Source organism: Acinetobacter sp. AR2-3 (genome assembly GCF_001878775.1).
GTDB classification, from domain to species: Bacteria; Pseudomonadota; Gammaproteobacteria; order Pseudomonadales; family Moraxellaceae; genus Acinetobacter; species Acinetobacter lwoffii_D.
Window position 1 is genome coordinate 57,672 of record NZ_MJIQ01000032.1, and the last position, 57,671, is coordinate 115,342.

The following is a 57,671-nucleotide window of genomic DNA, read 5'->3' on the forward strand; positions in this document are numbered from 1 at the left end:
TCAATATACGTCCTGTTTTTAGGTGACTTAATCCGTGAATATGATTTTGATATGCTAATTTTAAAACGTTTCAGGTCAATTTTTTGTAGGCTTTTGTCAGCACTAAAAAAACCACCCAGGCGGGTGGTTTTTTTAAGTCTTTCGACGCGGTTCGAATTAACGAACGATATCGCGTTGAACTTCGCCAGTGTAAAGCTGACGAGGACGACCGATCTTGTAAGGACCGCTGTGCATTTCTAACCAGTGGCTGATCCAGCCAACAGTACGTGCAAGCGCGAAGATCACAGTAAACATTTCAGTCGGGATACCAATCGCTTTAAGGATGATACCCGAGTAGAAGTCTACGTTCGGGTAAAGGTTACGCTTGATGAAGTATTCGTCAGAAAGTGCGATACGTTCAAGTTCCATAGCCAATGCAAGCTGTGGATCATTGATGCCAAGTGCACCAAGAACTTCGTCACAAGTTTCTTTCATTACTTTCGCACGTGGATCGAAGTTTTTGTAAACTCGGTGACCGAAGCCCATCAGTTTAACTTCTTTAGTTTTCACTTTTTCCATGAAGCCAGCAACGTTTTCTACAGTGCCGATTTCGTCAAGCATCTTAAGAACAGCTTCGTTCGCGCCGCCGTGAGCAGGGCCCCAAAGTGCAGAGATACCAGCAGCGATACATGCATACGGGTTAGCACCAGTAGAACCAGCTAAACGTACGGTAGACGTAGACGCATTTTGTTCGTGGTCAGCATGAAGCGTGAAGATACGGTCCATTGCTTTTGCAAGAATCGGATCAACTTTGTAATCACGGTCTGCAGGAGTAGCAAACATCATGTGCAGGAAGTTTTCTGCATAACCAAGGTCGTTACGTGGGTAAACGAATGGTTGGCCGATGGTGTACTTGTAGCTCCAAGCCGCCAGCGTAGGAATCTTCGCGATTAAACGAATCGCAGTGATTTCACGGTGGTTCACATCTTCGATGTCAAGGTTGTTGTGATAGAACGCAGACAACGCACCAACCACACCTACCATGATCGCCATAGGATGCGCATCACGACGGAAACCATTGTAGAAACGGCTAACTTGATCGTGAACCATCGTATGGTTACGTACTTTAGCGTCAAATTCTTCTTTTTGCTCAGCAGTTGGAAGTTCGCCATTTAACAATAAATAGCAAGTTTCCAGGTAATCAGCTTTAGTCGCCAATTGATCGATTGGGTAGCCGCGGTGTAAAAGTACACCTTTGTTACCATCGATGAACGTGATTTTAGACTCGCACGCAGCTGTCGCCATAAAACCAGGATCAAAAGTAAAGTGACCTGCAGCCAACACATCTTTAACGTCGATTACATCTGGGCCCAATGTGCCGCTGTAAATTGGTAGTTCAATTTCTTTGCCATCAAGCTGTAAAACGGCTTTCTTGCCAGTTGCTTCAGACATTCAATAGATCTCCTGTCCTGGTGAATGTATATCCGCTTTGTCTATCAATCTTTTAATGCACAAAACGGACGGATCAAAAATTTGCTATAAGATTAGTGAGTACTGAAATTTTGTCAATTATACTTATGGATGAAAAAATGGCGGCCGCACAGCGGTTTAGTCATATTCGCTCAGTATAAAAAGTTCAGTAAAATCACAGCATCAAACCTCTATAATAAGTCAAATTGATGCAGAGGTGCAGAAAAAAATAGACTGCCTGGGGCATTTGTAAGCGTTTTTTCGTAGCAAGAAATGCGAGCGAAAGTAGTGAGAGATTAAGGTGAATATGCTTAAAACTATATAAATCTCATAACTTACATCGTTTTTACCAAGCTGAATTTCACAGGTGGAATTATAAATAAAAGCAATTAATTGAATTTTAAATCCGGTTTAATTGATTAAAAAATAGCTTAATAAATGGCCAACTTTGCAGCAAAGCTAGGCAGGATAAAAATAAATGAATGATTTTTTGAATCTAAATGCTTCAAATTGATTGAAAAACCCATCATCTGATGCACTAAGTCGCTATTTAACATCAGGTTATCTGAATCACTGTGCTGCTGCTGAATTGGGGCAAGTGGTCTGTTAAATATAGGCGCTTGATTTAAATCTGAATTAAAAAGAGATTTAAATAATATTTGTTATGGAACTGTGCATCTTTAGTCTAAAACTCAAACATGATCCTGTAGGCTGAAAACCGAGTAAATTAATCATCTTAATTATTTAAAAACAATCATATAGATAGGAATTGAAAGGGTAGAATAATATATAAAGTCTGACTTATTGTTGTTAATGATTCTTATTTAATGGTTTTTTATCCAAAAAGCCAAATTCAGCCGTTTGTATTTTAATAGTTCACGTTTTATAATTCAGTGTCGTTTTGATTTTAGGCATGTATTTGCCTGAGAATGCCAGCTTTCCTTCGAATTAATTCCAACAAACTCCGGATGGAGTTTTTACTTACAGGATGCCCGCTGTGAAAAGCAACAGACCTGTCAATTTGTCCATGGGTCAAGTTTTAGAAGTAAACTTAAAATCACCCGTGGCTATTGCATCAATTCTACACCGTCTTTCAGGTGTTATCGTATTCTTACTCGTACCGGTCCTTCTATGGATTTTAGACAAGTCATTGTCTTCGCCTGAAGGTTTTGCGCAAGTTCAAGAAATCTTTAACGGTTTCATTGTTCGCTTCATTGTATGGGTATTTGTCGCCGGCATGATTTTTCACTTTATTGCGGGTGTTAAGCATTTACTTGCTGACATTGGCGTTGCTGAAGAACTAGAAAGTGGCCGTGTTGCATCTACTATCGCATTAATCTTGTCTGCAATCGGTATTGTTGCAGCATTTGTATGGATCGTACTCTAATGAAAAGCGCTACTGGTTTAACAGGTTCAGGTTCTCGCGATTGGTTTCTCCAACGTGTCAGTGCTGTAGTTCTAGCTGTTTATACCGTTGTTGTACTGGGTTGGATTCTACTGAATGGTGGTTTCAACTTTGAACAGTGGTACGGCTTTATGATGACAGTTCCAATGAAGATCATGTCTTTATTGGCGGTCTTATCTCTTGTTGCACACGCATGGATCGGCATGTGGCAGGTATTCACGGATTATGTGACTACTCGTCAAATGGGTCCTTCAGCTTCAGGTTTACGCCTTGTACTGACTTCAGCAGTGATCATTGCTGTACTTGCATATGCAATCTGGGCGATCCAGATTTTTTGGGCGAATTGATAGGAAACAATCATGGGCGCTATAAACCCTAAAGAAGATTACACAAATATTCCGCATGAAACTTTCGATGCTGTCATCGTTGGTGGTGGTGGTTCAGGTATGCGTGCGTCTTACCAACTTGCTCAAGCTGGTTTGAAAGTTGCGGTTCTGACTAAAGTATTCCCAACTCGTTCGCACACTGTTGCAGCGCAGGGTGGTATTGGTGCATCTCTTGGTAACATGCAAGAAGATAACTGGCACTACCACTTCTACGACACAGTTAAAGGTTCGGACTGGTTAGGTGACCAAGACGCAATCGAGTTCATGACTCGTGAAGCGCCTCAAGTGGTTTATGAACTTGAACATCTAGGTATGCCATTTGACCGTAATGCTGACGGTACAATTTACCAGCGTCCATTCGGTGGTCACTCAGCAAACTACGGTGAAAAAGCTGTGCCACGTGCATGCGCTGCTGCCGATCGTACCGGTCACGCACTTCTTCACACGCTTTATCAAAGCAACGTGAAAATGGGCACTCAATTCTTCGTTGAATGGATTGCGCTTGACCTGATCCGTAACGAAAAAGGCGACGTTCTTGGTGTTACAGCAATTGATCAGGAAACTGGTAAAATTGCAGTATTCCAAGCAAAAGCGACTTTGTTCGCTACTGGTGGTGCTGGTCGTGTGTACCGTGCATCTACAAATGCTTATATCAACACTGGTGACGGTCTTGGTATGGCTGCTCGTGCAGGTATTCCATTACAAGATATGGAATTCTGGCAATTCCACCCAACGGGTGTTGCGGGCGCAGGCGTATTGTTGACTGAAGGTTGTCGTGGTGAAGGTGCAATCCTTCGTAACAAAGACGGCGAACCGTTCATGGAACGTTATGCACCAACTTTGAAAGACTTGGCGCCACGTGACTTCGTATCACGTTCTATGGATCAAGAGATCAAAGAAGGTCGTGGTTGTGGTCCTAAAGGCGATTACATCCTGCTTGATATGACGCACCTAGGTGCGGATACGATCATGAAACGTCTTCCATCTGTATTCGAGATTGGCAAGAAATTCGCGAACGTTGACATCACTAAAGAGCCAATTCCTGTAGTACCAACAATCCATTACCAAATGGGTGGTATTCCAACGAATATTCATGGTCAGGTGGTTGTTCCTGAGTCTCGTGAAACTGAAGCGCTTGTTGCTAACTACAACAAAGACACTGACGTTTACTCTACCAATGCCGAAGGTCGTGATTTTGCTAAGCCAGTAAAAGGCTTCTATGCAATCGGTGAATGTTCATGTGTATCTGTACACGGTGCGAACCGTCTAGGTACGAACTCATTGCTTGACTTGGTTGTATTTGGTAAGGCTGCTGGTCAACATATCATTGAATATGTTACTAAACAGCACGATGGTGAATATGAGCCGCTTCCAACAACTGTGCTTCAAGAAACTGTTGAACGTATTCGTAAACTTGACGAATCAACTACAGGTGAGAATGCTCAAGACGTTGCTGATGCAATCCGTGACATCGTTCAAGATCACGCTGGTGTATTCCGTACATCTGCGCTTCTGGACGAAGGTGTGAAGCAGATTCTTGCAATTGAACCGCGCGTACGCAACATTCACTTGAAAGACAAATCTAAAGTATTTAACACTGCACGTATTGAAGCACTTGAAGTTGAAAACTTGTATGAAGTTGCGAAAGCAACGCTTATTTCAGCTGCTGCTCGTAAAGAATGCCGTGGTGCACATACGGTTGTAGACTTTGAAGAGTCTCCAGACCATGCTGAATACCCATATGGTCGTCGTGATGATGAGTGGATGAAGCACACTTTATGGTTCTCTGCAGACAACCGTCTAGAGTATAAGCCAGTTCGTTACCGTCCATTGTCGGTTGACGCGATTCCACCTAAACCACGTACATTCTAATCAGGAGAATTCAGATGAGTAGAGGTACTCGTACATTTCATATCTACCGCTACGATCCTGACAAGGATAAAGCACCGTACATGCAAACTTTTAAGCTGGAACTGACTGACAAGCACCGTATGTTGCTTGACGCACTTCTCGCATTAAAAGTACAGGACGAAACTTTAACGTTCCGTCGTTCATGTCGTGAAGGTATTTGTGGTTCTGATGGCGTGAACATCAATGGTAAAAACGGTTTGGCGTGTCTTTGGAACCTGAACGATTTACCAAATGAAATTACTGTTCGTCCATTGCCTGGTCTTCCTGTAGTGAAAGACTTGGTGGTTGACATGAACCAGTTCTATGATCAGTACAACAAGATCCATCCATTCTTGATCAACAACCAGCCTGCACCTCCTAAGGAACGTTTACAGTCTCCTGAAGAGCGTGAGCATCTTGATGGTCTATATGAATGTATTCTATGTGCATGCTGTTCAACTTCATGCCCGTCATTCTGGTGGAACCCGGACAAGTTCTTGGGTCCTTCAGCATTGTTGAACGCTTACCGCTTCATCATTGACTCGCGTGACACTGGAACACAAGAGCGTTTGGCTCGTCTAGACGACCCGTTCTCATTGTTCCGTTGTAAAGGCATCATGAACTGTGTATCTGTATGTCCTAAAGGCTTGAACCCAACAAAAGCAATCGGTCACATCCGTAATATGCTTTTAGATATGGCAGGCTAATAGGCTGCTCTTCGCAGTTTAGAAAAAAGCACACCTTCAGGTGTGCTTTTTTTATGCAAACTATTGGAAAAATTAAAAAATCATAAGATAAAAATAAAGATACTATACTTAAAATGTATAAAGTTGAGTGAAACAGTCAGGAAAAGGGTAAGGGCTTTGAGCGCCATATAAGAAGAACATGTGATTATTTTGGGTATTTATGATTTTTAGATGTAAAACTGACCTGAAAAATAGCAAGAACGATGTTATTATGTAACGGAAATTTAAGGAGGGAGTGGATTGAAAGGTTTGCTCTCTTTTTATTTATCGGAAATGCTTAGGACTTAAGTCTACATTGAATCTATTTTTGAGATAAAGCACCATATATTAGAGTAAAATATCTGAACTGTATTTAGCCAATTTATGGAAGGTATGTGTCAAAAAAATCAATTGAAAAGTTGAGATTATGTTAGCATTTAGCCCATGACTATGTTTAAAAAATGCCACGCCAGGTACATTTTTTAAACACTACATAATCAGGGACTGGTATATAAAGGTAGACCCGAGTCGCTTTAGAAAAAATCTTTGTTAATGCTTGCTTTTTTCTAAGTCGATTTGCAAAAAATTGCCCGGTTTCGATCGGGTATTCAATGAGTGATGATGCCGCTGAGGGGCGTTATTGTTCATTAAACATATCAAGATTTTCTTGGTGTGGTGATAACGCCTCATGGCTTATGCCTTATGGGGGACTAGTATCATATTACCAATTTGATGCTAATAATCCTGGGTTTTGCTTAAAAAGCATCCTGAAAATGTTTTTGCAATAGGAAATGGGTCCACAAATGCAAGAAGTTGCTGACGCTCTGCGTCTTGACACTGAACTTTCCGCTGATAGTGCAGCGTATATTGAAGAACTTTATGAGCAGTATCTGACTGCTCCAGACTCAGTGGGTGCTGACTGGAGAGCGTACTTCGATAAATTCCCAAAAGGTGATCAACCACACAGTAATGTACGTGAGCAATTCCTACTTTTAGGTCGCAATTCAAGCCGTATTCAGCCTATTGTTCAGTCGACAGTCAGCTCAGAGCATGAACGTCGTCAAATTGGCGTGCTACAGCTGATTGCTGCGTACCGTAACCGTGGCCACCAGAAAGCAAAACTGGATCCATTAGGTTTGGCGAAGCGTGAAGTTGTGCCTGATCTAGATCTTGCTGCGCATGGTTTGACTCAGTCTGACTTAGACACAGTATTCAATACTGGTAACCTGGCGATCGGTAAAGAAGAAGCGACTTTGGCTGAAATGGTTCAGTCAATGGAAGCCACTTACTGTGGTTCAATCGGTGCTGAATACATGCACATCGTGGACACCAAAGAAAAACGTTGGATTCAACAACGTCTAGAAAGTGCACGCGGTCAATATGGCTTCAATGCTGATCAAAAGAAACATGTCCTTGAGCGTTTAACTGCGGCTGAAGGCCTAGAAAAATATCTTGGTAATAAATTCGTTGGTGCCAAACGTTTCGGCGTTGAAGGTGGTGAAGCATTCATCCCGATGGTCAACGAAATTATTCAGCGTGCAGGTTCTGTAGGCTGTAAAGAAGTTGTGATCGGTATGCCTCACCGCGGCCGTCTGAACCTTCTGGTTAACATCATGGGTAAGAACCCGGCTGACCTGTTTGGTGAGTTCGAAGGTAAGTCTATTCACAAGAAAGGTTCTGGTGACGTTAAGTATCACCAAGGCTTCTCTTCAAACGTGATGACTCCAGGTGGCGAAGTTCACTTGGCATTGGCGTTTAACCCGTCACACCTTGAAATCGTTGGCCCTGTGGTTGAAGGTTCGGTACGTGCACGTCAAGTACGTCGTAAAGACATTGGCGGCGATGACGTATTGCCATTAATCGTACACGGTGATGCTGCATTTGCAGGTCAGGGCGTCAACCAGGAAACTTTCCAGATGTCACAAACTCGCGGTTATACCGTGGGTGGTACAGTGCACATTGTGATTAACAACCAGGTTGGTTTCACGACATCTGATCCACGTGACGCGCGTTCTACTGAATACTGTACTGACATCGCAAAAATGATTCAGGCACCGATCTTCCATGTCAATGGTGATGATCCTGAAGCTGTGGTGTTCATTTCACAATTGGCACATGATTTCCGTCATACGTTCCGTAAAGACGTTGTGATTGACATGTTCTGCTACCGTCGTCGTGGTCATAACGAAGCGGATGAGCCAGCTGCAACTCAACCAATGATGTATCAAGTGATCAACAAGAAAGCGACTACGCGTACGCTTTATGCGGATCAACTGGTGCAACAGGGTGTTCTTGATCGTGCAAGTGCAGATCAGATGGTTGAAAACTACCGTGCAGACCTGGAAGCGGGTAATCACGTTGCCAATGCACTGGTACTTGAACCAAACAAAAAAATGTTTGTGGATTGGACTCCTTACTTAGGTCATGAGTACACAGACGAGTGGGATACAACTTTCCCAATCGAACGTCTAAAAGAGCTTGGCAAGAAAATGCGTGAGCTTCCTGAAGGCTTCGTGATGCAGCGTCAAGTTGCAAAAGTAATTGATGACCGTCTGAAAATGCAAACGGGTGAAATGCCTCTGAACTGGGGTGCTGCTGAAACTCTGGCGTATGCAACTGTACTAGATGATGGTTACTTGCTTCGTTTAACGGGTGAAGACGTGGGTCGTGGTACTTTCTCACACCGTCATGCAAAACTGCATAATCAGGTAGATGGTTCAACTTATCTTCCACTGTGTAACCTGAAAGAAAACCAGCCGCGTACTGCAATCTATGACTCTTTGTTGTCAGAAATGGCTGTATTGGCATTTGAATATGGTTATGCGACGACTCTTCCTAAGAGTTTGATCATCTGGGAAGCACAATTCGGTGACTTCGCAAACTGTGCACAGGTTGTCATTGACCAGTTCATCTCATCTGGTGAAACCAAATGGGAGCGTGTATGTGGCTTAACTATGCTTCTTCCACACGGTTTTGAAGGTCAAGGTCCAGAACATTCATCTGCACGTTTGGAACGTTTCTTGCAGCTATGTGCTGAAGACAACATGCAAGTCATCACACCGACTACGCCTGCGCAGATTTTCCACGCATTACGTCGTCAAGCGATTCGTCCAATCCGTAAGCCATTGATTGTTACTTCGCCGAAATCTTTACTTCGTCACAAGCTTGCTGTATCTAGCCTTGAAGAGCTTGCAAACGGTACATTCCAAACCGTGATTGATGAAGTAGACAACATCAACAAGTCAGATGTAACCCGTCTGGTTCTGTGTGGTGGTAAGGTGTATTACGACCTAGTTGAAAAACGTCGTGAAAAAGAATTGAACAACACTGCAATTGTACGTATTGAACAATTATATCCATACCCAGAAAAACGCCTGGCAGAAGTGCTTGCGCAATATCCAAACGTTAAAGAACTTGTTTGGGCGCAAGAAGAACCGAAGAACCAAGGCGCTTGGTTGTTCATCGCACCGCGTCTATATGACGACGTGATGAAAGCGGGTAAACAAGTACGTATTAGCTATGCAGGCCGTGAAGCTTCTGCTGCACCGGCATGTGGTTCACCATATTTGCATGCAAAACAACAAGCTCAGCTCATCAACGACGCGCTTGCGATCGACGCTGAATAATCCAGGAGATTCTAAGTAATGGCAACCGAAATTAAAGCACCGGTATTCCCAGAGTCAGTTGCGGACGGTACGATCGCAACTTGGCACAAACAACCAGGTGAAGCAGTGTCACGTGATGAAGTGATCTGCGATATTGAGACTGATAAAGTTGTTTTAGAAGTTGTTGCTCCTGCAGACGGTACACTTGCATCTATCATTAAAGGTGAAGGTGATACTGTTCTTTCAGCTGAAGTCATTGCACAGTTTGAAGAAGGTGCTGTTTCTGGCGCTACGCAAACTCAAGCAGTTCAGTCTGAAGAAAAAGTTGAACAAGCTGCTGCGCAAACTGAAGCGGGTAATGCACCGATCGTTGAACGTCAACAAGTACAGGACCAGGCTCCAGCAGTGCGTAAAGCATTGACTGAATCTGGTGTTGCAGCTGCTGATGTTGCAGGTACAGGCCGTGGCGGTCGCATCACGAAAGAAGATGTGGCAAATCATCAGGCGAAACCGGCAGCACCTGCAGCGCAACCATTAAGCGTTGCAGTGGGCGAGCGTATCGAAAAACGTGTTCCTATGACTCGTCTTCGTAAGCGTGTTGCTGAACGTTTACTTGCAGCAACTCAAGAAACTGCAATGTTGACTACGTTCAACGAAGTGAACATGAAGCCAATCATGGAAATGCGTGCACAATACAAAGACGCATTTGAAAAACGTCATGGTGCACGTTTAGGCTTTATGTCTTTCTTCGTGAAAGCTGCAACTGAAGCATTGAAACGTTACCCAGCAGTAAACGCTTCTATTGATGGCGAAGACATCGTGTATCACGGTTACTACGACATCGGTGTTGCGGTTTCTTCTGACCGTGGTTTAGTGGTTCCTGTATTACGTGATACAGACCGTATGAACTATGCTGAAGTAGAAAACGGTATTCGTGACTATGCTTATAAAGCACGTGACGGTAAGCTTGGTATTGAAGATATGACTGGCGGTACATTCACTATTACTAACGGTGGTACTTTCGGTTCATTGTTATCTACACCAATTCTAAACACGCCACAAACTGCTATTTTGGGCATGCACAAAATCCAAGAGCGTCCTATGGCGGTAAATGGTCAAGTAGAAATCTTGCCAATGATGTACTTGGCGCTTTCTTATGACCACCGTTTAATCGATGGTAAAGAAGCTGTAGGTTTCCTTGTAACAATCAAAGAATTGTTAGAAGAGCCAGCTAAACTCATCCTTGACCTTTAATTCTAAAGAATAAATCAGTGGGCTCGGAGCGATCCTCTAAGCCCATTTTTGGAGATAAAAATGTCTCAACAATTTGATCTTGTTGTTATTGGCGGTGGCCCAGGTGGTTATGAAGCGGCAATTCGTGCGGCTCAACTTGGCTTTAAAGTTGCGTGTATCGAAAAACGTATTCACAAAGGTAAGCCATCTTTGGGTGGTACCTGTCTAAATGTGGGCTGTATCCCATCTAAAGCACTGCTTGACTCTTCCCAACGCTATGAAGCAACCGTTCACGAACTTGCTGAACATGGTATCACCACAGGTGAAGTTAAATTTGATCTAGACACTTTGTTGGCACATAAAGACAAAGTTGTAGATCAATTGACGGGTGGTGTTGCTCAATTACTGAAAGGTAATGGTATCGAGTGGTTACAAGGTACTGGTAAATTACTTGCAGGTAAAAAAGTAGAATTCACACCGTTTGAAGGTGATGTACAGGTTTTAGAGCCTAAATATGTGATTCTTGCGACTGGTTCTGTACCTGTCAATATTCCAGTAGCTCCTGTTGATGAAGACTTGATTGTTGATTCGACTGGTGCATTGAAATTCCCAGAAGTTCCTAAACGTCTTGGTGTCATTGGTGCAGGTGTTATCGGTTTAGAGTTAGGTTCAGTATGGCGTCGTCTAGGTGCAGAAGTGGTTGTGTTTGAAGCACTGGATACATTCTTGCCAATGGCGGACAAAGCATTGGCGAAAGAATATCAAAAAATCTTGAAAAAACAGGGTTTAGATATTCGTTTCGGTGCCAAAGTTTCAGGTACTGATGTTAATGGTCGTGAAGTGACTGTTAAATATACCCAAGGCGGTGAAGACAAAGAACAAACTTTCGATAAATTGATCGTTTGTGTAGGTCGTCGTGCTTATGCTGAAGGTTTATTGGCAGATGATTGCGGTATTAAACTGACTGAACGTGGCTTAGTTGAAGTAAACGATTGGTGTGCAACTTCTGTTGAAGGTGTTTATGCGATTGGTGACTTGGTACGCGGTCCAATGCTTGCACATAAGGCAATGGAAGAGGGTGTAATGGCAGTGGAGCGTATCCACGGTCATGCTGCTCAAGTGAACTATGACACCATCATCAGCATAATCTATACCCATCCAGAAGCAGCTTGGGTGGGCTTAACTGAAGAGCAAGCCAAAGAAAAAGGCCATGAAGTGAAAGCAGGCCAATTCCCGTTTGCGGTGAATGGTCGTGCATTGGCAGCTGGTGATACGGCTGGTTTTGTGAAATTCGTTGCTGATGCGAAAACAGACCGTCTTTTAGGTATGCACGTTGTGGGTCCTAATGCATCTGATATCGCACACCAAGGCATGATTGCGCTTGAGTTTGTTTCTTCAGTTGAAGATCTTCAGTTGATGACTTTCGGTCACCCGACCTTCTCTGAAGTGGTACATGAAGCTGCACTTGCAGTTGATGGGCGTGCGATTCACGCGATCCAACGTAAGCGTAAGTAATTCGAAAAAAGAGCGACTTAGGTCGCTCTTTTTACATTTCATGGTTGTTTTTATTGGAACAATCATCTAAAAATAAAGATAACGATTTTAAGAAATGCTGGTACTGCTTTGACGGACGTCTGGGTGCTAGTGGGTTATAACAAGGCAAAGAAGTAATAAAAGGTTATTCAATGAATTTACATGAGTATCAAGCAAAAGCGCTATTAAAAAAATATGGTATGCCTGTACAGGAAGGGATACTTGCCACCAATGCCGATGAAACGGTACATGCTTTCGAGCAGTTGGGTGGAAAGTTTGCAGTATTAAAAGCGCAGGTGCATGCGGGTGGCCGGGGTAAGGCTGGTGGGGTAAAAGTGGTAAAATCGGCTGCCGAGGCTGCTGAATATGCCAACCAGATTATTGGTTCACGCTTGGTGACTTACCAGACTGATGCCAATGGTCAGCCGGTCAATAGCATTTTAGTCTCTGAGGATGTTTATCCGGTTGAGCGCGAGCTGTACTTGGGCGCTGTGGTGGATCGCTCGACTCGCCGCATCACTTTTATGGCATCGACTGAGGGTGGTGTTGAAATTGAGAAAGTGGCCGAAGAAACTCCTGAAAAAATCATTAAAGTTGAAGTTGATCCTTTAGTTGGTCTAGTGCCATTTCAGGCGCGTGAAGTTGCTTTTGCACTTAAACTCAAAGATGGACAAATTAATCAGTTTGTTAAAGTCATGACGGCTGCTTATCAGGCATTTGTAGACAATGATTTTGCTCTTTTTGAAATCAATCCGCTGTCTGTGCGTGAAAATGGCGACATTCTGTGTGTCGATGCCAAAATCGGAATTGATTCGAATGCGCTGTACCGTTTGCCTGAAGTGGCCGCATTACGTGATAAGTCTCAGGAAAATGAACGTGAGCTAAAAGCGTCTGAGTTTGATCTGAACTATGTAGCGTTGGAAGGTAACATTGGTTGTATGGTCAATGGTGCCGGTCTTGCCATGGCAACCATGGATATTATTAAGCTTTATGGCGGTCAACCAGCCAACTTCCTGGATGTTGGTGGTGGTGCGACCAAAGAGCGCGTGATTGAAGCCTTTAAAATTATCTTGGCAGATATTTCTGTGCAGGGTGTATTGATTAATATTTTTGGTGGAATTGTGCGTTGTGACATGATTGCTGAAGCAATTATTGCAGCGGTTCAGGAAGTAAATGTGACCGTTCCTGTGGTTGTTCGCCTCGAAGGCAACAATGCGGAACTGGGTGCAAAATTACTGGATGAATCAGGTTTGAAATTGATTTCTGCACATGGTCTTGCTGACGCTGCAGAAAAAATCGTTGCTGCTGTAAAAGCTTAAAGGGGTATTGATCATGAGCGTATTAGTTAATAAAGACACTAAAGTATTGGTACAGGGCTTTACAGGTAAAAACGGTACATTCCATTCTGAACAGGCTCTGGCCTATGGTACCAAAGTTGTCGGTGGTGTAACCCCAGGTAAAGGTGGTCAAACCCATCTAGAATTGCCTGTATTTAATACCATGCGTGAAGCGGTGAAAGAAACGGGTGCAGATGCTTCGGTGATTTATGTTCCGGCACCCTTTGTACTGGATTCTATTGTTGAAGCGGTTGATTCTGGCATTGAGTTAATTGTGGTGATTACTGAAGGTGTACCGACCATCGATATGCTCAAAGCCAAGCGTTATCTGGAAACCAATGGTAATGGCACACGTCTGATCGGACCAAACTGTCCGGGTATTATTACGCCGGGTGAATGTAAGATCGGGATCATGCCGGGGCATATTCATCAGCCGGGTAAAATCGGGATTATTTCGCGTTCAGGCACACTGACTTATGAGGCTGTGGCGCAAACCACAAAACTCGGTTTAGGTCAGTCGACTTGTATCGGTATTGGTGGAGACCCAATTCCGGGCATGAACCAGATTGATTGCTTGAAATTGTTCCAGGAAGATCCGCAAACTGAAGCCATTATCATGATTGGTGAGATTGGTGGTACAGCTGAAGAAGAAGCAGCTGAATATATTCAATCGAATGTGACTAAGCCAGTTGTTGGTTATATTGCGGGTGTAACTGCACCTAAAGGCAAACGTATGGGTCACGCAGGTGCGATTATTTCAGGTGGTAAGGGCACAGCTGAAGAAAAATTTGCTGCCTTTGAACGTGCGGGTATGGCGTATACGCGTAGTCCTGCTGAACTTGGTTCGACCATGCTGCAAGTGTTAAAAGATAAAGGTTTAGTTTGATATTCACATTAGACCTTCAATAAAAAAGCTCCCAAATGGGAGCTTTTTTATATCTCATTCTATTTTTAAGTTTTAGCTTTAAGGCTCTGAGTCATGCCGTTGATATCTCCACCCTGAATACCAAGCTCACTCATCAGGCTGTCAATGAGCGGTGCCTGGCTACGATAGCGCAGGGCGCTATTCACCACCTGATCTGACAGGGCAACATTGCTACCTTCATGATGGGCATCTGCCTGACAGGCACCGGCATGACCGCCATGTAGGCCATTCACCTGGAGAATCTTGATATCATCAATATTCTCCATTGGCTTGACACTTTCTCTGATAATTTCAGGCAAGTATTTCAGCATGGCCAGACGAATCTGCATTTCGACCTGTTCAGGTGACAGGACGTTATTGGCTTCATTGACCGCACGTGTACCTTCAGCATCCACCTGATACTGTTTCTCCATTGCCTGAGCCAGTAGAATTTTCGCATCCGCTTCGCCCTTGGCTTTAAGGCGGACTTTTTCTGCTTCCGCCTCAGCCGCAATCCGCACTGCTTCTGCATCATCTGCTGCCGCTTGTTTTCCAGCTTCAGCGGCAACTGTAATGGCAATTGCATCTTTTTCAGCATGTTCTTTGGCTGCGACCAGCTCAACTGCCTTTTGACGCTCTGCCTGCTGGATTTGACGTACGGTGATAACTTCTTCTTCCGCTTTTACCGCTTGTGCACGTGCCTGATCGGCTTGGGCTTTAGCTTCAGATTCAGCACGTGATTTTTCCGCAATGGCAATGGCGCGGTCCTGTTCAGCCAGTTCAATGGTTTTCTTTTGCTCGACCTGTGCTTTTTGAATCAGCTGAGCCTTTTGAATATTTTCATTTTCGACATCACGGGCGGCCAAAATACGCTTGAGTTCGACTTCTCGTTCAGCGGCAATTTGTGCTTCTTCTGCTTCACGTTTTTTGCCGGCTTCCTGAGCGGCAATTTCAGCCAGCTGTTCAGCACGGCGAATGGCAATTTCACGTTCTTGTTGCAGCTTGGCATATTCTTCTTCACGAATAATTTGCAGGCGCGCCTGTTCAGCTTCCAGATTTTTGGTTTTGATCGCCAGATCGGTATCCTGTTCAATGTGGTTACGCTTGCGGCGACGATCTTCAATGGTTTCAGTGAGCTTGGTCAGACCTTCAGCATCAAATGCATTTTGCGGGTTGAAGTATTTAAATCCGGTCTGATCCAGTCCGGTTAGGGAAACCGTTTCAAGCTCCAGACCATTTTTATGTAAATCTTCCGAAACGACTTGCTGTACTTTTTGTACGAAATCGACGCGTTTTTCATGCAGTTCTTCCATGGCCATTTCTGCAGCCACTGCGCGCAGTGAATCAACGAACTTACCTTCCACCAGATTTTTTAGTTCATTCGGTGACATGGTTTTTTGACCAAGGGTTTGTGCTGCGGTGGCAATTGAATCTGCGGTAGGTTTGACTCGGACATAGAATTCGGCCATGACATCGACTCGCATACGGTCACGGGTAATCAGTGCCTGATCATCAGCACGGCGGACTTCAAGACGTAGGGTATTCATATTTACTGGAATGATTTCATGCAAGACAGGGAGCACGATTGCGCCCCCACCTAAAATCACTTTTTCTCCACCCCAACCGGTACGTACAAAGGAAATTTCCTTGCTTGAACGACGGTATAAACGTGCAATGATGAGACCGAAGGTCACCAGTGCTACAAAAATAATTCCCGCAATAATTAAAATATTATATAAATCAAATGTTAACATTGTTATAAAGTCTCAATTGAGTGCTAGCTAAATAAAATTAAAGTGCAATGGCTTGAAAGCCGTTCTTGGTTTTGTGGGTTAGAACTACATTCTGACCTTGATTTAGAATTTGATTGTTTTCTGGTTCAACCAGAACATAATGAGTCTGGCCATGTTGATCCCGGACCTTGGCTTGTGCGGGAGAATTCACTTTGGCATCTCCCAGAATAATGGTCGCGGTACGTCCGATGAGTTCATCACTGTAAATCGCGGAAGTTTCATCTTGGGGCAGGAGCTTACTGGCGGCCATGGCAAGAAAGCGCACCACAGGCATACACAGAAACAGGCAGGCCGGAGAAATCAGCCAAACATTAAACAGCTGGCTGGTCAGGCGCTCAAATATGCCCTGAATCAATAAACCGCTTAACCCATAACTGGTCAGAAAAATGATTAGCCAGATAAATAAAGGCAGACGCCCCAGATATAACCAGTCAAATACTTTGCTGAAAACACCCGGAGACTGATCCGGGCTTATTTCTGGTTGCAGGGGATCTTCAGGTAAAAACTGTTCGAAGATATGCTGAGAGCCGCCGCCGAGCAGTAATAGAATACATTCTAGTGCAGCAAACATCAGCATTAGGCTCAGGCTAATACTAAATACGATATTTGATGGATGCGTAAACAGTTCCCACATTTCTTTATCTCTATAATTATGTTTTTAGGAAAAGTGTCTGAAAGTTTTTATTGATATAACGATAACAGTAATTACTGATTTTGTATGCAAAAAAATAACAAAAAACCCGATAAACAAGGATTGAATATGTTGATTATTTAATAATTATTGAACTATTAAAATTAATAATAAACTATAAGAAGCTAACTGGATGTTTGAGCAAGTGATGCCATAGTGGCAATGGGAATTCTGAATAGCATGGTATTCTGTGTATGCTTGCCTGAGAAAGTATAGAGATACATCGACCTGAGTATCTCTAAATTTTTCTATTCAAGTCTAAAGCAGGGCAGTCTGAATCCGGACTTTCATATCTAAAGTCTGTTGCAGAATATAGTGTTGCATCCATTTGACCTGTTCACCCATAGGATTGACCTTGACTGCAGTATTCAGGAAGTCGAGATTAGGCTGCTTGAAGAGCTGCTGTTGCAAGGTTTGCTCCAAAATCTGACTGTTGGTTGTCAAAGGTAATGCCACCAGATAGAACGCTTTAGGATAATTATAAAAGGCATATAATAAGTTAAAGGCTTTTTGATCACCTTTGAGGTTGCCAGCACCGATTTCGTAAGCTGCGTTCTGGTTGCTATAAGTAACGCCGATTAGAAATTCCCAATGACCTTCTTGCAAACGTAGACCAAACTGTAATCCGATTTGATCCGCGGTCAGCTCGTGTTGCAGATAGATATTTAAAGGCTTGCCATCATCACTGAAAGGTTCTTGCAAGACCAAAATATTTTGCTGGTGCTGATAAATATAACTAGCAAGCTGGGCCTGTTCCAGACGGGTTTTTACAGTGGCAAGATCAAAAGCGCTATAGGGCATAAACGAAGTATATCAATAGGGAGAATTGGGTCTTACTCTAGTAATTTTTTAACTATTTGAGAACCACTACTTTAGATTATTTTCCTAGGATTTTATTGGCTTAGCGACAGGGTAATATATAGCTATACCACACAATATCCTCGCTTGAATTGGGCAAATTATTGATTCATAAAAACTGATATTCATTATTGATGAATTTTTATATGAGCTTTTGATATATCAATATCATAAAACAAGCAATGGATAGGATAAGTAAATCACTATAATGAATATAAATTTTCAAAAGTGTCATAAGTACACGTTTTTCTAAGCTGGTGTTGTCCATGTCGTTAAATGAGGAAAGACTTACTCATCTCAAACAGCTTGAAGCTGAGAGTATTCATATCATCCGCGAAGTTGCTGCCGAGTTTGAAAATCCGGTCATGCTGTATTCGATTGGTAAAGATTCAGCGGTCATGCTGCATCTTGCGCTAAAAGCGTTCTACCCAGCAAAACTTCCATTTCCATTATTACATGTCGATACAGGCTGGAAGTTTAAAGACATGATCACTTTCCGGGACAACATGGCGAAAACCCATGGTTTCGATTTGATCGTGCATCAGAATAAAGAAGGGGTTGAGGCAGGTATTAACCCGTTCGACCACGGTAGTTCTAAATATACCGACATCATGAAAACTCAGGGCTTAAAACAGGCTCTGGATAAATACGGTTTTGATGCTGCTTTTGGTGGTGCGCGCCGTGATGAAGAAAAATCACGTGCGAAAGAACGTGTTTATTCATTCCGTGATTCGAAACATCGTTGGGATCCGAAAAACCAGCGTCCAGAACTTTGGAATCTTTACAACGGTAAAGTGAACAAGGGCGAAAGTATTCGTGTATTCCCGTTATCTAACTGGACTGAGCTGGATATCTGGCAATACATCTATTTGGAAAGTATTCCATTAGTACCACTTTATTTGGCTGCAGAACGTCCTGTGGTTGAACGTAGTGGCACACTTATTATGGTTGATGATGAACGTATGCCTTTAAAAGAAGGTGAAGTTCCACAAATGAAATCGGTACGTTTCCGTACGTTGGGTTGTTATCCATTAACAGGTGCTGTGGAATCTACAGCCAATACCTTGCCGGAAATTATTCAGGAAATGTTACTGGCAACCAGTTCTGAGCGTCAAGGTCGTATGATTGACCATGATGAAGCAGGCTCGATGGAGAAGAAGAAGCAGGAAGGCTACTTCTAGAATCTCTCCCGACCTCTTTTTAAAAAGAGAGGAGATTTCCCCCTTTATAAAGGGGGGTACAGGGGGATTCAAAAACCGATTTCTAAAGAATATGTGGAGCTTTGAGCGATGTCTCATCAATCTGATTTAATCAGCCAAGATATCTTGGGCTATCTGAAACAACATGAAAATAAAGACCTGTTGCGTTTCCTGACTTGCGGTAACGTGGACGATGGTAAATCGACGTTAATCGGTCGTCTGCTGTATGATTCAAAATTGATTTATGAAGATCAATTACAGGCCGTGACCCGTGACTCGAAGAAAGTCGGTACGACAGGTGATGCACCTGATTTGGCACTTCTGGTCGATGGTTTGCAAGCAGAGCGTGAGCAAGGTATTACCATTGATGTGGCCTATCGTTATTTTTCGACAGAAAAGCGTAAGTTCATCATCGCGGACACGCCGGGACACGAACAGTACACTCGTAACATGGCGACAGGTGCATCGACGTGTGACCTTGCAATCATTTTGATTGATGCACGTTATGGCGTGCAAACCCAGACACGTCGTCATACCTTTATTGCGAGTTTGCTCGGGATCAAGAACATCATTGTTGCGATCAACAAGATGGACTTGGTGGAATTCTCTGAAACACGTTTCAATGAAATCCAGGCTGAATATGCGGCATTCGTTGCACAATTGGGCGATCGTAAACCAAGCAATATCATCTTTACGCCTATTTCTGCATTGAATGGCGATAACGTGGTGAACAAGTCAGCCAATACGCCATGGTACACTGGTGAAACGCTGATGGGTACACTTGAATCGGTGGAAATTAACCGTAGTTCAGCGAAGCAGGATTTCCGTTTCCCTGTGCAATACGTGAACCGTCCAAACCTCGACTTCCGTGGTTTCTGCGGTACGATCGCACTTGGCGATATCAATGTTGGCGATACCGTAACAGCATTACCTTCTGGTAAATCATCGACTGTTAAAGAAATTGTCACTTTTGATGGCAACCTTGAGCATGCAGTTGCAGGTCAGGCAGTGACTTTAACGCTTAACGATGAAATTGATATTTCACGTGGTAACGTGTTAATTCGTGCTGATCAAGCGGTTCCAAATATTTCACGTTCAGTTCAAGCGACTGTAGTGTGGATGGCTGATCAACCACTTGTACTGGGTAAGCTGTACAACATTAAGATTGGTACGCAAACTGTTCCGGCAAAAGTAACGGCAATTCATTACCGTACCAACGTTAACACATTGGAAAAAGTTCAGGTGGATAAGCTTGAGCTAAATGCTATTGCCAATGTGACTGTTGAATTTGATGCACCAGTGGTCTTTGACCGTTATCAAGACAGCCGTTTCACCGGTTCGTTTATCTTCATCGATCGTTTGAATAACGTGACGATTGGTGCGGGTATGGTGGAAGAATCAGTTGAATGGTCTGCACACGATGAGCCTGTCACTGCAGAAGCACGTGCGGCACGTTTGGGTCAAAAACCTGCTGCGGTGACTGTAACTGCTAAAGCTTTGGAAAATGCTCAGGCGCTAGAAAGCTTGCTGATTCAGCAAGGGATCGTTGCTATTGCTAAAGCAGGTTTGAATGCGGAGCAGGTTGCACTGGTTCGTGAAACTGGTGTGGTTGTAATTACCGATGCTGCAGGTACAGACACGACTTTAACTGCTGAAGCAGTTGAAGAGCTTGCTGAGAAGATTGTGGAATTGGTTCGTCTATAAGACTGGGCTGATTTAAAAAAACCCGCTGAAAAGCGGGTTTTTTATTGCCTAAATTTTGATTGCATGAAAATCATTCGATTAGTCAAAATGTGATCTTTCAATTTACTAGTCAATTAATACAATACTCCCTAGATTTGGGGAATATATGAAAAAATTAATATTGCTGGCTGGCTTGTGTGTGGCTTTTGGAGCTGAAGCCAAACAGAGCAGCCAAAGCGTTGAAGCAATCAAGCAAAAAATAATCCAGCAGTCGATTGAGAATTATCCGGGAAATTGTCCGTGTCCTTACAATACTGCAAGTAATGGTAGTCGTTGTGGTAAGCTTAGTGCTTATAATCGTGCAGGCGGATATGCGCCGCTGTGTTATCCGGAAGATGTGAGTGATCGAATGGTAAAGGAATATAAAGGGCGTAGTTAATTAAAGTCTCCGTATTTTTATAGCGAGCTAAAAGAAATATTTTTGTTAGATTTAGCTTTAGATGGATAATTATTCATAAGAATCATTGAGGACTAAGGCCAGAATTGCTTTCATTTCAGTTAAACTTTTCACGCCTGCAATCCTTTTAATAATTTCTCCATTTCTAAAAATAAGCGTAGAAGGCAAACCATAGGCATTATAGCGCAAGGTCAAAATCGGAGACTGATCTACATTGATCTTGCCAAATTTAATCTCAGGATTTACCTCAGTATAGTATGTCGCCAGTTCGGCAAAGACCGGAAAATTCTGAACACAAGGCTTGCACCAGTCTGCATAAAAGCGAATCACAGCAAAACCTTCAAACCACTCAAAATCACTGTAATTGTTTTCGTTATATTCGATCACTTGGGTCATGGTTGGCCTATTATCAATTTCCTGAATAGTCCCCCGATTATACATAAGTCCGATGTAGCTTCATTCCTCATGCTAACTATGTTCAAATAAGTCCAAGATATATGAAATGCATAGATTAGGGAAAGAAATCATGTCGCAACAAACCATGCAGCAAGTCATTATTACAGAACCAGGTGGTGTCGATAAAATCGCTTATGAAACGGTGACTGTACCTGAACCTAAAGCAGATGAAGTTCTGGTGAAAGTTCATGCCTTTGGTATTAACCGTCCAGATATTCTGCAGCGTCAAGGCTTATATCCGATGCCGAAAGGGGTAACGCCAGTTCCTGGCCTGGAAGTGGCAGGTGAGGTGGTTGCGATTGGTAGTGATGTAAGTCAGTTTAAAGTTGGTGATCAAGTCTGTGGTTTGACCAATGGTGGCGGTTATGCTGAATATTGCGTCATACCTGAAAGCCAGACCTTGAATATTCCTGAAGGCGTAAGTTTTGTACAGGCAGCGGCCATTCCTGAAACTTTCTTTACTGTATGGGCGAACGTGTTCCAGATGGGTAAGGCCAAAGCAGGGGAAACTGTACTGGTACATGGTGGAACGAGCGGGATTGGTACGACTGCTTTAATGTTGTGTAAATCACTCGGAATCAAAACTTTTGCAACTGTCGGTTCAGATGAAAAAGTTGCGGCTATTTCTGATTTAACCACGGCTATTAATTATAAAACTCAGGACTTTGAGCAAGTTATTAATGAAGCCACTGACAATGGTGGTGTCGATGTCATTTTAGATATGGTCGGTGCACCATATTTAGAGCGTAATTTGAATTTGTTGCGCCGTGATGGACGTCTGGTCTATATCGCTTTCTTGGGTGGTGCCAAGGCCAAAGAAGTCAAACTGGGTCAAATCATGATGAAACGTCTGACCATTACCGGTTCGACCATGCGTGCACGCAGCACGGCTGAAAAAGCGGAAATTGCACAAGGCCTGAAAGAGCAGATTGCACCATTGTGGGCAAAAGGCGAATGTCTCCCGATGATCTATAAAACGTTTAAGTTCGATCAGATTCAGGATGCCCATGCCACAATGGATACTGGAGAGCATGTGGGTAAAGTTGTAGTTGAAATTATTTAATACGAGATAAGTGATTCAAAAAAAGCCAGTAATTTTACTGGCTTTTTTTAATTTTAAGTAAAATATTATTACAAATAAATATATAAAATCTTGAATAAAAATTAAAAAATGTTAACCGTTCGACACAACCTGTCAATTATGACACGTAAATTGCATGTATAGATAATTCCGACCAAATGGTTAAACATTCACATGAATGTGAGAGGGAAAATAAGATGAAAATTATTTCAACAGCATATAGTTCAAAACATAGTTTAAGAGCATTACGACGTATTCATAAAATGATTATTCGCGGAACCATCAGCTGGGTAGAGTTACATAAAATGTATCGGGCGATGCTGCATCTGGAGCGTTATATAGAAAGATTAACAATACAAAATCGTCATTCAAGCAAGAAAGCATCCAGAAAATCCAAATAAGATCTTGTATGTTTAGGGTGAATAAAGGGTCAAGATCTGATGCAAAAAAATATCTTAGACTTTGTCCTAATATTATTCATTGATCGGCATTCAGTATAATCATTCAACATCTAGCGATAAATAAGTACATGAGAATGTATTAAGTGGGGATTTATGAAGCGCCCAGCTTCAACACATGAGCGTCTTGCAGAGCGTTTAGCCAGAATTTTGACCAAATTAAACGTCGGATATCAACTCCGGGCTGCAGAGCTAGCTGCAGAATTTCAGGTCAGCACCCGCACCATTGAGCGTGATTTTGATCGTCTAGGCTCTTACTTACCCTTACTTCAAGATGAACAGAAACGATATTATCTGGAACCCTCTTATTTAGGGCGGTTTAAATTGCAGGATATCCAGACTTTTGCCCAGCTTTCGGGGATCAGTGAGTTGTATCCGGCGTTGGATATGTCTTTTATGCGTGAACTGCTGGATGAGCGGGCAAATCAGGTATTTTCGGCAAAAGGCTATTATTTTGAAGATGCCAAACAGTTTGCCGAACATTTCAAGTTGCTTGCAAGCGCAATCTATAAACGTCAGCAGGTTGAGTTGCAATATTCAGATCAATTGCGAATCATTAAGCCTTATCGCTTGATTCACCATCATGGTATCTGGTATCTGGTGGGCGTAGATCAGGACAAGTTGCGCACTTATCGCTTAAGTCAGGTGCAACAGCTCAAGCTGGTTTCTAAGGCGGAGAGCTTTGCGCATGATCCTGAAATACTGAAAATGCTGGCAGATGAAGACAGCATCTGGTTTGGGCAGCAAAAGCAGCAAGTCTTAATCAGGGTACAACCTGAAGTCACGGTCTTTTTTAAAGAGCGCCGTTTATTTCCAGAACAGCAGATCGAGCAGGAAGCCGAGACTGGAGAGTTAGTGATCAGTTGCCAGATTCGTCACGAAATGCAGTTGTTGCCTTTGGTGCGTTACTGGTTGCCCTATGTGAAAATTATTGAGCCGATTCATTTTCAGCAGAAACTGGAACAGGATTTGCAAGGATATTTACGTTCTGCTGGATGATATTGAGAAAGCAGAGCAGGAGGGCCTGATTAATGATGACACTTTAAATGGGAATTTAATTTACTTATTTTTTGACTAACTAAATTACAGACATAAAAAAACCAGCTTTCGCTGGGTTCTTTATTTGCACCATCTTTCTATAGTAGAAGAATGGTGCCCGAGGCCAGACTCGAACTGGCACGCTTTGTGGGCGGGGGATTTTAAATCCCCTGTGTCTACCGATTTCACCACTCGGGCTTTAACAAGATGGAGGCGGAGGTCGGAATCGAACCGGCGTCCACGGAGTTGCAGTCCGCTGCATGACCACTCTGCCACCCCGCCGCGTCTTGTTGATGCGTATATTAGCAAGCTCAGAAAAAAAAACAATAGTGTATTCATCTGTATGCGCATAAAAACATCATCTGGCGGAAAATATTTAAATTATTCATGTAGAATGTGCAAAATTGATTCATATCAACACTTGGGAGAAGTGCCGTGGCATTAGTTCTAGACGGTCGTGCATTGGCGAAGCAAATTGAAGCTGACTTGTTTACTCGCGTAGAAGCGCTGAAAGCAAAATCAGGTCGTACTCCAATTCTTGCGACGATTTTGGTAGGTGACGATGGTGCATCTGCAACTTATGTTCGCATGAAAGGCAATGCCTGCCGCCGTGTTGGTATGGATTCACTCAAAGTGGAACTTCCTAAAGAAACCACAACTGAAGAATTATTGGCTGAAATTGAAAAATTAAATGCAAATCCTGATGTGCACGGTATTCTGCTTCAGCACCCGGTTCCTGCGCAAATTGATGAGCGTGCCTGTTTCGATGCAATCTCGCTTGAAAAAGACGTAGATGGTGTCACTTGCCTGGGCTATGGTCGTATGGCAATGGGTGAGGCAGCCTATGGTTCAGCGACGCCTGCGGGTATTATGACTATCCTGAAAGAGAACAACATTGAAATCGCTGGTAAACATGCGGTAGTTGTAGGTCGTTCTGCAATTTTGGGTAAACCAATGGCTGCGATGCTGCTAGAAGCGAATGCAACCGTAACCATTTGCCATTCACGTACTCAAGATCTTGCAAGCTTTGTTAAGCAAGCAGATATCATTGTCGGTGCGGTAGGTAAAGCAGAATTAATTCAAAAAGACTGGATCAAACAAGGTGCAGTGGTTGTTGATGCTGGTTTCCATCCACGTGATGGCGGTGGTGTTGGTGATATCCAACTTGTTGGCATTGAAGAAATTGCTTCTGCTTACACACCAGTTCCGGGTGGTGTAGGTCCAATGACGATTACCACTTTAATCCGTCAAACGGTTGAAGCTGCTGAAAAAGCTTTAGGTTAATCAAATCCTCCCTAACCCTCCTTTTTCAAAGGAGGGAACTCTGATCACTATTTTTGGATGGAGTTTCCCTCCTCTTTTTTAAAGAGGGGCTAGGGGAGATTCTTCAAAGACATTAATACTAATTAAAAGAAATCTAATGAGCTGCACCTTCCGACTCCCTCAAGCCCCAGAACATCTACTAAAAGCCTTGCATGATGTGATTCCACACTGTGAGCTACATGCACAGCAATTGCCGGATACACCCATTTCCCTGTGGCTGATTCCGCCAGTATTCCCAACAGATAAGCTGGATGATGAGGTGATTCGTCGCATTTGGAATGATACACCATACTGGATCTTTTGCTGGGCCTCAGGCTTGGCGATGGCGCAGTGGCTATTGGCAGAGCCGCATCATGTTAAAGACAAAGTAGTTTTGGATTTTGGGGCGGGATCGGGCGTAGTTGCCATTGCGGCGAAAATGGCAGGTGCAAAACGTGTGATCTGCTGTGATATCGATCAAGTTAGTCTAGATGCCTGTCGTGCCAATGCAGAGCTAAATGATGTCGAGCTTGAATATCTGGATGACCTATATAAGGCAGAGAAGGTGGATATTTTATTAGCCGCAGATGTGCTCTATGATCAATGTAACCGTTTCTTCCTGGATGAGTTTTTAAAATTTGCACCTGAGGTGTGGGTTGCAGACAGTCGGGTAAAAAACTTTAGTCATCCTCAATATGAAAAACTGGATGAGCGTAGTGCGACGACCTGGCCGGATTTGGATGAATCGCCCGAATTTCGTAATGTCAGTTTCTATAAAACACGTTAAATTTAAAAAATTAAAAAGGGCACTAGGCCCTTTTTGATTGTCTTACTCTGATTAAGTAACTAAGTATCAGATATTAAGAACAGGTATAACGAATAACCCGCATGGTCGTAGGGCGGGCTTCTAAAGCTTCGCGTGCACCCGGGTTCTCGCTATTATGTAAATCAGGCGTATTGCTCAAGCTGATTTGCGTGCGGCTATTACCCAGTTGGCGGCCATAGTTTTCCTGTTCCGCAGTTGGATTGGAAATTTCATTGGTGCTTAAAATCTGGATGTTGTAAGTTTTGGAATTTCCTAACACGTGTCTGCAAGCGGCTTGCAAGCGATTTTCATCCTGGCTTGGTCGTCCTGAGAGGGTGTAGCTCAGGGTTGCTGTATTGCCTGAACGTTCCAGAATTTCATAACCACTTTGTCCATTGAATTGATGGGGTGTGGTCTGACATGCACTCAGTACAAAACTGCTTGCAGCCACAGCCAAAATTACTGTTGTTCTTTTCATATTTATAGTTCCTGAAGTCTTGGTTTAAGTATGCCATATTTTGCTTAAGCAGCTGCTCTGGTCAATTGTGATCAATTGTTTAAACAGCCAATAAAAAAGGCCGCTTACGCGACCTTTTTTAAATTAAATCAGCAATTAAGCAGATTTAACCGCAGCAATAAGTTCTGCTTGACGAGTTTTTAACGCTTCCGGTAAACGCTCACCTAGCTTGTCGAACAATTCAGTATGGCTTTCAAGTTCTTTGATCCATTGATCTTTATCTTGAGAAGTTACTAGGTCAAATTGTTCTTTAGTGAAGTCAGAACCAGTCCAGTTCAACTGTTCATAAGTAGGAACTAGGCCAATTGGTGTTTCAACAGCCTCAGCACGACCTTCACAACGGTCAATGATCCACTCAAGAACACGCATGTTTTGACCGAAACCAGGCCATACGAAGTTGCCTTCAGCATCACGACGGAACCAGTTCACGTTGTAGATACCTGGAAGTTTGTTGCCAGCAGCGGCAGCTTTCGCGCCCACTTGCTCGCCCATTTCTAACCAGTGCGTGAAGTAATCCGCCATGTTGTAGCCAGCGAATGGCAGCATCGCGAACGGGTCACGACGAACAACACCTTGTTGACCAACAGCAGCAGCAGTTGTTTCAGAGCCCATCGTTGCAGCTTTGTAAACACCGTCAACCCAGTCAAATGCTTCTGAAATTAGAGGCACAGTGTCTGCACGGCGACCACCGAAGATGAACGCAGAAATTGGCACGCCAGCTGGATTTTCCCAGTCAGCGTCAATAGAAGGGCATTGACCAGCTGCAACTGTGAAACGAGCATTTGGATGCGCTGCTTTTTCTTCGCCAGTGTGTGGTTGACCTTTCCAGTTAGTCAAGTTAGCAGGCGCTTCTTTAGTCAGACCTTCCCACCAAACTTCACCGTTGTCAGTCACAGCAACGTTGGTATAAATCACGTCTTTGTGCATGGTTGCCATACAGTTCGGGTTGGTTTTGGTATTGGTACCAGGCGCTACACCGAAGAAGCCAGCTTCAGGGTTGATTGCATATAAGCGACCGTCTTCACCTGGTTTGATCCAGGCAATATCGTCACCTACAGTTTCAATCTTCCAGCCTTCATAGCCAGCTGGTGGAATCAACATAGCGAAGTTTGTTTTACCACATGCAGATGGGAATGCAGCTGCGATGTAGTGTTTTTCGCCTTGTGGATTGGTCACGCCAAGGATCAGCATGTGTTCAGCTAACCAGCCTTGTTGACGACCCATAAATGATGCAATACGTAATGCCAGGCATTTTTTACCCAACAATGCGTTACCGCCATAACCAGAACCATAAGACCAGATCTCACGAGTTTCTGGGTAATGCACAATGTATTTTTCTTTGTTGCAAGGCCATGCAACATCTTTTTCGCCGTTCGCAAGCGGAGCACCTACAGTGTGTACGCAAGGAACGTATTCACCGTCAGTACCAAGAACGTCATAAACAGCTTTACCCATACGAGCCATTTTAGACATGCTTACTGCAACGTAAGGAGAGTCAGTTAACTCGATACCGATATGAGCGATATGAGAACCCAATGGACCCATTGAGAATGGAACCACATAAAGTGTACGACCTGCCATTGAACCGTCAAATAAACCGTTCAATTTTTCGCGCATGACAGCAGGTGCTTCCCAGTTGTTGGTCGCGCCAGCATCGTCTTTGTTTTCAGAACAGATGTAAGTACGATCTTCAACACGTGCTACGTCAGAAGGATCAGAATTTGCAAGATAAGAACCAGGATGAGTTTCTTGATTCAGCGCTTGCATTGTGCCGTTAGCGATCATCAAGTCGATATAACGTTGATATTCTTCTGCGCTACCGTCACACCATTCAATTTTTGCTGGTTTTGTTAATTTAGCAATCTCTTCCACCCAAGCAATAAGCTTAGGGTGACGAACGAATTCTGGTGCGTTCACTTGGGTCATGGTGAGGCCTATCTCAAATGTGTACAAATTAGATGTACAAAGTACAATCCGAGCAATAAAAAATATCGCCCAGATGAAGTATGAAAAAAAGTGGCTGTATTAAAGCATAAAATGATAAAAAAAATAAGACCAAAGAAGTGCTAGATTTCTTTTGGAATATAATGCTATTTTATTTATAAATATAAGTAAAACAACAAGATAAAACTAAATATTTGAATTATTAAGGTTATTTATATAAGTGATGAGTGGTATTTATTTTAAAAATTGATATTAAAATCATTATCTTAGTTTTATAAGATCTCTAATATTCATTATTGATTAAATAAATGGTTGCCATTTGAATTTTACATAAAGCCACTGTTAATTGTCTATGAATTGGACAAAATGCCAATAGGCTTCAATGAAATTGTGCGAAAAATGTCTAATCAATCTAAACCCTTATCGCTGATTTTTAATCATAAAGCTGGTTTTCGCATACAGGGGCCAGAAGGCATTTATGAACAGCTGATCGATATATTTTCAGCGCAGGGTTATCAAACTAAAGCTTATGAAATCAATGATTCACAGCAATTTGATAAAATTATGACTGAGGTGCTTGAACAGCATTTGGCATCTAGCGAGTCAGGAATCATCGTTGCGGCAGGCGGAGATGGCACTTTAAATACAGTCGCCAAACATGTGTTGAATACGCAAATTCCTGTCGGTATTTTGCCTTTAGGGACTTTTAACTATGTGGCGAGATTATTGGGGATTCCGCTGGATTTGCTTGAAGCGGCAAAAGTGATTGCGACAGGACAGCCACAACGTATGAATGTTGCTCGTATCAATCAGGAAATTTATCTGAATAATGCCAGTTTAGGTCTATATCCTTTATTTATTAAAAAACGTGAAGACTATAATCGTATTTTTGGTCGCTTACCGCTACATGCCTATACTTCTGCACTGGATGTTTTAATTCGCGACCGTAAAGAATTAAAACTAAAAATCTGGGTGGATCAAAAGAAATATCCGGTAAAAACACCACTGATTTTTTTTGGCAATAATCCCTTGCAACTGGCGGATATGAAAATGCGCATTGCAGAAGCGGCTGAAAAAGGCAAAGTGGCGGGAGTTGTAGTTTCTAAAAGTGATAAGCTTACTTTATTTAAGCTAGTGTATCAGCTGATTCGTGGCAAGATTGACCAGGCATCGGATGTTTATAGTTTTGCAGCCGATCAAGTTCGAATCGAATCCCGAGCCAAGAAACTGATGGTAGCGATTGATGGGGAAATTGTGGAAATGGCCCCGCCACTCAATATTTCTGTATTAAAAGATAGCCTAAACGTAATGGTGCCACATGATCCTGCATCTGTCTGATCTGCATTTTGGAACAGAGAAGCCGGAGTGTTTAGAAGCGATTCGGCATTTCTGTCAGACCCATCCACTTGAAGCCGTCGTCATCAGTGGTGACCTGACTCAGCGCGCACGTTTGGGTCAATTCTTTGCCTGCAAAAAATTTTTAGATCAGCTCAATACGCCTTATATGGTGATCCCGGGGAATCATGATATTCCGCTCTATCATTTGTGGAATCGGCTTTTCAATCCATTTACCCGTTACCAGATTTTTTTTGGTGAATTGGAGCCAATATTTGAAACTGAAAATTTTTATCTGATTGGGGTGAATTCGATCCGACGTCGATATCATACCAAAGGGCATTTATCCCTTGAGCAGATTCAGCGTATTGACCTGACGCTGGCGCAGGCACCTGCGTCCAAATTAAAAATCATTGTCAGCCATCAGCCTTTTTATGTGCCTTTTCAAAATAAGCGCGGTTTCAAGGACAGCCCATTGATGGCCAAAATTGCTTTAGAGGCCTGGGCAGAGCATGGTCTGTTTGCGGTGTTGCATGGGCATCTGCATCAACCGGCGATTTATGATTTGAATCAGATGTTCGGATTGGGGATGGATCATCCTGTATATGATGTACATGCAGGGACTTCTGCGTCAAATCGTCTACATAAAGATGAACCGAACAGCTTTAATCTGATTGATGCCACAGGAAAAATTTCTCAATATTTATTCGATGAAGTGGCACAAGCCTTTATGTTGAAGGCTGATCTGCCGAATAAATAGACGAAAACCTATGATTCGTTAAAAAAAACCAATTTTTTTTCATTTTTGCCCTTGAAGCGTTTTATTCCATCTCCATAAAAGTGACATCAAAAATTTTTGATGATGACCCATGGAATAATTAAGTCGTCATCAGTGACCTAAAAAAGACTTAGTCTGATGGAGTTATTTATGAGCAACATTCGTCCATTACATGACCGCGTTGTTATTCGTCGTGTTGAAGAAGAAACTAAAACAGCTGGGGGCATTTTACTTCCAGGTTCGGCTGCTGAAAAACCTGCTCAAGGTGAAATCATTGCAGTTGGTAATGGTCAAATCACTGACAATGGCGTACGCGCGTTAGACGTAAAAGTTGGCGACAAAGTATTGTTCGGTACTTATGCAGGCACTACTGTAAAAGTAAACGGCGAAGAGCTTTTAATCATGAAAGAATCTGACATTTTAGCGGTATTAGAAGCTTAATCTGCGCTAAAAAAGTTTTATTCATTCCAAATCAGATTTTGTAAAGATACAACAATATTCGGAGTCAAATATGTCAGCTAAAGACGTAAAATTTGGTGATTCAGCTCGTTCAAAAATGATTGCTGGTGTAAACACCCTTGCAGATGCAGTAAAGGTTACTTTGGGTCCTAAGGGCCGTAACGTTGTTATCGACCGTTCTTTTGGTGCACCGCACATCACTAAAGATGGTGTCACTGTTGCCAAAGAAATTACGCTGAAAGACAAGTTCGAGAACATGGGTGCTCAACTGGTTCGTGAAGTTTCTTCAAAAACCAATGACATCGCAGGTGATGGTACAACGACTGCAACTGTATTGGCACAAGCAATTTTGAATGAAGGCATCAAGTCAGTAACAGCGGGTATGAACCCAATGGACTTGAAACGCGGTATCGATATTGCGGTACGTTCTGTAGTTGAAAACATCAAGGCAACTGCAAAACCAGCATCAGACTCTAAAGCGATTGAACAAGTAGGTTCGATCTCTGCTAACTCTGATACGACTGTAGGTCAGCTGATTGCGCAAGCAATGGAAAAAGTGGGCAAAGAAGGCGTGATCACGGTTGAAGAAGGTTCAGGCTTCGAAGATTCGCTTGACGTAGTTGAAGGTATGCAGTTTGACCGCGGTTATATTTCTCCGTACTTCGCGAACAAACAAGATACTTTGACAGCAGAACTTGAAAATCCATTCATTCTTCTTGTTGATAAAAAAATCAGCAATATTCGTGAGTTGATTACAGTACTTGAAGCTGTTGCTAAAACTGGCAAACCGCTTTTAATTATTTCTGAAGATGTTGAAGGCGAAGCGCTTGCGACGCTTGTTGTCAACAACATGCGCGGTATTATCAAAGTATGTGCGGTGAAAGCACCTGGTTTTGGTGACCGTCGTAAAGCTATGCTTCAAGACATTGCGATCTTGACTGGCGGTACCGTAATTTCTGAAGAAATCGGCATGCAGTTGGATCAAACGACGCTTGATCACTTGGGTACAGCACATAAAGTAACTGTATCTAAAGAAAATACTGTAATTGTAGATGGTGCTGGTAACGCTGGCCAAATCGCTGACCGTGTACAGCAAATCCGTGCACAGATCGAAGAATCTACGTCAGAATACGACAAAGAAAAACTTCAAGAGCGTGTAGCGAAACTTGCTGGCGGTGTTGCTGTCATCAAAATCGGTGCTGCAACTGAAGTTGCAATGAAAGAGAAAAAAGACCGTGTAGATGACGCGCTTCATGCGACTCGCGCTGCAGTTGAAGAAGGTGTCGTTGCGGGTGGTGGTGTTGCACTAGTACGTGCTGCATCTGCACTTGAAGGCGTAACAGGCGCGAATGATGACCAAAACGTAGGTATCAACATTCTTCGCCGCGCGATTGAAGCACCACTTCGTCAAATCGTATCTAACGCAGGTGATGAGCCTTCTGTAGTGATCAACGCTGTGAAGAATGGCGAAGGTAACTTCGGTTATAACGCTGCAACTGGCGAATATGGCGATATGCTGGAAATGGGTATTCTTGATCCTGCTAAAGTAACACGTTCTGCACTTGAGCATGCAGCTTCTGTTGCTGGCTTGATGCTGACCACTGAATGCATGATCACTGAAATCCCAGAAGACAAACCTGCAATGCCTGATATGGGCGGCATGGGTGGTATGGGCGGCATGATGTAATTCATCATCCGAGCATTTCATAAAAAATCCCCGCAATAGCGGGGATTTTTTTATGTGTTTACAAAATTATGATGCGGACTTTTTAACTAATTTATAATTTAAATTACTGTCAATTTTTTTACCTGATTTCATCTCGCGTGCTTCAATAAAATTTTCACCAACAAAGAATTTACGGTTTTCAGCTTTGTTATCTAATGTGATGATTGAAGGATCTTGAGGGTCAAAACTGAAACTACCTTTAGTTTCCGTCTCATTATTTCCAGCTTTACCTAAATATTCCTCATTTAGCTCATAGGTTTTATCCGGATTGAGATCTAACTCGACCTTAATTCCTTCACAGTCAGCACAAGGAAAAACACCTTCGTATTCACCTGCCCAATCTAGCGAAGTTTCTGCGCTATCAGCACGGTTCACACTAGTATCCGCGTTATTTTGCTCCATCATGGCTGGGCTGGATTGAGCATTATTACTCATCGGCTCATTATCATTGGGCTTTGAACAGGCGGTTAAAGCTCCTGCAAGAACGACTGCTATCGCAGCAGTAAGCGTTAATTTTTTCATTGTTTTAACCCTATTAAATTATTTGTTATGAATTACATTAAAAGTAGTCAGTACAGATAAATAGGGCAATCTTGTTAAAGTTTGATTCATTAGGTGAATCAGGCCAGAGTTATTGATAAGTGAGCAGGATTTAAGAATTTTTAGCCAAGTTTAAAGTCACTTTATGCTGTTTCGTTAACCAATTCTGAACGCTATGATTAGAAAATAATGATAATGCGGAGGGAATAATGAAATTAGAACAAGAAAATAATCTGATTGCAAAAATTTATGACGCTGCTGTATTGCCATCTTTGTGGCTGGACGTGATCAAAGATATCGTGAGCTATACTAAAAGTAAGAGTGCAATTTTTACCGGTCTGGATCAGCTTAATCCAGGCTATGATTTTGTCTATACGCACAATATCCCGAATGAAAGTTTGGCCGCTTATCAAGATGAGCGTATCAGAGTGATTGATATGAAACTGCATATGCCATTATGGAATGCGATCGAGATGGGCGATGCATTGAGTCATAACTGTCAGCACTATGCAGAACAGCCGGGTACGGATCATTATGTTTTCTATGAGAAGTGTTTAAAGCCTGGTGGTGTATCTTATCTGGCGGGCGTATTGCTGGATCGGGGAAATTATCGTTGGGCAGTACTGGGTATTCATCGTGCACCTGAAGTACAGCCTTTTGAACAGCCTGAGCTGGATTTTCTAAGACGTATCAGTATTCATTTACGCCGGGCTTTGCAAATTCACCGGCAAATCAACTTGATTCAACAAGATAATTTAAGCTTGTATACCGTATTGGACAGTTTAAAAACCGGAATTGTGCTACTCGATCAAAACCTGTGTTTAAGTTATTCCAATCCTGTTGCGCAAAAGATGCTTGATCAAAGTTCATGTCTGGATCTGGATATACATAACCGTCTAAAAACCAATTATAGTCAGCAGATACGTTTTGATCAGCTTCTGGAAAGTGCTTTGCTGGAAGATACGACCATTCAGACTGAAGTGGGTGGCGTCTTGGCGTTGAGTGATGGGGCAGGCTCGCAATTCATGCTGACGGTGGTGCCATTTAAAAAATTAAGAAATATTCAACATTTACAGTCTGCTCAGCATCAAATTGCATTATTTATGACGGATAAAAACCAGCATTATTCCTTGTCAAGAACTTACCTACAACAGTGTTACCAGCTTTCCAAAAGAGAGTTTGATTTATGTGAGTTGTTAATTAATGGTTATAAAATAGAAGATATTGCAGAACAGTGTGGTATTACGCTGAGTTCGGTACGGACGTATTTTAAAAATATTTATGAAAAAACCCAATGTTGTTCGCAAATCGAACTGATGCATTTATTGATGGGCTGTACCATTCAATTTGAACATATTGATTAAACCGGCCTGAATTTCATATTCAAGCCGGTTTATATGGGTTATTTAACACGTTGTAAAGTTACAGGATCTTCACCTTGCGGATGTAAGATAAGATTGTTGTTAGATATATTGATGCTTGCAATTGTCTTGCTGCCATTTGAACTATCTTGTAATCCACCACACTCGTTGGTATCGAATAATACCTCGGTTGTGGTGAGAGTATTTGCTGACAATGTATATTTGCCATATTCAATCCCTGGCCAACCACAATCATCTCCGCCTTCAGTGTCTAGGAAGAAATAATAGTTATTATCAAAGAAAGCAAATAGGTGCGTTTCATTGAGTCGCCACGTGCCGACGAGACTATTAGACTGCTTAACCCGATTTAAACGGTATTCAGTACTAACGCCTGGTTCAGTAAGAATTAATTGAGTTCCATTAAAGTTTAAAGAATAAGGTTTATTCTCGGCAGGATGTGAAAGTCCCCATTCACCATTGGTGTCATGTAGGATTTCCGGTTCAATCACGGTTGTTGTTGCATTCCATTTTAAGCGGCCCATTTCAATGCCTGCTTGACCACTCTCATCTTTTGCTTCTGCTTCACCTAGTGCATAGCGTCCATCTTCCAGAATGTGAATCAACACAGCACTGTTATCGGTACGGTTAATCTCCCACGTACCGGCAATATCTTTGTAGAAGGTCGCTTGGAAGTGTTCTGAAGCTTTTTCTGGTGTTATCAACTGATCTGGTGTGATGGCTGTTTTGGTTACAACTTCATTTACGAAGTCGGTGGTACTTTGGTTAAAATTAAGCTTTACAGCAGTGAAGGCTGTTTTAGTGTCATCACTAATCTGAATGCCATCGCTATGATCACCTTTTCCATCTAAGGATTGTAAAAAAACCATAAGGTTGATACGCGCATTTTCACTTTCGACTAAATCTAATGGTGTGATACGCTCCTTTGCTTCAATTTCATCACCGAGTTGTACACCCCCAATAAAGAATTTTACTTTTTCATCATCATTAAATTTAAATTCTCCTTTTTCGTTGGTAACTCCTGTTGCACCACTACTGGTGATATAGGTCACCCCTGAAATGATTCCGTCCGTCAGTACGCCGGTTTGGGTGCCAACATTGTTTGCTGGAGGTGTACTGGCATTATCATCCGAACTGCCGCAGGCACTAAGTAACCCCGCTAAAGCAATACAAAGTAAAGTCTTTTTCATTAGAATCTTCCTGAAATTTATAATGTGGATTCAGTATAAAAAGACCCTCGTTTTTGCCATATCCCAAAATTAGGAGGTCAAGAGCTTTTTAATGCATGGATCCTTTAAATTAGAAAGAAATTTCTATTGATATTGGGAAGCAATCTGAACTATCCGTAAATTGATGTATGAGATAAGTTCAAGGTGGAAAAAATAATCAACTATTCATTTAAAAACTCCAATTATACAAATATAGATTAATTGTTTATTTATTGCTCATAGAGCACTATCTATATTTGCCTAGGTTGCTAAAATTCGCGCAATTTTGAATAGAATTGGTGCGTGACGTGTTTGAGAAGTTAGCAGAACAAAGCCTGAACCTGATGGGTTGGGAAATTGATAACCGTTGGCCCCTAGATTTAGACCAATGTGTCATGATTGCTGCTCCTCATACCAGTAATTGGGATGCATTGTATGCGCGACTGGCCTTAAAAGCATTGGGCGTAAATGTTCGCTTAACCATTAAAGACAGTTACATGAAATTGCCACTTGGGCCTTTTGTGCGTGCTATGGGCGGTATCGGGATTGATCGCCGTCCTAAACAGCCGGGTGAGCCTCGTCCGAGCATGGTTCAGCTGATGACAGACTTATTCAAGACTCATCCTAAACTGGTCATGCTGGTCACGCCAGAAGCAACTCGTGCCAAACAGGAACAGTGGAAGACAGGTTTTTATCATGTAGCGATTAGTGCCGGTGTGCCGATTGCATTGGCCTATATGGACTATGCCAAGAAGAAAACTGGCGTAGGTAAAATCGTTTATCCGACAGGGGATTATGAAAAAGATATGGCAGAAATCATGGCATTTTATGCAGAGATTCAACCAAAATTCCCTGAATGCTTTAGTGTAGATCAGCGCTATTATCAGAATTAAAATTGAGTTGAAAAAAAGCAGGAAAATTCTCCTGCTTTTTTATTGCCTAATCATCATGAAGATTGACAGACTTAAGAGGCATGTTCAGAAGTCGGCAAAATTCCACCCAGATTTTGGCAGGCATCTTTATACAGATCATATTGCTGTTCCACCACTTCATGCAATGGCAGGTCAAATAACTCTTCACCCTGATGATACTGTTTGATATAAGATTCGACTTTGGATTTGCTGCTATACAACATCTGCTGATAATAGTCGGTCATACTGCTATGTGGCATTTGGGCGGTATCTACCTTGGCACAATGGAAATTTTGCAGTAATTGTTCGGACTTCTTCAAATCGCTGGACATACAACCTGCTAGTAGCAAGGTACTGAGCAATGTCGTGATAAATTTCATGGAAAGTAGACTAAAGGTTTTATGGGAGCGCACTATTGTAGAAGTAAAACCCGGTCACAAAACCTTTTTAATCTACCAAATGGTTAAAAAATAGAACAACAGAATTTGAAAATCCAAGTCCATTCTCTAAACATCTAACCTTTAACCAAGCCGCCATCTACAATTAGGTTTTGTCCTGTGACAGCACGTGAATAAGGTGACAAAAACATCAGGATTGCAGCAGCGAATTCTTCGGGTGTAATCACGCGGCGTAAAGGCGTCGATTGAGCAATCAGGTCAAAGACAATGTCAGGTGTGGCCTTACTGGCATCCGTGGTTTGTAACAGGCCACCAGAGAGCATATTCACATTGATGCCATATTGTCCCAAGTCCTGCGCCGTGGTGCGGGTAAAGGCCAATAATGCAGCTTTGGCGGTGGTATAGTCATGATAAGGAACCACCGGATTTTGCACCAGGTTTGTACCAATATTCACGATCCGGCCAAACCCTGCCTGTTTCATATCATCCAGAGCGGCTTGTGTGGTATTTAAGGCAGCCTGTACTGCACCGCTAAATTGCCGTTGCAACATTTCCCAAGTCAGCGTTTCTACTTTAGGGCGTGCATCGCCATTAAATTCAAATTGAATCAGTGCATTATTGACTACAGCATGAATTGCTTCACCGAAATGGGTTTTAGCCGCGGCAAATAACGCGCGTACCTGATCAACTTGGGTCACATCTGCCTGATAAATAAAGACTTGGTCTGGATGTTGCTGGGCCAGCTGTTCAGCTTGCTGCTGACTGCTATGATAATTGACGACCACGCGCGCACCCTCAGCCAGTAAAGCTTGAGTAATGGCCAAACCCAAACCACGCGCACCGCCCGTAACAAGAACAATCTGATCACGAATTTGCATAATGATGATCTATATTGTGAAAGATTGGCCTTAACATAGCAGTTATTTCACCGGATTCAAGCTTTGGCGGGGGGAAGACAGATTCGGCTTGATCTTGTGCTTAAATGAATTGGGGCGCTAATAGAAAACAGCCTGCGCTCAAGAGTAAACTTAAGATCACGCGTTTAAACAGTAATTCTGAAATTTTATAAAATAGCTTTGCGCCTAAAATTGCCGGAATACTCACAAAAACAATCAGCAAGGCCATATAGGGTAAATGGCTTTGATTGATCAGGCCTTGCCATACATAAGTACCCAGCGTGAAAAGCTGAATTGCAAAATTAAAGTGCCGTAAAATATAGCGCTGCTGGGTTTTGGGTAATTGTTTTAACATCACCCAGGCCGAAGGAATGGCACCGCAAAAACCGCCCAGTCCTCCTAAAATTCCGCCAATAAAACCGATGCAGCTATCAGTCAATTTTCCTGAATGCTGAATTGTTTTGAATTGCGGATTGAATAGCATCACCGGACACCACAGTACCAGAAAAAATCCCAAGATCATCTTAAAGGTATCTGCTTGAATGATCTGCAACAGATAAGTACCCAGCGGCACGCCAATCAGACCAGCAATCAGATAAGGCAGCACCAACTGCCTGGATAAAACTAGCTGCTTTTTTTCCTGACTGAGTGAAATCACATGACTCCAGATCGAGGCAAATACCAGCAAGGGCGCGGCCAGTTGCGGAGGCAGCACCCAGACCCAGAAAGACATGGCGATCAGGGCAAAGGCAAAGCCGGTCAGCCCCTGGACAAAACCTGCGACCATTGCACCAAGAATAAATAACAGCCAAGTCATAAAGATCAGGTCATAAGCAAAGGCAGCAGTATTCTCAAGATTTAAACAAAAGCCAAGCTTCCATTTAGCTGGATTTATGCAAATGAAAGTTCAAATTCTCATAAAAGCATGCATGCTAATTAAGAAAAAAGAGGTTTACGGCCATGCATAAAACATGTATAAATCTCTACAAGAGTGCAACAATGGCTCCGTTCACTCTCCATGAACTCGCCTGATACTGACAGAGTGCAGTAAGAGGTGATGGACATGATGAAAAAAGTGATATTACTTTCTGTATTGGCTGTGTCATTAACCGGTTGTGTGGTTGATCCTTGGGATGATGATTATCGTGGCAACAGAGATCGTAATGGACATTATGATCGAGACCACAGAGATCATGACTGGAAAAATAAGGACCATAAAGATCATCGGGATTGGAAACGTGACCGAGATAACCGCGACTGGCGCCGTGATCGTTAATCACAGTCTTTAAATTTGACTGACTACAATGACAAAAAGGATTCCACAGAGGAATCCTTTTTTAATGCCTCTTCAAAACAATTTAAATCAAGAAATACTTTTTTGATAAAGCCCGGCACGAACTGTACCGGCTTTGGTATTTTTAATTAAGTGCCATGAGGATGGCAATTTAAGCAATTTTAAATCACGGTCTGCTTCTACATAAATATAGGCATTGTCCTTGATCAGAGGATCTGCCTTTAGCGCGAGTTCTTCCCATAAATCCAGGCTATATGGCGGATCTAGAAAAACCAGATCAAACTGTGTTTGAAGAGCGGGCAAGGCTTGCTGTGCTGTAGCTACCTTTAATTGAGCACGGGCTTTGGTGACTTTTAAAAGCTCAAGATTTTGGGTCAAAAATTGTGCCTGAGTACGATCCGGCTCAATCATCACCACTGATGCAGCACCACGCGATAATGCCTCAAACGCCAATGCCCCAGAACCGGCACAAATATCCAACACCTGGGCATTTTGTACATCCCACATTAGCCAGTTAAACAGTGTTTCCCGAACACGGTCAGGCGTCGGGCGCAAACCTTCAATGCTGGCAAAAGGCAATTGGCGGCGTTTCCAGTCACCACCAATAATTCGAAGCTGGTTTTTCATCTTTAGTCTCGCTCTACCGGTGTAGGAGCAGGTGTTGCTGCGGGAGATGCAGCCGTATTTGCAGAAGCCGGAGCAGTCATTTCGGGCTGGCCACTGGCGGGAACGGCACTAGATGCTGCATCCTGACTTAACATCCCTGCACCACTTGGCAATTCAGCTGGCTTGATTCCGGCCGTCATCAGACCCCCACTTAATTGATGGCCTTGTGGGCGTACCGGATTTTTATCTTTATGCAGTAACCAGTAATCAAAAATTGGACGGGCCAGAGCCGTTGCGGCACTACCACCGCGACCATTTTCCAAAATGACTGCAATCGCAATTTCAGGATTTTCAGCAGGTGCAAAACCGACAAACAAACCATGATCCAGCTGACGATCGGTCAATAAGGATTCATTATAACGCTTGCCCTGAGCAATACTTTTTACCTGTGCCGTACCGGTTTTTCCGGCAATAGAATATTGTAAGCCGCTTTTAATGCCTCGGCCTGTACCGGATTGAATTACGTCCACCATTGCATCACGCATCTTGATCCAGTCTTCTTCCTGACCATTAAAATCGATCTTGCCATGGGTGCCATTATGCATCTTGAACGGTTTGGCACCGCGACTTTCACGCAAAACATGGGGAATGACTTTATTGCCATGATTGGCAGTAATGGCTGTGGCCATAGCCAGCTGTAATGGCGTTGAAGTAAAAGCACCCTGACCAATACTGACAGAAATGGTTTCACCACGTGACCATTTGGCCTTGCGGGTACGCATTTTCCATTCCGGGTTTGGATACAGTCCTGAGCTTTCACTTGGTAAATCCACCCCGGTTTTTTCGCCAAAGCCAAACTGACGCATCCAGGTATTCATTTTTTCAATGCCCATCCGGTAGGACATGACATAGAAATAGGTATCACAGGAGACGACCTGCGCCTTATGCATATTCACTGCGCCATGCCCGGATTTTTTATGGTCACGGAAACGGTGACTGTCTCCCGGCAGACTGAAATAGCCTGGATCAGAAATAGTGGTATCCCAGTCTACCAGCCCATGATGCAGACCACCGAGCGCAAACATTGGTTTGATAGTAGAGCCAGGTGGATAAACTCCTTGTACCGCACGGTTATATAAAGGTTGATCAAGGTTATCACGCAGGAATGAATAATCTTTGGTGCTGATTCCGGTCACAAACAGGTTCGGGTTAAAACTTGGACTAGATACCAGCGCCAGAATTTCCCCAGTTTTAGGATCCATCGCCACAATCGCGCCACGACGCCCAGCCAGTTGTTCTGAAGCTACCACCTGCAAACCGTAATCCAGTGACAGGAACAGATCATTACCACGCACTGGGTCTTTACGACCCAGATGACGCAGCACATTACCAAAGGCATCTGCTTCTACCGATTCATTTCCTGGCACACCATGCAGCAGCTCTTCATAGGATTTTTCCACACCGATTTTTCCGATCAGGTTGGTTCCAGCATAGAGATCCTTATCAATTGATTTCAGTTCTTTGTCATTAATCCGACCGACATAACCAATCACATGTGCGAACAGGTCACCATGCGGATAGTAGCGGGTCATCTGGGTTTCAATATTCACGCCCGGAAACTGATATTTCACTTCACTAAAACGGGCAATATCATTTTCGTTCAGATTGAGCTTGATTGAAACCCGTTCGGTTTTACGCGCTGTTTTAATCCGGGTTTGAAAGCGTTCAAGATCTTCTTCGGTCAGTTCCAGAATCGGTTTGAGGCGTTCGAGCGTCTGGTCGATATCCTGTACGTCAGCACGACTTAAAGTGGCAGTAAATACTGGATAGTTATCGGCCAGCAACACGCCGTTACGGTCATAAATATAACCACGCGCTGGCGGCAAGGGCTGTAGACGAATCCGGTTCTCATCAGAAGCTGTAGTAAAGCTTTCAAAGTTGAACAGTTGCAAATAGGCATAGCGGCTGACCAGCAGCAGCATAAAGAAAATGACAATCCCCATGGAAATCAAGACTCGACTGCGATAGATGCGCTTTTCTTGTTGTGCGTTTTTTAAAGGAAAGTGCTGCTTCATACGCGATCGACTTAAGACCTGAGAGTGGTAGAAAAGAATCAAAGTGGAGTATTCTAACGCAACTGCACTTGATTTGATAATGAAAAACTGTCCTTGCAATCAGTTCCTTTAAGCTTTGACTTTGCAGACATTAAAATTGTAAAGTGCTGTATATAAGAGTTGTGATAATTCTGCTAGAGTAAAATCTAATAAAAATAGGACTATACCAAAAACTATAATTAAGGAAGATGGTGAAGGAATGAACAAGGTTTACCCTTTGTTAGCGTTTGCATTGTGGGCGAACGGGGCTTATGCACATGATCAAATAAGTACTACTACAACTAAAATAGAGCCTGCTCAGGCAAAAGCCTTCAATGTTGGCGTGGGTTTTACCCAGAAATTACTGCATTTAAATACCGAATGGGTAAACCCTTATGGGATTGCTTATGTGAAAGGTGGTGTTTTTCTGGATGATGATCGTACGATTGGCGGCCAGGCAGGCTTTCGTTATCCTGCACATCTCACCGGCAAAGATAAAAATGGTTATTATGTCGGGGTTTATGCCGGGCATATCGACAGCAAACAGGTTGATGGCGAATATGAAGGCCGTTTAGGTGCTGGCGTTGATTTGGCCTATGTTTTGCTTAGTTCAGAACGGATCAGCAGTTTTAGTATCGGGATCGGTGCCGGAGAGAAACTCGAAGACCGAAATGGTCGTGCTGTGGCTGAAACAGAACCCCGGCTACAATTTTCCTATACTTTAAGTATCGGTTTATAGACAAAATATTCGACCTTATTAATATGTGTATTCTGTGAACAAAAAATTAAATATGGAAGTTATGCATGCTTGAGTACGTCAACGAGTTGTGGCAAACCTTTGTAAACCGCCCGGATTTTTGGGCCGTGCTCAGCATTATTCCAGTGACTGCATTTGTAACCTGGGCTCACGTCTGGATGGCGCTGAAAATGGTCTTTTATCCGATCAATTTTTGGGGTTTCCATCTCGGGCCATTACCTGTGGGCTGGCAAGGGATTGTGCCACGCAAAGCTGGACGTATTTCAGGCATTATTACCGATAACACACTGTCAAAATTAGGCTCTATCCGCGAATTTTTACAGGCGATGGATCCGGATGATATGGCACGCATCATTGGCGAGCAGGTCGGTTTCGAACTGGAACATCTGATTGATGAAGTCATGATGGATCGCAATGCGGTGCTCTGGGAAAACCTGCCTTTTGCTATTAAGCGCAGAATTTATGCACAAGCACAAAAACAAATGCCGGCAATTTTGCGTGAATTAGTGACTGAGCTGACCATGAACGTCGAGTCACTTGTAGATATGCGTGAAATGGTAGTGAGCCAGATGGAAGGCGACCGTCGCTTGATGGTGCGTATGTTCCTGAAGGTGGGTCAAAAAGAGATCAATTTTATCTGGCATATCAGTGCCCTCATCGGGATGTTCTTTGGGATTTTCCAGATGATTGTCTGGTTTGTAGTGCCGTGGCACTGGACTGTACCGTTCTGGGCTGCGATCTGGGGCTTTTTGACCAACTGGATCGCGATCTGGATGGTATTCAACCCACTCTATCCACACCCAGTAAAGTACCCGCAATTCTTTGCCCGTACCACAAATCGCAAGTTTCCGTGGATTAAGCCGGTGATTCCTCGTATCGGCACCTATAACATACAAGGCGCATTTATGAAACGTCAGGATGAAGTCTCTGACGTCTTCGCAAGTGTAGTCACAGAAGACCTGATTACGTTAAAATCGATCATGACCGAGATGATGTATGGCGGCAGAAAAGACAAAACCCGCCGCATTATCAAACGTCATATTAATGAAATTATGGAAACACCCCTGGTTCGGACCTCTTTACAGCTGTCTTTAGGACCAAAAGAGTATGCAAAACTCAAGACGGACTTGATCGATCGCTCGATTGAAATTACGATGGTGCCTGTATGCGACCCAGCATTTAATGCGAGCCGTGCACAGAAAATCTATCAAATGTTTAGAGACCGCATACGCGAGTTGACTCCGAAAGAGTTTCAGAACCTTTTACGTCCTGCATTTCAGGAAGATGAATGGATTCTGATTTTATTGGGTGGGGTAACCGGTTTTATCGCGGGTTTAATCCATTTGTTTGTGGCTTTCTTATAATGAGATGCCGGGGGACACAATCGGGCGATTGTGGTCGTGGCGTCATACATATTGTTTAAATGAGGATGTTTATATATGCGCATTATCTTACTCGGACCACCTGGAGCAGGTAAAGGTACACAAGCTCAGTTGATCTGTAAGCGCTACAATATCCCACAAATTTCAACCGGTGATATGCTCCGTGCTGCAATTCGTGAAGGAACTGAATTAGGTCTACAAGCTAAAAGTGTCATGGACAATGGCGGTTTGGTTTCTGATGAGTTGATCATTGGTCTAGTAAAAGAGCGTATTGCGCAACCTGACTGTGTAAATGGCTGCATTTTTGATGGTTTTCCGCGTACCATTCCTCAAGCAGAAGCTTTGGAAAATGAAGGCATCACTATTGATCACGTGATTGAAATTGATGTACCAGATGAAGAGATCGTACAACGTCTTTCTGGCCGTCGTCAGCACCCGGCATCTGGCCGTGTCTATCACATCGTTTACAACCCGCCAAAAGTGGAAGGTAAAGATGATGAAACGGGTGAAGATCTGGTTCAGCGTCCTGATGACCAGGAAGCAACCATTCGCAAGCGTCTAGGTTCTTACCACACTGAAACCGAGCAACTGGTTGGTTTCTATCAAGGCCGTGCAGCGTCTGGTGAAAATGCACCAACTTATGACAAGCTAAACGGTTTACGTCCAATCGATGAAGTTCAGACTGATCTTTTCGCGATTCTGGATCAGGCAAAATAATCGGCTGACGATGATTTTGACAATCGGAGAGCCCTAAGTCATATTAGGGCTCTTTTTTATTGCGTATTTATTGCGTATTTGAACAGGGTACTTGTTGCTATGAAATTTGGCGTATTGGTGTTGATGGTAGTCTTTCTGGCAGTATTGGTAGGTCTGTTCTATATCAGTTTTAAAATGCTCAACAAGGTACGTCAGGAAGAGCGTGCTGAAAATGCAGCAAAGCGACCTGAGCGCCAACTTCATCCAAAATTACAAGCTGAATTTGAACAGCGCAAGCAGCAGGAAAAGGCTGAACAAGATCAGGATAAATAATCCACAATAGTTCAGCTCAACTAAGAATTTGGTTTAAACGAAAAGCAGAATTCTCAAAGTCGATAAAAAGGTGACACATTGGTCACCTATTTTTATCCCAGCTTGATCACGCCGTTCTATTCAGCAAGCTCAATATTTTTCACTGCAATTTGGCGGGCTGCACCAAATTCAAACCGATCCGGCCAGTTACACACATCGGATACTACACATTCATGACATTTCGGTTTGCGCGCAATACACGTATAACGACCGTGTAAAATCAGCCAGTGATGTGAATCAATGATAAATTCCTTGGGAATGACTTTGACCAGACGGTGTTCAACTTCCAACACATTTTTGCCAACCGCTAGTCCGGTACGGTTACCTACCCGGAAAATATGGGTATCAACCGCCATGGTCGGCTGACCAAAGGCCGTATTCAGTACCACATTCGCCGTTTTACGACCTACACCCGGCAGGGCTTCTAAGTCTGCACGATTGTCCGGTACGATGCTGTTGTGCTTCTGAATCAGCATCTCGCAGGCTTTAATCACGTTGACCGCTTTCGAGTTATATAAACCAATGGTCTTGATATATTCCTTCAAGCCGTCCACACCTAGCGCATAAATGGCTTCCGGTGTATTGGCGACTGGAAAGAGTTTGTCTGTGGCTTTGTTGACGCTGACATCGGTAGCTTGAGCAGAGAGCGTGACCGCGACCAGTAATTCAAAGGGATTGGAATAATTCAGCTCAGTTTTTGGGTTAGGCCGCTGTTCACGCAGGCGTTCAAAAAAGGTCTGAATCTGCTTTTTGGTCATGTTTTTAACGGGCTTGGCCTTTGCTGTGGTCATGTTCTATCCCTGTAAAGCCTGTAATTGCTGTGTCAGTTCTTCCAGTTGGGTGCGTTTTCGGGCATCTTCACGAACCGAAAGCTGTTTTTCCAGTTTTTTAATTTGGGTACGTAGTTTTGCCAGTTCAATCGTGGTCTTGGAATCGAAAGCTACAGGTGCATTCTCTGGCTTGCTCGCGACTTCAATCACAGGAAGTTGCTCATTTAAAGCAGAGAAACGGGCAAACAGGGCAGTATCAATTTCTGCACGGACCACAGGTCCCTTACGATCGGTACGCCGTTTTTCTTCACGCTGGATGTGCGCATAGTAACGCTGACGCAGATCATCCTGTTCCGCAAGACGCTGTGCTTCAGTCGGCAAGGGTTGTTGATCTTCAACCAAATCGATGCAGTCTACCGGACAGGGGGGAATACATAACTCACAGCCCGTACATAGATCGGTCAGAATGGTGTGCATCAGTTTACCGGAACCAATAATTGCATCGACCGGGCAGGCGCTAATGCATTTGGTACAGCCAATACATTCATCTTCACGAATTACAGCTTTGATGCGCTGAGGACGACCATCGGCTTGAACTGGCCAGACACTTTCTTCAGCTTGAAGTTTAGGACGATTTAATAATGCAGCCAAAGCATCGGCAACAGGCTGTCCGCCCGGCACACATTTATTGGCATTTTCCCCCTCAGCAATCGACTGGGCATAAGGTAAACATCCGTCACGGTGACCGCAGAGTCCACATTGGGTTTGAGGGAGTAAAGCGTCAATCGATTGGACCAGAGAAATGGGCGAATTCATGTATAACCAGCGTTACTCATGGCAAGCATGAGAGAGTAAGTGAAACAAAATATGTCGATTCATTAATTTTAACATATTTTTAAACTCCTAAGTCGTGCGCAATTAAGGGTCAACTTGTGCCTTATTATTAGGCATAAATCTGAATGTAAGCCTTGATTCGATTGGCATTTCCTCACATAGAAAAAATTTTCATAATCAATATAAATATTTGTTATCAAATTAATTTTAAAGTATTTTCAAAAAAAGTATTGTAGATTAGTTACAAAAGATATTTAATATTTTGCGCCAAAATTTAACATTGATTGTAAATTTGACCAATTTTGATCCATTTTCTGCTGAGGATTAAGCGTTGAAATACAACACACTTAATGAGTTCCTAGATTACGTAAAATCACGTGATGCACATCAACCAGAATTTCTTCAAGCTGTAGAAGAAGTGATGACCAGTTTGTGGCCGTTCATTGAAAAGAACCCACAATACGCAGCACATGGTTTACTAGAACGTCTAGTTGAGCCAGAACGTGCGATCCAGTTCCGAGTTTCTTGGGTAGATGACCAAGGTCAGACTCAAGTAAACCGTGCGTTCCGCGTACAGTACAACTCAGCGATCGGTCCATTTAAAGGTGGTATGCGTTTCCACCCTTCAGTGAATCTTTCAATCCTAAAATTCTTAGGCTTTGAGCAAACATTTAAAAATGCTTTAACCACACTTCCTATGGGTGGCGGTAAAGGTGGTTCTGATTTTGACCCTAAAGGCAAATCAGAAGGCGAAATCATGCGTTTCTGCCAGGCTTTAATGATCGAGCTGTATCGTCACCTTGGTGCGAACACAGATATCCCTGCAGGTGATATTGGTGTAGGCGGTCGTGAAGTGGGCTACATGGCCGGCATGATGAAAAAATTAAGTAACGACACGGCATGTGTATTCACTGGTAAAGGTTTAACTTTCGGTGGTTCATTGGCACGTCCGGAAGCAACGGGTTACGGTACTGTGTATTTCGCTGAGGAAATGCTTAAGTCTCGTGGCGAAAGCTTCAAAGATAAAGTCGTTGCGATTTCAGGTTCTGGTAACGTTGCGCAATATGCTGCTGAAAAAGCAATGTACCTCGGTGCGAAAGTGGTTTCACTTTCTGACTCTGCCGGTACAGTTCACGTTAAAGACGGTTTCACTGAGGCGCTTCTTGCTGAAGTCATGGAACTTAAAAATGTAAAACGTGGCCGTATTTCAGAATTCGCATCTAAACATGGTTTCGAATATCTTGAAGGACAACGTCCTTGGGGTATCAAGTGTGATATCGCATTGCCATGTGCGACTCAAAACGAACTTGATGCAGACGACGCTGCTCAGCTTCTTGCAAACGGTGTAATCTGTGTGGCTGAAGGTGCGAACATGCCTTCTACGCTTGAAGCGGTTGAGAAATTCGTTGAAGCGAAAATTCTTTATGCGCCAGGTAAAGCATCAAATGCAGGTGGTGTGGCAACTTCTGGTCTGGAAATGTCTCAAAACGCATTGCGTTTAGGCTGGACTTTCGAAGAAGTTGATGAGCGTTTACACGCAATCATGAAAGAAATTCACCGTAACTGTGTGAAATTCGGTACTAAAGAAGACGGTACTGTGAACTATGTTGACGGTGCGAACATTGCTGGCTTCGTAAAAGTTGCTGATGCAATGCTTGCTCAAGGCGTATTCTAAGTCTGACTTAGTCTAAGCTGAAAAAACCGGGGCTGTTGCCCCGGTTTTTTTATATCTGGTATTTTTAGCCTTAAAGAGCACCCTTAACTATTTCACGCTCAACCGCCATATCAAAAATATAGGCATATTTCGATTGATCAGCTGCCGGATGCTTAATTTCAAAACGTTTGACCCGAATAATCTGCCGCTCATTCTGTGAATGCTGAAAACCTTCGATCTGGTCATAGAATAAAGTCCAGTCCTTATCCACCTGAGTTTTCAGGCCATTCTGATCATATTTCACTTCTTTGACTTGCAAGCAACTTTGTTGGACCACGCCGGTACAGGGTTTAGTGTCAGGAGCAATTTCCAGAAAAATTGTTTCAGCCTGTCCTTGGTATTTGGTTTCCGGAGTCATTTTCCCGATAAATTCATAGGTTTGACCATTTGCGGCCATCAACGTCAGGGTCGGCTTGTTAGGATCTGTTACATTGAGCATAAAAGGAATGTCACGCTTCTGTAAAAGTTGGCTGACAAAACGTTCCTGCTCCATCAATGCTGCATCACAGGCCATTTCAGTGCCTATAACTTCGCTGGTGGTGATGATATTGTTTTTGACTGACCAGGTCGTCCCGAGTCCATTACAGCCCGTCACGGCGCTCAGCCGGCCTTGAGCGTTGAAACTCAGTACAACGGGTCGTTCTAGTCCACGATTCAGTTCCCAGTAATAGGCTGGAAGAATCTGATCTGCATTTTTTTGTTGGATGGTGGCCACCGCAAGATCTCCAGCTCGTTGAATATCACTGGACTGACAGCCTGCAAAAGTTAAAGGCAATAATGCCAGTACAATAAATTTTAATTTCATGGACTTATAATGAAGTATATAAAGTTCAAACAATAATAATGGATGTATTGCAAAAAAATATGGATACATTTCGCAGCTTTGAGTTGCAAAATGTATCCATCATTAAGATTTTAGCGCTGAAGCAAGATTAATCGAAGCGGTAAATATCCATACCGAGTGAACCCATGGTGAAACTGCTATGTACCAGACTAAAACGCTGACCTGTGCCCATCGCAAAGAAAATCGGAGCAAAATGTTCCAGCGTTGGATGATTCCGTGCCATATGCGGAATATTGGACCAGTCCAGTACAGCATCATAATCATTGTGCGTCAGTTTATGCACCACAAAATTACGGAAGCCTGAGGCCCATTCGGGTACATCAGCAGCCGATCCATCCCAAGACAGTTCACGTAAATTATGGGTAATACTGCCCGAACCAATCAGCAGGATTTGCTGTTCACGTAAAGGTGCGAGACTTTGACCAATCTGATAAATCTCATCCGCACTCATCGACATGGGTAAGGAAATTTCTACCACGGGAATGTTGGCATCTGGATACATATGTAGCAGCGGCATCCATACACCATGATCACGCGGACGGGTACTGTTGGCATGTGCAGAAAAGCCGGCATTGGCCAGCAAGCCTAAGACTTTCTCGGCCAATTCAGGATTTCCCGGTGCAGGGTAGCGTAATTGATAAAGTTCAGGCGGGAAACCACGAAAATCATGCCAAGTTTCTGGGCGAATTGCGCTACTGACTTCCAGCGCCTCACTTTCCCAGTGCGCAGACATCACAATAATCGCTTCCGGGCGTGGCAGATTTTCGCTCAAACGATGCAAGGCAGGACCCACTTGCTCAGGATTCAGCGCCAGCATAGGAGAGCCATGAGAAATAAATAAGCCTGGCAACGTTTGTAAGTTCATAAGTCAAACCACATCTGGAAGATGCCTCAATAATGCATGAAAAATAGAAATAAGAGCAGAAGAGATTATTCAACAAAACGTTGCATATAAAGAACGCTTCAGCAAAATCATTAGCCTGCTCGGTGATAAGGATGGTTGTTATTGATGCTCATGGCACGATAAAGCTGCTCGATCAGCATGACACGTACCAGTGGATGCGGCAGGGTTAACTTGGAAAGTGACCAGTGCCATGCAGCAGCTTTACGCACGGCTTCCGAGTGACCATCCGGCCCGCCAATCGCAAGTGCTACATCATTGCCTTCCAGCATCCAGCCTTTCATGGTTTCAGCCAGTTTTTCGGTACTGAATTCGCGTCCGCCCACTTCTAGTGCAATCAGGGTTTCATTCTGCTTGAGCGCATTTAAAATGCTGTCGCCCTCAATATTGCGGTATTTCAGAATATCCGCTTCAGAATCATTTTTCCCGCGCTTGGCCATCGGCAGTTCAATAATCTGGGTCTGTACAAAAGGCTGAATACGTTTGAAATAATCTTCAAAACCAGTCAGCACCCACGCTGGCATTTTTTGACCAATGGTCAGGATACGGATTTTCATACAGACAGATCAATAATTGGATACCTCATTATAACGATCAAACAACATGAAGTTGAGCAGGGAAACAAATTGAAATTGAAATGAGAGATTTAGTGTTGCTTTAATGTCCTTAGTTCAAGTATCCGCTTGATAAAGGAATGGAATAATAATAAATGCGGAACAGTGTCATGATAAAAGGATGTTGTACTGTGCTGCTGTTACTGATAGGCCTCATGGGGCCTAGTCTCTGTGCAGCCAATTCGAGCAAAAATGCTCAGGTCTCTCATCTGGAATTATTTTTTAGCCAGATCATGAGTGTCGATGAATACCGAAATTATAAAAATCTGAAAGAGCTGAATCGGGTATCTGCCTGGATTAAAGGGCAGATGCAGCGCTTTGGCATTCCATGCCAGTTTCAGGTTTATGTGGTCAATAACCTGAGCTACCGAAATGTCATCTGTAGTTTGGATACTCAAGCCAAAACCAAAATAGTGATGGGGGCACACTATGATGTCTTTAGTACCCGAAACGGTGCTGATAATAATGCCTCAGGGGTAGCGGGTTTACTGGAAACTGCAAGATTACTGGCCCTGCAAAAATCCAAGCTCAAACATGATGTCGAATTTGCTTTCTATACGCTAGAAGAGCCGCCTTTTTTCAAGACAGAACATATGGGCAGTTATATGCATGCCAAGTCTTTAAAAAAGCAGAAGCAGAAAATTAAGGGAGTGGTGATTCTGGATTCGATTGGTTATTTTGATGAACATCAGGTTCAGAGCTATCCGGTGGGATTAAAGTGGATTTATCCACGACATGGTAACTTTATTGCCGCGATTGGGCATTTAGCCTCAACTGGCCTGACTGGAGATTATTGTGATGCCATGCAGCGTTTTAACCGTCTGGAGTGTCAACGCTTTGTTAGCCCAAGTTTTGCTCAGGATATGAATTTCTCTGGCTATCTGAATTATGCCAAATTCAACTATTCGACCATGTTGATTACCGATACTGCGAATTATCGTAATCCTTATTACAATACCGAATTGGATACTTTAGACAAGCTTGATCTGAACAAGATGACTCATGTGATTGATGGATTGGTTACGATGGCACTACAGCCATAATTCAGTTGTTTTATTCAATAACTCAATAAAAAACCCTGCCGAAGCAGGGTTTTTTATACGAAACATCAAGTCTTAATGACGCGCTGCTTTCGCTTCTTCTTTGGTTTTCACAATTGGTGCTTTAACCAAGGCTTTTGGCAAAGAGGTCAGTGCCAGCGGTAAAATCTCATCAATCGATTTTACGGCTTTAATTTCTAGACCTTCTTTGACATTTTCTGGAATTTCCGCCAGGTCACGTACGTTTTCCTGTGGAATGAATACCAGCTTGATGCCACCACGATGGGCTGCCAAAAGTTTCTCTTTCAAGCCACCGATACGCAGCGCACGACCGCCCAGACTGGTTTCACCTGTCATCGCGATATCCGGACGAATCGGGATACCCGTGAAAGCAGATACCAATGCTGTAGTCAAAGCCAAACCTGCCGATGGACCATCTTTCGGTGTTGCGCCTTCAGGTAAATGCACATGCACGTCGGTTTCTTCAAAGCGCGAGGCTTCGATGCCGAGTTCATCCGCACGGGTACGCACTACAGTCATCGCAGCGGTAATCGATTCTTTCATGACATCGCCAAGAGAACCGGTGGTAATGAACTTGCCTTTACCTGGGACTGCTGCAACTTCAATGGTCAGTAATTCACCGCCGACAGAAGTCCAAGCCAGACCATTTACACGGCCAATTTGCGCTTCTTCTTCCGCCATACCGTAGTCAAATTTATGTGGACCTAAGTATTCTGGAAGATTCGCTGCGGTCACTTCAACCTGAAGGTTTTTAGATTTCTTGCTAACAGCCTCTTTCACCACTTTACGTGCAATTTTTGACACTTCACGTTCAAGGTTACGAACACCGGCTTCACGGGTATAACGACGCACGATGTCACGAATTGCTTCTTCATGCACGGTCAACTCTTTAGCACGTAGACCATTGTTCTTGATGGCTTTAGGAACAAGGTAACGGTCCGCAATATTGACTTTCTCTTCTTCGGTATAACCCGGAAGACGAATCACTTCCATACGGTCCAGCAGCGCCTCAGGAATGTTCATACTGTTTGCGGTACAGATAAACATCACTTCAGACAGGTCCAGATCCAGATCCAAGTAATGATCACTGAACTTGCTGTTTTGTGATGGATCTAGTACTTCAAGCATCGCAGAAGCAGGATCACCACGGTAGTCTTGCGCCATCTTATCGATTTCATCGAGCAGGAACAACGGGTTTTTTACGCCCACTTTAGTCAATGACTGTACAATTTTACCTGGCATCGCACCGATATAGGTACGACGGTGACCGCGAATTTCAGCTTCATCACGTACGCCGCCCAGCGCCATACGCACGAACTCACGACCAGTTGCTTTGGCAATCGATTCACCGAGTGAAGTTTTACCAACACCTGGAGGACCAACCAAGCATAGAATCGGACCACGCAATTTTTTCACACGAGACTGAACTGCCAGATATTCCACAATGCGATCTTTGACATCGTCCAGACCATAGTGGTCTGCATCCAGAATTTCCTGTGCTTTGTTCAGGTTAATGCTGACTTTGCTGGCTTTATTCCATGGTGTATCCAGAATGACTTCCAGATAGTTACGTACCACAGCAGCTTCACTCGAAGCAGGCTGCATCGCTTTCAGCTTGCGGAACTCGTTTTCAGCTTTCTTGCGTACATGCTCAGGCAAATCTGCTTCAGCCAGACGTTTTTCAATTTCAGCGACATCGTCTTCCGCACCACCATTCATATCAGAAAGCTCGCGCTGAATGACTTTCATTTTTTCATTCAGGAAATATTCGCGCTGGTTCTTTTCCATCTGACGTTTAACAGAATCATGCAGGGTTTGCTCAATCTGTTGTTCTTCAGACTGTTGCAATAGATAAGTCATCAGCTCAGTCAAATGCGCTTCGAATTCGTCATGTTCCAGGAATTTCTGTTTGACATCAATATTCAAGGGAACACGGGTTGCGACGAAGAACAATAACTGTAATAGATCTTCAATTTTGTTGGCTGCGGTGATCAGTTCACGCGCATTACGAAGTTTCGCTTCTGCATATTGAGCGAAAAGCGCACGTAATTCCTGCAAGCGCACAGCTTGGGTGTCTGCATCGACGCTCACCGTCATTGGGCTGAGTTCATGCTCTGCTGTCAGATACTCAGTTTCGTCAATGATAGTTTTCAGCTTGGCACGGTGCAGGCCTTCGATCAGGACTTTAATACAGTTTTCATCATTTTCGTGATTCACAACTTGCACAATCTTCGCGACAGTACCGTATTGATATAAATTGTCGTGATCAATTTCTTCTGTAAGCGAATCTTTTTGCGCAACTACAAATACTAGATTGTCACTGTTACGAGCCACATCAACTGCATTGATCGATTTTTCACGACCGACAAACAGCGCAATTTGCATATGTGGATAAACCACCACATCACGCAGCGCCAAAAGGGGTAATACACTTGGAACCTGAGGCTCTAAGGTTTCTTGATTCATAATAATTTCAGACATGAGCACTCCTAATGAGTGACAACGGTGTTGCCATGCTTTTAATAGTGATGGGTAATTTTAAAAATACAAGGGCAGTTAAGATTAAATTGTATAAAAAATGACTAATTATGTGATTTTAAAGTAGTTAGCAAGGATAAAATTGCAAAATTAACGTTTGAACTTTATAAATATTGTCGGGGTGATTAAAGCATCAAGGGGCTGATCCCATGGTTCACGTTTTAACGGCTGTGCCAGCAGTTGAAAGTCATGTGCCAGCCCCAGACGGAACGGACGCCCAGGCGCAGAAGCCAAGGTACGATCATAAAAACCGCCGCCCATCCCAATCCGTGTGCCTGAAGTATCACAGGCCAATAGCGGCATGAGTAATAAATCCAGGTTGGAAACATGCACACCACGGGTGCTCATGGGCTCTCGCATACCCAGCCGATGATGGGCAAAGCGCTTGTTATGATATTGATGCTGGGTGATCCGGATCCAGACCAGCTGTTGATTCATGTCGCAAATCGCTGGGAGATACACCTGTTTGCCCAGTTTAAAGCAGCGTTCAATAATCGCCTGGGTCTGAATCTCCCCAAAAGCATGCAAATACAGGCCAATATGTTGGGCGTGAATAAATTCTGGACTGCGGATCAGGCGGTTTAGAACTTTTTGTGCGGACTGCCTTTGCTCAAATTTAGAGAGATGACGACGTGTTTTACGAAGGTATCTTCTTAATTCCTGAATGGTCATAGGGCAAAAAGCATATGCAACAAAATTGTGCTCTAGTCTAAGTGGGAATTCTGGAAAAGTAAAAAATAATTATGAGCTGCAATTTTATATTATTCCATATCTGCTTATTTAAATTTCGGCTAATTTTGCCAGCAGTCTCAAAGTTAAAAAACTAAAAAAGTATTTATATCACTAATTTTTTTAATATCTCGAAACGGTCAATTCATTTTCTTTGATTCACGATTTTCCAAGCAATCCATCGTTCAGTGACAAACTCTGGAAACGCATCAGTTTAAGCACTTTGAAACAGCTTTCGATCAAGAAAAATACAATTCTAAAGTAGGTTTATTCTGTTTTTTGGTGAAAGATAGACAAGGGATCATATGACTATTCTCGACTGATATATGAAACACATTGTGCTTAGGCAGAGCGTGTAAGACCTAAATCAATGGAGATTGAACATGATGAATATTGCGAAGAACACCATCTGCCTTTGGTACGATGACGATGCCGAAGGTGCAGCACGATTTTATGCAGAAACCTTTCCAGACTCCTCAGTTGGCGCGATCAATCTTGCACCCGGAGATTATCCCTCCGGAAAAGAAGGCGATGTTATCACCGTTGAATTTACGGTGATGGGCGTTGCCTGCATTGGACTGAATGGTGGCCCTGACTTTCAACACAATGAAGCATTTTCATTTCAGGTGGCGACTGAAGACCAAGAAGAAACAGACCGTTACTGGAATGCCATTATTGGCAATGGTGGTCAGGAAAGTGAGTGTGGATGGTGTAAAGACAAGTGGGGCATTTCCTGGCAGATTACGCCAGTGGTCCTCATCAACGCCTGTAACAGTCTTGACCGCGCTGCGGCCAAGCGCGCATTTAATGCGATGATGACCATGAAAAAAATTGACATCTCCGTGATCGAAGCGGCATTTCATGGTTAAGCGCCAAAGATATTGTCTTTCATTCGAGTTGATATTGCTGTGTAGCGCAATTTCACTGCAATAGTTAAATCTTCTCCTTTCTTTTTATCAACTTAAATTATCCCTCAACTCTATAAGGATCCGTTACAAAAATTTCAGATCAATCCAACTTGATTTGAACCTAAATCCAATTTCTTCATGATGATTCAAGGAGAATGTGCCATGAATTTTCCTCAATTACTGTTTATGGCGGGATGGGTCGCCCTGTCTGCACCTGCCGCTTTAGCCGTTGAACCGCCCATGTCGGGCAAAGCTAGCTCAGGTGCAGCTTCCTCTGCCGCCGATAAGAAAGCCATTGCAAGTGCCATGACTGCCGCACCTAAAAAAGTAGCCGCTGCGGCCACGATTGTCGCTGTCGGTGCAGATGGCAAAATGCGTACCTTGCGCAAGGGCAATAATGGGTTTACCTGTATGCCTGATAATCCGACTACGCCAGGTCCAGACCCAATGTGTATGGATCAGGCCGCTCTAGAATGGGCAGAGGCCTGGATGGGACATAAACCGCCCACAGTCGGGAAAGTAGGCTTTATGTATATGCTGGCAGGTGGTACGGATGCCAGTAATGTCGATCCCTATGCCAAGAAGCCTACTGCGGGCAATCATTGGGTCAAAACGGGTCCCCATGTCATGATCGTCGGTGCTGAAGCTCGTTTCTATGATATGTATCCTAAGCATACGCAACCGGATACCGCTGTGCCCTATGTCATGTGGTCTGGGACGCCTTATCAGCACTTAATGATTCCTGTGAAGTAATGAATCACCGCAATGACAAATGCACACTGATTCAACCTTTCAATTCGGATATTTAATACACTCAATTTTTATGACTGTCCTAAGCTACAAATAAAATAGTTCACTTAGAAGCTCATCAACAGATGGGCTTTTATATGAGTATTGCAAAAGTTGAAATAATGCAGATCATGCAATATGAGTTCCAGAATAATTTTTGCACTGAATTGAAAACAGCCTGAACCAAAAACAATCATCTAACGAAATTCTCCCTAATTTATACATCTTAAATTTTATTAAAATATTGAAAATAATATAGAAAATTAAACTGGCATAAGTTCTGCATAACTGTATTCAAACTTGGATACAAGAATGGATACAGAATGCTTCATCAGAAAATGATCGGCTGGACAGTCCGAAAATGGCGCGATGCCGATCAGCCAAAACATC

At 43.2% G+C, this 57,671-nt stretch carries 54 protein-coding genes and 2 tRNA genes (1 of these 56 only partly in view); 33 read left to right on the forward strand and 23 right to left on the reverse strand.

The window, feature by feature from the left end:
* Window positions 1-156 precede the first annotated feature (156 nt).
* Window positions 157-1,431: a citrate synthase gene (gene gltA, locus BFN00_RS04505; protein ID WP_004279429.1), complete on the reverse strand. Its 1,275-nt coding sequence runs from the start codon at window positions 1,429-1,431 to the stop codon at window positions 157-159.
* Window positions 1,432-2,437: 1,006 nt separating this feature from the next.
* On the opposite strand from gltA, the gene sdhC reads away from it, so the two are divergent.
* From sdhC to sucD, 9 genes are all read left to right on the forward strand, one after another.
* The gene (gene sdhC / locus BFN00_RS04510) at window positions 2,438-2,836 is read left to right on the forward strand and encodes a succinate dehydrogenase, cytochrome b556 subunit (protein WP_004279430.1); all 399 of its coding nucleotides are present in this window, start codon (window positions 2,438-2,440) and stop codon (window positions 2,834-2,836) included.
* Window positions 2,836-3,201, forward strand: a complete 366-nt coding sequence (gene sdhD / locus BFN00_RS04515) for a succinate dehydrogenase, hydrophobic membrane anchor protein (protein WP_004279431.1) — start codon at window positions 2,836-2,838, stop codon at window positions 3,199-3,201. Before sdhC ends, sdhD begins: the two co-directional genes overlap by 1 nt.
* Window positions 3,202-3,213: 12 nt before the next feature.
* Entirely contained in the window at window positions 3,214-5,112 is a 1,899-nt protein-coding gene (locus BFN00_RS04520; protein WP_004646289.1) for an FAD-binding protein, read from the forward strand.
* A 14-nt stretch (window positions 5,113-5,126) separates the two neighbouring features.
* Complete coding sequence (locus BFN00_RS04525; RefSeq protein WP_004279433.1) at window positions 5,127-5,837, forward strand: succinate dehydrogenase iron-sulfur subunit; 711 nt, start codon at window positions 5,127-5,129, stop codon at window positions 5,835-5,837.
* An 821-nt stretch (window positions 5,838-6,658) separates the two neighbouring features.
* A complete protein-coding gene (locus BFN00_RS04530) occupies window positions 6,659-9,481 on the forward strand; it encodes a 2-oxoglutarate dehydrogenase E1 component (RefSeq protein WP_004279434.1) in 2,823 nt (940 codons plus the stop codon).
* An 18-nt stretch (window positions 9,482-9,499) separates the two neighbouring features.
* Window positions 9,500-10,714, forward strand: a complete 1,215-nt coding sequence (odhB, locus tag BFN00_RS04535; RefSeq protein WP_071850588.1) for a 2-oxoglutarate dehydrogenase complex dihydrolipoyllysine-residue succinyltransferase — start codon at window positions 9,500-9,502, stop codon at window positions 10,712-10,714.
* Between the two features lie 60 nt (window positions 10,715-10,774).
* The gene (gene lpdA / locus BFN00_RS04540) at window positions 10,775-12,208 is read left to right on the forward strand and encodes a dihydrolipoyl dehydrogenase (protein ID WP_005221253.1); all 1,434 of its coding nucleotides are present in this window, start codon (window positions 10,775-10,777) and stop codon (window positions 12,206-12,208) included.
* A 170-nt stretch (window positions 12,209-12,378) separates the two neighbouring features.
* Complete coding sequence (sucC, locus tag BFN00_RS04545; RefSeq protein WP_071850589.1) at window positions 12,379-13,545, forward strand: ADP-forming succinate--CoA ligase subunit beta; 1,167 nt, start codon at window positions 12,379-12,381, stop codon at window positions 13,543-13,545.
* Window positions 13,546-13,558: 13 nt separating this feature from the next.
* Window positions 13,559-14,449 carry a succinate--CoA ligase subunit alpha gene (gene sucD, locus BFN00_RS04550; RefSeq protein WP_004646291.1) on the forward strand — a complete coding sequence of 297 codons (891 nt, stop codon included), beginning with the start codon at window positions 13,559-13,561 and terminating at the stop codon, window positions 14,447-14,449.
* A gap of 65 nt (window positions 14,450-14,514) precedes the next feature.
* Here sucD and BFN00_RS04555 read toward each other — a convergent pair whose 3' ends face one another.
* The 3 genes from BFN00_RS04555 to BFN00_RS04565 form a co-directional block, all read right to left on the reverse strand.
* Window positions 14,515-16,221 (reverse strand): flotillin family protein, encoded by a 1,707-nt coding sequence (locus BFN00_RS04555; RefSeq protein ID WP_071850590.1) that lies wholly within the window; start codon window positions 16,219-16,221, stop codon window positions 14,515-14,517.
* A gap of 37 nt (window positions 16,222-16,258) precedes the next feature.
* The gene (locus BFN00_RS04560) at window positions 16,259-16,894 is read right to left on the reverse strand and encodes a YqiJ family protein (protein WP_004730256.1); all 636 of its coding nucleotides are present in this window, start codon (window positions 16,892-16,894) and stop codon (window positions 16,259-16,261) included.
* Between the two features lie 315 nt (window positions 16,895-17,209).
* Window positions 17,210-17,752 (reverse strand): hypothetical protein, encoded by a 543-nt coding sequence (locus BFN00_RS04565; protein WP_071850591.1) that lies wholly within the window; start codon window positions 17,750-17,752, stop codon window positions 17,210-17,212.
* A gap of 323 nt (window positions 17,753-18,075) precedes the next feature.
* Here BFN00_RS04565 and cysD point away from each other — a divergent pair, with 323 nt between their 5' ends.
* From cysD to BFN00_RS04580, 3 genes are all read left to right on the forward strand, one after another.
* The gene (gene cysD / locus BFN00_RS04570; RefSeq protein ID WP_004730252.1) at window positions 18,076-18,990 is read left to right on the forward strand and encodes a sulfate adenylyltransferase subunit CysD; all 915 of its coding nucleotides are present in this window, start codon (window positions 18,076-18,078) and stop codon (window positions 18,988-18,990) included.
* A 108-nt stretch (window positions 18,991-19,098) separates the two neighbouring features.
* Complete coding sequence (gene cysN / locus BFN00_RS04575) at window positions 19,099-20,712, forward strand: sulfate adenylyltransferase subunit CysN (RefSeq protein ID WP_071850592.1); 1,614 nt, start codon at window positions 19,099-19,101, stop codon at window positions 20,710-20,712.
* 145 nt (window positions 20,713-20,857) lie between these two features.
* Window positions 20,858-21,130: a hypothetical protein gene (locus BFN00_RS04580; protein WP_071850593.1), complete on the forward strand. Its 273-nt coding sequence runs from the start codon at window positions 20,858-20,860 to the stop codon at window positions 21,128-21,130.
* A 69-nt stretch (window positions 21,131-21,199) separates the two neighbouring features.
* On the opposite strand, the gene BFN00_RS04585 is transcribed toward BFN00_RS04580, so the two are convergent.
* Window positions 21,200-21,544, reverse strand: a complete 345-nt coding sequence (locus BFN00_RS04585) for a thioredoxin family protein (protein ID WP_071850594.1) — start codon at window positions 21,542-21,544, stop codon at window positions 21,200-21,202.
* A gap of 130 nt (window positions 21,545-21,674) precedes the next feature.
* Here BFN00_RS04585 and BFN00_RS04590 point away from each other — a divergent pair, with 130 nt between their 5' ends.
* The 3 genes from BFN00_RS04590 (at window position 21,675) to BFN00_RS04600 (ending at window position 24,142) form a co-directional block, all read left to right on the forward strand.
* Window positions 21,675-22,667, forward strand: coding sequence for an NAD(P)H-quinone oxidoreductase (locus tag BFN00_RS04590; RefSeq protein WP_071850595.1), 993 nt, complete (start codon window positions 21,675-21,677; stop codon window positions 22,665-22,667).
* Window positions 22,668-22,882: 215 nt separating this feature from the next.
* A complete protein-coding gene (locus BFN00_RS04595) occupies window positions 22,883-23,086 on the forward strand; it encodes a hypothetical protein (protein ID WP_004646307.1) in 204 nt (67 codons plus the stop codon).
* Between the two features lie 153 nt (window positions 23,087-23,239).
* On the forward strand, window positions 23,240-24,142 hold the full coding sequence (locus BFN00_RS04600) for a helix-turn-helix transcriptional regulator (RefSeq protein ID WP_071850596.1): 903 nt from the start codon (window positions 23,240-23,242) through the stop codon (window positions 24,140-24,142).
* A gap of 151 nt (window positions 24,143-24,293) precedes the next feature.
* Here BFN00_RS04600 and BFN00_RS04605 read toward each other — a convergent pair.
* Together BFN00_RS04605 and BFN00_RS04610 are read right to left on the reverse strand one after the other, a co-directional pair.
* Window positions 24,294-24,379 (reverse strand) — tRNA-Leu (locus BFN00_RS04605).
* A 10-nt stretch (window positions 24,380-24,389) separates the two neighbouring features.
* Window positions 24,390-24,463 (reverse strand) — tRNA-Cys (locus BFN00_RS04610).
* A gap of 153 nt (window positions 24,464-24,616) precedes the next feature.
* Between BFN00_RS04610 and folD the strand changes: the two genes are divergently transcribed.
* Together folD and BFN00_RS04620 are read left to right on the forward strand one after the other, a co-directional pair.
* Window positions 24,617-25,465: a bifunctional methylenetetrahydrofolate dehydrogenase/methenyltetrahydrofolate cyclohydrolase FolD gene (folD, locus tag BFN00_RS04615; RefSeq protein ID WP_004646309.1), complete on the forward strand. Its 849-nt coding sequence runs from the start codon at window positions 24,617-24,619 to the stop codon at window positions 25,463-25,465.
* 136 nt (window positions 25,466-25,601) lie between these two features.
* Entirely contained in the window at window positions 25,602-26,270 is a 669-nt protein-coding gene (locus BFN00_RS04620; RefSeq protein WP_004279468.1) for a class I SAM-dependent methyltransferase, read from the forward strand.
* Between the two features lie 73 nt (window positions 26,271-26,343).
* On the opposite strand, the gene BFN00_RS04625 is transcribed toward BFN00_RS04620, so the two are convergent.
* Both BFN00_RS04625 and BFN00_RS04630 read right to left on the reverse strand, forming a co-directional pair.
* Window positions 26,344-26,766, reverse strand: coding sequence for a hypothetical protein (locus BFN00_RS04625; protein ID WP_005262346.1), 423 nt, complete (start codon window positions 26,764-26,766; stop codon window positions 26,344-26,346).
* Between the two features lie 135 nt (window positions 26,767-26,901).
* Window positions 26,902-28,731, reverse strand: coding sequence for a phosphoenolpyruvate carboxykinase (GTP) (locus tag BFN00_RS04630; protein WP_004730232.1), 1,830 nt, complete (start codon window positions 28,729-28,731; stop codon window positions 26,902-26,904).
* Between the two features lie 417 nt (window positions 28,732-29,148).
* Here BFN00_RS04630 and BFN00_RS04635 point away from each other — a divergent pair, with 417 nt between their 5' ends.
* The 4 genes from BFN00_RS04635 (at window position 29,149) to groL (ending at window position 33,008) form a co-directional block, all read left to right on the forward strand.
* A complete protein-coding gene (locus tag BFN00_RS04635; protein WP_034606170.1) occupies window positions 29,149-30,087 on the forward strand; it encodes a diacylglycerol/lipid kinase family protein in 939 nt (312 codons plus the stop codon).
* Window positions 30,068-30,844 (forward strand): metallophosphoesterase family protein, encoded by a 777-nt coding sequence (locus tag BFN00_RS04640; RefSeq protein ID WP_004646314.1) that lies wholly within the window; start codon window positions 30,068-30,070, stop codon window positions 30,842-30,844. The genes BFN00_RS04635 and BFN00_RS04640 overlap by 20 nt, the downstream gene beginning before the upstream one ends.
* Window positions 30,845-31,012: 168 nt before the next feature.
* Window positions 31,013-31,303: a co-chaperone GroES gene (locus tag BFN00_RS04645; protein ID WP_004646315.1), complete on the forward strand. Its 291-nt coding sequence runs from the start codon at window positions 31,013-31,015 to the stop codon at window positions 31,301-31,303.
* 70 nt (window positions 31,304-31,373) lie between these two features.
* Window positions 31,374-33,008: a chaperonin GroEL gene (groL, locus tag BFN00_RS04650; protein ID WP_004279474.1), complete on the forward strand. Its 1,635-nt coding sequence runs from the start codon at window positions 31,374-31,376 to the stop codon at window positions 33,006-33,008.
* 66 nt (window positions 33,009-33,074) lie between these two features.
* Here groL and BFN00_RS04655 read toward each other — a convergent pair whose 3' ends face one another.
* Complete coding sequence (locus tag BFN00_RS04655; protein ID WP_071850597.1) at window positions 33,075-33,569, reverse strand: copper resistance protein NlpE; 495 nt, start codon at window positions 33,567-33,569, stop codon at window positions 33,075-33,077.
* Window positions 33,570-33,796: 227 nt separating this feature from the next.
* Here BFN00_RS04655 and BFN00_RS04660 point away from each other — a divergent pair, with 227 nt between their 5' ends.
* The gene (locus tag BFN00_RS04660; RefSeq protein ID WP_071850598.1) at window positions 33,797-34,951 is read left to right on the forward strand and encodes a LuxR C-terminal-related transcriptional regulator; all 1,155 of its coding nucleotides are present in this window, start codon (window positions 33,797-33,799) and stop codon (window positions 34,949-34,951) included.
* Window positions 34,952-34,989: 38 nt separating this feature from the next.
* On the opposite strand, the gene BFN00_RS04665 is transcribed toward BFN00_RS04660, so the two are convergent.
* Window positions 34,990-36,156, reverse strand: coding sequence for a hypothetical protein (locus BFN00_RS04665; RefSeq protein ID WP_071850599.1), 1,167 nt, complete (start codon window positions 36,154-36,156; stop codon window positions 34,990-34,992).
* Between the two features lie 362 nt (window positions 36,157-36,518).
* Between BFN00_RS04665 and BFN00_RS04670 the strand changes: the two genes are divergently transcribed.
* On the forward strand, window positions 36,519-37,067 hold the full coding sequence (locus BFN00_RS04670; RefSeq protein ID WP_171260762.1) for a 1-acyl-sn-glycerol-3-phosphate acyltransferase: 549 nt from the start codon (window positions 36,519-36,521) through the stop codon (window positions 37,065-37,067).
* A gap of 71 nt (window positions 37,068-37,138) precedes the next feature.
* Here the strand turns inward: BFN00_RS04670 and BFN00_RS04675 are convergent, their stop codons facing one another.
* The 3 genes from BFN00_RS04675 to BFN00_RS04685 all read right to left on the reverse strand — a co-directional run bounded on the left by BFN00_RS04675 (window position 37,139) and on the right by BFN00_RS04685 (window position 39,196).
* Window positions 37,139-37,465 carry a hypothetical protein gene (locus BFN00_RS04675; RefSeq protein ID WP_071850601.1) on the reverse strand — a complete coding sequence of 109 codons (327 nt, stop codon included), beginning with the start codon at window positions 37,463-37,465 and terminating at the stop codon, window positions 37,139-37,141.
* Window positions 37,466-37,599: 134 nt separating this feature from the next.
* On the reverse strand, window positions 37,600-38,361 hold the full coding sequence (locus tag BFN00_RS04680) for a 3-oxoacyl-ACP reductase (protein WP_071850602.1): 762 nt from the start codon (window positions 38,359-38,361) through the stop codon (window positions 37,600-37,602).
* 100 nt (window positions 38,362-38,461) lie between these two features.
* Window positions 38,462-39,196, reverse strand: a complete 735-nt coding sequence (locus tag BFN00_RS04685) for a sulfite exporter TauE/SafE family protein (RefSeq protein ID WP_071850603.1) — start codon at window positions 39,194-39,196, stop codon at window positions 38,462-38,464.
* Between the two features lie 246 nt (window positions 39,197-39,442).
* Between BFN00_RS04685 and BFN00_RS04690 the strand changes: the two genes are divergently transcribed.
* Complete coding sequence (locus BFN00_RS04690) at window positions 39,443-39,655, forward strand: hypothetical protein (protein WP_005104632.1); 213 nt, start codon at window positions 39,443-39,445, stop codon at window positions 39,653-39,655.
* A gap of 87 nt (window positions 39,656-39,742) precedes the next feature.
* Here BFN00_RS04690 and rsmD read toward each other — a convergent pair whose 3' ends face one another.
* Together rsmD and mrdA are read right to left on the reverse strand one after the other, a co-directional pair.
* Complete coding sequence (gene rsmD, locus BFN00_RS04695) at window positions 39,743-40,300, reverse strand: 16S rRNA (guanine(966)-N(2))-methyltransferase RsmD (protein ID WP_071850604.1); 558 nt, start codon at window positions 40,298-40,300, stop codon at window positions 39,743-39,745.
* A 2-nt stretch (window positions 40,301-40,302) separates the two neighbouring features.
* Window positions 40,303-42,354 carry a penicillin-binding protein 2 gene (gene mrdA / locus BFN00_RS04700; protein WP_071850605.1) on the reverse strand — a complete coding sequence of 684 codons (2,052 nt, stop codon included), beginning with the start codon at window positions 42,352-42,354 and terminating at the stop codon, window positions 40,303-40,305.
* Between the two features lie 238 nt (window positions 42,355-42,592).
* On the opposite strand from mrdA, the gene BFN00_RS04705 reads away from it, so the two are divergent.
* The 4 genes from BFN00_RS04705 to BFN00_RS04720 all read left to right on the forward strand — a co-directional run bounded on the left by BFN00_RS04705 (window position 42,593) and on the right by BFN00_RS04720 (window position 45,540).
* Window positions 42,593-43,111, forward strand: coding sequence for a hypothetical protein (locus BFN00_RS04705; RefSeq protein ID WP_004646328.1), 519 nt, complete (start codon window positions 42,593-42,595; stop codon window positions 43,109-43,111).
* A gap of 65 nt (window positions 43,112-43,176) precedes the next feature.
* Window positions 43,177-44,493, forward strand: coding sequence for a DUF445 domain-containing protein (locus BFN00_RS04710; RefSeq protein WP_071850606.1), 1,317 nt, complete (start codon window positions 43,177-43,179; stop codon window positions 44,491-44,493).
* Between the two features lie 75 nt (window positions 44,494-44,568).
* The gene (gene adk, locus BFN00_RS04715) at window positions 44,569-45,228 is read left to right on the forward strand and encodes an adenylate kinase (RefSeq protein WP_005262314.1); all 660 of its coding nucleotides are present in this window, start codon (window positions 44,569-44,571) and stop codon (window positions 45,226-45,228) included.
* 99 nt (window positions 45,229-45,327) lie between these two features.
* Entirely contained in the window at window positions 45,328-45,540 is a 213-nt protein-coding gene (locus BFN00_RS04720) for a hypothetical protein (RefSeq protein WP_071850607.1), read from the forward strand.
* Between the two features lie 116 nt (window positions 45,541-45,656).
* On the opposite strand, the gene nth is transcribed toward BFN00_RS04720, so the two are convergent.
* Both nth and BFN00_RS04730 read right to left on the reverse strand, forming a co-directional pair.
* Window positions 45,657-46,370: an endonuclease III gene (gene nth, locus BFN00_RS04725; protein ID WP_005246932.1), complete on the reverse strand. Its 714-nt coding sequence runs from the start codon at window positions 46,368-46,370 to the stop codon at window positions 45,657-45,659.
* Window positions 46,371-46,373: 3 nt separating this feature from the next.
* Window positions 46,374-47,165 (reverse strand): RnfABCDGE type electron transport complex subunit B, encoded by a 792-nt coding sequence (locus BFN00_RS04730; RefSeq protein WP_071850608.1) that lies wholly within the window; start codon window positions 47,163-47,165, stop codon window positions 46,374-46,376.
* Window positions 47,166-47,514: 349 nt separating this feature from the next.
* Between BFN00_RS04730 and gdhA the strand changes: the two genes are divergently transcribed.
* On the forward strand, window positions 47,515-48,858 hold the full coding sequence (gene gdhA / locus BFN00_RS04735; protein ID WP_004646331.1) for an NADP-specific glutamate dehydrogenase: 1,344 nt from the start codon (window positions 47,515-47,517) through the stop codon (window positions 48,856-48,858).
* A 70-nt stretch (window positions 48,859-48,928) separates the two neighbouring features.
* Here gdhA and BFN00_RS04740 read toward each other — a convergent pair whose 3' ends face one another.
* The 3 genes from BFN00_RS04740 to rlmH form a co-directional block, all read right to left on the reverse strand.
* Complete coding sequence (locus BFN00_RS04740) at window positions 48,929-49,702, reverse strand: META and DUF4377 domain-containing protein (protein ID WP_071850609.1); 774 nt, start codon at window positions 49,700-49,702, stop codon at window positions 48,929-48,931.
* A gap of 127 nt (window positions 49,703-49,829) precedes the next feature.
* Entirely contained in the window at window positions 49,830-50,606 is a 777-nt protein-coding gene (locus BFN00_RS04745) for a DODA-type extradiol aromatic ring-opening family dioxygenase (RefSeq protein ID WP_005246927.1), read from the reverse strand.
* 110 nt (window positions 50,607-50,716) lie between these two features.
* Window positions 50,717-51,199, reverse strand: a complete 483-nt coding sequence (gene rlmH / locus BFN00_RS04750) for a 23S rRNA (pseudouridine(1915)-N(3))-methyltransferase RlmH (protein ID WP_004646335.1) — start codon at window positions 51,197-51,199, stop codon at window positions 50,717-50,719.
* A gap of 167 nt (window positions 51,200-51,366) precedes the next feature.
* Here rlmH and BFN00_RS04755 point away from each other — a divergent pair, with 167 nt between their 5' ends.
* Window positions 51,367-52,299, forward strand: coding sequence for a M28 family peptidase (locus BFN00_RS04755; protein WP_082180552.1), 933 nt, complete (start codon window positions 51,367-51,369; stop codon window positions 52,297-52,299).
* A 72-nt stretch (window positions 52,300-52,371) separates the two neighbouring features.
* On the opposite strand, the gene lon is transcribed toward BFN00_RS04755, so the two are convergent.
* Together lon and BFN00_RS04765 are read right to left on the reverse strand one after the other, a co-directional pair.
* Entirely contained in the window at window positions 52,372-54,798 is a 2,427-nt protein-coding gene (gene lon / locus BFN00_RS04760) for an endopeptidase La (RefSeq protein ID WP_071850611.1), read from the reverse strand.
* Window positions 54,799-54,945: 147 nt separating this feature from the next.
* Window positions 54,946-55,527 carry a 5-formyltetrahydrofolate cyclo-ligase gene (locus BFN00_RS04765; protein ID WP_071850612.1) on the reverse strand — a complete coding sequence of 194 codons (582 nt, stop codon included), beginning with the start codon at window positions 55,525-55,527 and terminating at the stop codon, window positions 54,946-54,948.
* 443 nt (window positions 55,528-55,970) lie between these two features.
* Between BFN00_RS04765 and BFN00_RS04770 the strand changes: the two genes are divergently transcribed.
* From BFN00_RS04770 to BFN00_RS04780, 3 genes are all read left to right on the forward strand, one after another.
* Window positions 55,971-56,453 (forward strand): VOC family protein, encoded by a 483-nt coding sequence (locus BFN00_RS04770; RefSeq protein WP_171260763.1) that lies wholly within the window; start codon window positions 55,971-55,973, stop codon window positions 56,451-56,453.
* Window positions 56,454-56,654: 201 nt separating this feature from the next.
* Window positions 56,655-57,245 carry a hypothetical protein gene (locus BFN00_RS04775; RefSeq protein ID WP_071850614.1) on the forward strand — a complete coding sequence of 197 codons (591 nt, stop codon included), beginning with the start codon at window positions 56,655-56,657 and terminating at the stop codon, window positions 57,243-57,245.
* Between the two features lie 359 nt (window positions 57,246-57,604).
* Window positions 57,605-57,671 carry the beginning of a hypothetical protein gene (locus BFN00_RS04780; RefSeq protein WP_071850615.1) on the forward strand. 197 nt of this gene lie beyond the right edge of the window, so 67 of the gene's 264 nt are visible here — the first part of the coding sequence; it begins with the start codon at window positions 57,605-57,607; its stop codon lies beyond the right edge, outside the window.

Excerpts from the sequence above, each read along its gene's own strand:
- sucC (WP_071850589.1), top strand. The coding sequence starts at position 12,379 with ATGAATTTACATGAGTATCAAGCAAAAGCGCTATTAAAAAAATATGGT.
- BFN00_RS04585 (WP_071850594.1), bottom strand. The coding sequence starts at position 21,544 with ATGACCCAAGTGATCGAATATAACGAAAACAATTACAGTGATTTTGAG.
- BFN00_RS04635 (WP_034606170.1), top strand. The coding sequence starts at position 29,149 with ATGTCTAATCAATCTAAACCCTTATCGCTGATTTTTAATCATAAAGCT.
- BFN00_RS04745 (WP_005246927.1), bottom strand. The coding sequence starts at position 50,606 with ATGAACTTACAAACGTTGCCAGGCTTATTTATTTCTCATGGCTCTCCT.
- sdhC (WP_004279430.1), top strand. The coding sequence starts at position 2,438 with ATGCCCGCTGTGAAAAGCAACAGACCTGTCAATTTGTCCATGGGTCAA.
- lpdA (WP_005221253.1), top strand. The coding sequence starts at position 10,775 with ATGTCTCAACAATTTGATCTTGTTGTTATTGGCGGTGGCCCAGGTGGT.
- BFN00_RS04740 (WP_071850609.1), bottom strand. The coding sequence starts at position 49,702 with ATGAAATTAAAATTTATTGTACTGGCATTATTGCCTTTAACTTTTGCA.
- BFN00_RS04775 (WP_071850614.1), top strand. The coding sequence starts at position 56,655 with ATGAATTTTCCTCAATTACTGTTTATGGCGGGATGGGTCGCCCTGTCT.
- lon (WP_071850611.1), bottom strand. The coding sequence starts at position 54,798 with ATGTCTGAAATTATTATGAATCAAGAAACCTTAGAGCCTCAGGTTCCA.
- BFN00_RS04705 (WP_004646328.1), top strand. The coding sequence starts at position 42,593 with ATGAACAAGGTTTACCCTTTGTTAGCGTTTGCATTGTGGGCGAACGGG.
- BFN00_RS04600 (WP_071850596.1), top strand. The coding sequence starts at position 23,240 with ATGAAGCGCCCAGCTTCAACACATGAGCGTCTTGCAGAGCGTTTAGCC.
- BFN00_RS04590 (WP_071850595.1), top strand. The coding sequence starts at position 21,675 with ATGTCGCAACAAACCATGCAGCAAGTCATTATTACAGAACCAGGTGGT.
- BFN00_RS04520 (WP_004646289.1), top strand. The coding sequence starts at position 3,214 with ATGGGCGCTATAAACCCTAAAGAAGATTACACAAATATTCCGCATGAA.
- sucD (WP_004646291.1), top strand. The coding sequence starts at position 13,559 with ATGAGCGTATTAGTTAATAAAGACACTAAAGTATTGGTACAGGGCTTT.
- BFN00_RS04770 (WP_171260763.1), top strand. The coding sequence starts at position 55,971 with ATGAATATTGCGAAGAACACCATCTGCCTTTGGTACGATGACGATGCC.
- BFN00_RS04680 (WP_071850602.1), bottom strand. The coding sequence starts at position 38,361 with ATGCAAATTCGTGATCAGATTGTTCTTGTTACGGGCGGTGCGCGTGGT.
- BFN00_RS04765 (WP_071850612.1), bottom strand. The coding sequence starts at position 55,527 with ATGACCATTCAGGAATTAAGAAGATACCTTCGTAAAACACGTCGTCAT.
- BFN00_RS04670 (WP_171260762.1), top strand. The coding sequence starts at position 36,519 with ATGGGTTGGGAAATTGATAACCGTTGGCCCCTAGATTTAGACCAATGT.
- BFN00_RS04720 (WP_071850607.1), top strand. The coding sequence starts at position 45,328 with ATGAAATTTGGCGTATTGGTGTTGATGGTAGTCTTTCTGGCAGTATTG.
- BFN00_RS04580 (WP_071850593.1), top strand. The coding sequence starts at position 20,858 with ATGAAAAAATTAATATTGCTGGCTGGCTTGTGTGTGGCTTTTGGAGCT.
- adk (WP_005262314.1), top strand. The coding sequence starts at position 44,569 with ATGCGCATTATCTTACTCGGACCACCTGGAGCAGGTAAAGGTACACAA.
- BFN00_RS04710 (WP_071850606.1), top strand. The coding sequence starts at position 43,177 with ATGCTTGAGTACGTCAACGAGTTGTGGCAAACCTTTGTAAACCGCCCG.
- BFN00_RS04655 (WP_071850597.1), bottom strand. The coding sequence starts at position 33,569 with ATGAAAAAATTAACGCTTACTGCTGCGATAGCAGTCGTTCTTGCAGGA.
- nth (WP_005246932.1), bottom strand. The coding sequence starts at position 46,370 with ATGACCACAGCAAAGGCCAAGCCCGTTAAAAACATGACCAAAAAGCAG.
- BFN00_RS04625 (WP_005262346.1), bottom strand. The coding sequence starts at position 26,766 with ATGAAAAGAACAACAGTAATTTTGGCTGTGGCTGCAAGCAGTTTTGTA.
- mrdA (WP_071850605.1), bottom strand. The coding sequence starts at position 42,354 with ATGAAGCAGCACTTTCCTTTAAAAAACGCACAACAAGAAAAGCGCATC.
- BFN00_RS04620 (WP_004279468.1), top strand. The coding sequence starts at position 25,602 with ATGAGCTGCACCTTCCGACTCCCTCAAGCCCCAGAACATCTACTAAAA.
- odhB (WP_071850588.1), top strand. The coding sequence starts at position 9,500 with ATGGCAACCGAAATTAAAGCACCGGTATTCCCAGAGTCAGTTGCGGAC.
- BFN00_RS04675 (WP_071850601.1), bottom strand. The coding sequence starts at position 37,465 with ATGAAATTTATCACGACATTGCTCAGTACCTTGCTACTAGCAGGTTGT.
- BFN00_RS04690 (WP_005104632.1), top strand. The coding sequence starts at position 39,443 with ATGATGAAAAAAGTGATATTACTTTCTGTATTGGCTGTGTCATTAACC.
- rlmH (WP_004646335.1), bottom strand. The coding sequence starts at position 51,199 with ATGAAAATCCGTATCCTGACCATTGGTCAAAAAATGCCAGCGTGGGTG.
- BFN00_RS04730 (WP_071850608.1), bottom strand. The coding sequence starts at position 47,165 with ATGAATTCGCCCATTTCTCTGGTCCAATCGATTGACGCTTTACTCCCT.
- BFN00_RS04665 (WP_071850599.1), bottom strand. The coding sequence starts at position 36,156 with ATGAAAAAGACTTTACTTTGTATTGCTTTAGCGGGGTTACTTAGTGCC.
- cysN (WP_071850592.1), top strand. The coding sequence starts at position 19,099 with ATGTCTCATCAATCTGATTTAATCAGCCAAGATATCTTGGGCTATCTG.
- cysD (WP_004730252.1), top strand. The coding sequence starts at position 18,076 with ATGTCGTTAAATGAGGAAAGACTTACTCATCTCAAACAGCTTGAAGCT.
- groL (WP_004279474.1), top strand. The coding sequence starts at position 31,374 with ATGTCAGCTAAAGACGTAAAATTTGGTGATTCAGCTCGTTCAAAAATG.
- BFN00_RS04555 (WP_071850590.1), bottom strand. The coding sequence starts at position 16,221 with ATGTTAACATTTGATTTATATAATATTTTAATTATTGCGGGAATTATT.
- BFN00_RS04525 (WP_004279433.1), top strand. The coding sequence starts at position 5,127 with ATGAGTAGAGGTACTCGTACATTTCATATCTACCGCTACGATCCTGAC.
- sdhD (WP_004279431.1), top strand. The coding sequence starts at position 2,836 with ATGAAAAGCGCTACTGGTTTAACAGGTTCAGGTTCTCGCGATTGGTTT.
- BFN00_RS04685 (WP_071850603.1), bottom strand. The coding sequence starts at position 39,196 with ATGACTTGGCTGTTATTTATTCTTGGTGCAATGGTCGCAGGTTTTGTC.
- BFN00_RS04645 (WP_004646315.1), top strand. The coding sequence starts at position 31,013 with ATGAGCAACATTCGTCCATTACATGACCGCGTTGTTATTCGTCGTGTT.
- rsmD (WP_071850604.1), bottom strand. The coding sequence starts at position 40,300 with ATGAAAAACCAGCTTCGAATTATTGGTGGTGACTGGAAACGCCGCCAA.
- BFN00_RS04755 (WP_082180552.1), top strand. The coding sequence starts at position 51,367 with ATGATAAAAGGATGTTGTACTGTGCTGCTGTTACTGATAGGCCTCATG.
- BFN00_RS04560 (WP_004730256.1), bottom strand. The coding sequence starts at position 16,894 with ATGTGGGAACTGTTTACGCATCCATCAAATATCGTATTTAGTATTAGC.
- BFN00_RS04530 (WP_004279434.1), top strand. The coding sequence starts at position 6,659 with ATGCAAGAAGTTGCTGACGCTCTGCGTCTTGACACTGAACTTTCCGCT.
- BFN00_RS04660 (WP_071850598.1), top strand. The coding sequence starts at position 33,797 with ATGAAATTAGAACAAGAAAATAATCTGATTGCAAAAATTTATGACGCT.
- BFN00_RS04595 (WP_004646307.1), top strand. The coding sequence starts at position 22,883 with ATGAAAATTATTTCAACAGCATATAGTTCAAAACATAGTTTAAGAGCA.
- BFN00_RS04565 (WP_071850591.1), bottom strand. The coding sequence starts at position 17,752 with ATGCCCTATAGCGCTTTTGATCTTGCCACTGTAAAAACCCGTCTGGAA.
- BFN00_RS04640 (WP_004646314.1), top strand. The coding sequence starts at position 30,068 with ATGATCCTGCATCTGTCTGATCTGCATTTTGGAACAGAGAAGCCGGAG.
- BFN00_RS04630 (WP_004730232.1), bottom strand. The coding sequence starts at position 28,731 with ATGACCCAAGTGAACGCACCAGAATTCGTTCGTCACCCTAAGCTTATT.
- gltA (WP_004279429.1), bottom strand. The coding sequence starts at position 1,431 with ATGTCTGAAGCAACTGGCAAGAAAGCCGTTTTACAGCTTGATGGCAAA.